The sequence below is a fragment of the Sinorhizobium mexicanum genome (assembly GCF_013488225.1).
Classification (GTDB): domain Bacteria; phylum Pseudomonadota; class Alphaproteobacteria; order Rhizobiales; family Rhizobiaceae; genus Sinorhizobium; species Sinorhizobium mexicanum.
Map to the genome: position 1 here is coordinate 2,636,688 of NZ_CP041238.1, position 54,737 is coordinate 2,691,424.

At 62.7% G+C, this 54,737-nt stretch carries 59 protein-coding genes and 1 pseudogene; 28 read left to right on the forward strand and 32 right to left on the reverse strand.

Annotated elements, in window-relative coordinates:
- Window positions 1-433 precede the first annotated feature (433 nt).
- Window positions 434-841, forward strand: coding sequence for a RidA family protein (locus FKV68_RS12485; protein WP_180938147.1), 408 nt, complete (start codon window positions 434-436; stop codon window positions 839-841).
- 272 nt (window positions 842-1,113) lie between these two features.
- Complete coding sequence (locus tag FKV68_RS12490; protein WP_180938148.1) at window positions 1,114-1,695, forward strand: dienelactone hydrolase family protein; 582 nt, start codon at window positions 1,114-1,116, stop codon at window positions 1,693-1,695.
- A 35-nt stretch (window positions 1,696-1,730) separates the two neighbouring features.
- Here FKV68_RS12490 and FKV68_RS12495 read toward each other — a convergent pair whose 3' ends face one another.
- Together FKV68_RS12495 and FKV68_RS12500 are read right to left on the reverse strand one after the other, a co-directional pair.
- Window positions 1,731-1,964 carry a hypothetical protein gene (locus tag FKV68_RS12495; protein WP_180938149.1) on the reverse strand — a complete coding sequence of 78 codons (234 nt, stop codon included), beginning with the start codon at window positions 1,962-1,964 and terminating at the stop codon, window positions 1,731-1,733.
- Between the two features lie 116 nt (window positions 1,965-2,080).
- On the reverse strand, window positions 2,081-3,514 hold the full coding sequence (locus FKV68_RS12500; RefSeq protein WP_180938150.1) for a mechanosensitive ion channel domain-containing protein: 1,434 nt from the start codon (window positions 3,512-3,514) through the stop codon (window positions 2,081-2,083).
- A gap of 178 nt (window positions 3,515-3,692) precedes the next feature.
- Here FKV68_RS12500 and FKV68_RS12505 point away from each other — a divergent pair, with 178 nt between their 5' ends.
- Window positions 3,693-4,574 carry a cycloisomerase gene (locus tag FKV68_RS12505; protein ID WP_180938151.1) on the forward strand — a complete coding sequence of 294 codons (882 nt, stop codon included), beginning with the start codon at window positions 3,693-3,695 and terminating at the stop codon, window positions 4,572-4,574.
- Here the strand turns inward: FKV68_RS12505 and FKV68_RS12510 are convergent.
- The 5 genes from FKV68_RS12510 to pdxR all read right to left on the reverse strand — a co-directional run bounded on the left by FKV68_RS12510 (window position 4,571) and on the right by pdxR (window position 9,092).
- Window positions 4,571-5,002, reverse strand: coding sequence for a low affinity iron permease family protein (locus FKV68_RS12510; RefSeq protein WP_246452496.1), 432 nt, complete (start codon window positions 5,000-5,002; stop codon window positions 4,571-4,573). The genes FKV68_RS12505 and FKV68_RS12510 overlap by 4 nt on opposite strands.
- A 47-nt stretch (window positions 5,003-5,049) precedes the next feature.
- Window positions 5,050-5,409: a hypothetical protein gene (locus FKV68_RS12515; protein WP_180938152.1), complete on the reverse strand. Its 360-nt coding sequence runs from the start codon at window positions 5,407-5,409 to the stop codon at window positions 5,050-5,052.
- Between the two features lie 157 nt (window positions 5,410-5,566).
- A complete protein-coding gene (locus tag FKV68_RS12520) occupies window positions 5,567-6,520 on the reverse strand; it encodes a DMT family transporter (protein ID WP_180938153.1) in 954 nt (317 codons plus the stop codon).
- A 301-nt stretch (window positions 6,521-6,821) separates the two neighbouring features.
- Complete coding sequence (locus tag FKV68_RS12525; RefSeq protein WP_180941483.1) at window positions 6,822-7,262, reverse strand: VOC family protein; 441 nt, start codon at window positions 7,260-7,262, stop codon at window positions 6,822-6,824.
- A 423-nt stretch (window positions 7,263-7,685) separates the two neighbouring features.
- Window positions 7,686-9,092, reverse strand: a complete 1,407-nt coding sequence (gene pdxR, locus FKV68_RS12530; RefSeq protein WP_180941484.1) for a MocR-like pyridoxine biosynthesis transcription factor PdxR — start codon at window positions 9,090-9,092, stop codon at window positions 7,686-7,688.
- Window positions 9,093-9,209: 117 nt separating this feature from the next.
- On the opposite strand from pdxR, the gene FKV68_RS12535 reads away from it, so the two are divergent.
- The 3 genes from FKV68_RS12535 to FKV68_RS12545 all read left to right on the forward strand — a co-directional run bounded on the left by FKV68_RS12535 (window position 9,210) and on the right by FKV68_RS12545 (window position 11,407).
- A complete protein-coding gene (locus FKV68_RS12535) occupies window positions 9,210-9,626 on the forward strand; it encodes a cupin domain-containing protein (RefSeq protein ID WP_180938154.1) in 417 nt (138 codons plus the stop codon).
- 41 nt (window positions 9,627-9,667) lie between these two features.
- Window positions 9,668-10,123, forward strand: coding sequence for a carboxymuconolactone decarboxylase family protein (locus FKV68_RS12540; RefSeq protein ID WP_180938155.1), 456 nt, complete (start codon window positions 9,668-9,670; stop codon window positions 10,121-10,123).
- A gap of 372 nt (window positions 10,124-10,495) precedes the next feature.
- Complete coding sequence (locus FKV68_RS12545; protein WP_180938156.1) at window positions 10,496-11,407, forward strand: NAD-dependent epimerase/dehydratase family protein; 912 nt, start codon at window positions 10,496-10,498, stop codon at window positions 11,405-11,407.
- A gap of 23 nt (window positions 11,408-11,430) precedes the next feature.
- On the opposite strand, the gene FKV68_RS12550 is transcribed toward FKV68_RS12545, so the two are convergent.
- The gene (locus tag FKV68_RS12550) at window positions 11,431-12,036 is read right to left on the reverse strand and encodes a TetR/AcrR family transcriptional regulator (RefSeq protein WP_180938157.1); all 606 of its coding nucleotides are present in this window, start codon (window positions 12,034-12,036) and stop codon (window positions 11,431-11,433) included.
- A gap of 489 nt (window positions 12,037-12,525) precedes the next feature.
- On the opposite strand from FKV68_RS12550, the gene FKV68_RS12555 reads away from it, so the two are divergent.
- The 7 genes from FKV68_RS12555 (at window position 12,526) to FKV68_RS12585 (ending at window position 18,994) form a co-directional block, all read left to right on the forward strand.
- Window positions 12,526-12,747 carry a DUF1127 domain-containing protein gene (locus tag FKV68_RS12555; RefSeq protein ID WP_180938158.1) on the forward strand — a complete coding sequence of 74 codons (222 nt, stop codon included), beginning with the start codon at window positions 12,526-12,528 and terminating at the stop codon, window positions 12,745-12,747.
- Window positions 12,744-13,742, forward strand: a complete 999-nt coding sequence (trxB, locus tag FKV68_RS12560; protein ID WP_180938159.1) for a thioredoxin-disulfide reductase — start codon at window positions 12,744-12,746, stop codon at window positions 13,740-13,742. The genes FKV68_RS12555 and trxB overlap by 4 nt, the downstream gene beginning before the upstream one ends.
- 189 nt (window positions 13,743-13,931) lie before the next feature.
- Window positions 13,932-14,810, forward strand: coding sequence for a LysR family transcriptional regulator (locus FKV68_RS12565; protein ID WP_180938160.1), 879 nt, complete (start codon window positions 13,932-13,934; stop codon window positions 14,808-14,810).
- Between the two features lie 112 nt (window positions 14,811-14,922).
- Window positions 14,923-15,366, forward strand: a complete 444-nt coding sequence (gene msrB / locus FKV68_RS12570; RefSeq protein WP_180938161.1) for a peptide-methionine (R)-S-oxide reductase MsrB — start codon at window positions 14,923-14,925, stop codon at window positions 15,364-15,366.
- A complete protein-coding gene (msrA, locus tag FKV68_RS12575) occupies window positions 15,367-15,873 on the forward strand; it encodes a peptide-methionine (S)-S-oxide reductase MsrA (RefSeq protein ID WP_180938162.1) in 507 nt (168 codons plus the stop codon).
- Between the two features lie 602 nt (window positions 15,874-16,475).
- Window positions 16,476-17,705 (forward strand): bifunctional alpha/beta hydrolase/OsmC family protein, encoded by a 1,230-nt coding sequence (locus FKV68_RS12580; protein ID WP_180938163.1) that lies wholly within the window; start codon window positions 16,476-16,478, stop codon window positions 17,703-17,705.
- Between the two features lie 479 nt (window positions 17,706-18,184).
- Window positions 18,185-18,994 (forward strand): DUF1194 domain-containing protein, encoded by an 810-nt coding sequence (locus FKV68_RS12585; RefSeq protein WP_180938164.1) that lies wholly within the window; start codon window positions 18,185-18,187, stop codon window positions 18,992-18,994.
- 46 nt (window positions 18,995-19,040) lie between these two features.
- Here the strand turns inward: FKV68_RS12585 and FKV68_RS12590 are convergent, their stop codons facing one another.
- The 4 genes and pseudogenes from FKV68_RS12590 to FKV68_RS12600 all read right to left on the reverse strand — a co-directional run bounded on the left by FKV68_RS12590 (window position 19,041) and on the right by FKV68_RS12600 (window position 23,573).
- On the reverse strand, window positions 19,041-19,421 hold the full coding sequence (locus FKV68_RS12590; protein WP_180938165.1) for a YkvA family protein: 381 nt from the start codon (window positions 19,419-19,421) through the stop codon (window positions 19,041-19,043).
- A 628-nt stretch (window positions 19,422-20,049) separates the two neighbouring features.
- The gene (locus FKV68_RS12595; RefSeq protein ID WP_246452498.1) at window positions 20,050-21,435 is read right to left on the reverse strand and encodes a calcium-binding protein; all 1,386 of its coding nucleotides are present in this window, start codon (window positions 21,433-21,435) and stop codon (window positions 20,050-20,052) included.
- A 60-nt stretch (window positions 21,436-21,495) separates the two neighbouring features.
- Window positions 21,496-21,570: pseudogene (locus FKV68_RS33745) on the reverse strand (hypothetical protein); the annotation flags it as partial.
- Window positions 21,571-21,974: 404 nt separating this feature from the next.
- A complete protein-coding gene (locus FKV68_RS12600) occupies window positions 21,975-23,573 on the reverse strand; it encodes a winged helix-turn-helix domain-containing tetratricopeptide repeat protein (protein ID WP_180938166.1) in 1,599 nt (532 codons plus the stop codon).
- 450 nt (window positions 23,574-24,023) lie between these two features.
- Here FKV68_RS12600 and FKV68_RS12605 point away from each other — a divergent pair, with 450 nt between their 5' ends.
- The 3 genes from FKV68_RS12605 to FKV68_RS12615 all read left to right on the forward strand — a co-directional run bounded on the left by FKV68_RS12605 (window position 24,024) and on the right by FKV68_RS12615 (window position 26,802).
- Entirely contained in the window at window positions 24,024-24,776 is a 753-nt protein-coding gene (locus FKV68_RS12605; protein WP_180938167.1) for an SDR family oxidoreductase, read from the forward strand.
- 512 nt (window positions 24,777-25,288) lie between these two features.
- Window positions 25,289-26,101: a class I SAM-dependent methyltransferase gene (locus FKV68_RS12610; protein ID WP_180938168.1), complete on the forward strand. Its 813-nt coding sequence runs from the start codon at window positions 25,289-25,291 to the stop codon at window positions 26,099-26,101.
- A 512-nt stretch (window positions 26,102-26,613) separates the two neighbouring features.
- Window positions 26,614-26,802: a hypothetical protein gene (locus FKV68_RS12615; protein ID WP_180938169.1), complete on the forward strand. Its 189-nt coding sequence runs from the start codon at window positions 26,614-26,616 to the stop codon at window positions 26,800-26,802.
- 121 nt (window positions 26,803-26,923) lie between these two features.
- On the opposite strand, the gene FKV68_RS33075 is transcribed toward FKV68_RS12615, so the two are convergent.
- Window positions 26,924-27,238: a glutathione S-transferase family protein gene (locus FKV68_RS33075; RefSeq protein WP_245181926.1), complete on the reverse strand. Its 315-nt coding sequence runs from the start codon at window positions 27,236-27,238 to the stop codon at window positions 26,924-26,926.
- Window positions 27,239-27,465: 227 nt separating this feature from the next.
- Between FKV68_RS33075 and FKV68_RS12625 the strand changes: the two genes are divergently transcribed.
- Window positions 27,466-27,687 (forward strand): hypothetical protein, encoded by a 222-nt coding sequence (locus FKV68_RS12625; RefSeq protein ID WP_180938170.1) that lies wholly within the window; start codon window positions 27,466-27,468, stop codon window positions 27,685-27,687.
- A 216-nt stretch (window positions 27,688-27,903) separates the two neighbouring features.
- The gene (locus FKV68_RS12630) at window positions 27,904-28,218 is read left to right on the forward strand and encodes a hypothetical protein (protein WP_180938171.1); all 315 of its coding nucleotides are present in this window, start codon (window positions 27,904-27,906) and stop codon (window positions 28,216-28,218) included.
- A gap of 129 nt (window positions 28,219-28,347) precedes the next feature.
- Here FKV68_RS12630 and FKV68_RS12635 read toward each other — a convergent pair whose 3' ends face one another.
- On the reverse strand, window positions 28,348-29,250 hold the full coding sequence (locus FKV68_RS12635; protein ID WP_180938172.1) for a LysR family transcriptional regulator: 903 nt from the start codon (window positions 29,248-29,250) through the stop codon (window positions 28,348-28,350).
- 131 nt (window positions 29,251-29,381) lie between these two features.
- Between FKV68_RS12635 and FKV68_RS12640 the strand changes: the two genes are divergently transcribed.
- Window positions 29,382-30,833, forward strand: coding sequence for an MFS transporter (locus tag FKV68_RS12640; protein WP_180938173.1), 1,452 nt, complete (start codon window positions 29,382-29,384; stop codon window positions 30,831-30,833).
- 243 nt (window positions 30,834-31,076) lie between these two features.
- On the opposite strand, the gene FKV68_RS12645 is transcribed toward FKV68_RS12640, so the two are convergent.
- Entirely contained in the window at window positions 31,077-31,556 is a 480-nt protein-coding gene (locus tag FKV68_RS12645; RefSeq protein ID WP_180938174.1) for a response regulator, read from the reverse strand.
- Between the two features lie 136 nt (window positions 31,557-31,692).
- Window positions 31,693-33,099, reverse strand: coding sequence for an aminotransferase-like domain-containing protein (locus FKV68_RS12650; protein ID WP_209647385.1), 1,407 nt, complete (start codon window positions 33,097-33,099; stop codon window positions 31,693-31,695).
- Window positions 33,100-33,202: 103 nt separating this feature from the next.
- On the opposite strand from FKV68_RS12650, the gene FKV68_RS12655 reads away from it, so the two are divergent.
- The 3 genes from FKV68_RS12655 (at window position 33,203) to FKV68_RS12665 (ending at window position 36,193) form a co-directional block, all read left to right on the forward strand.
- Window positions 33,203-34,066, forward strand: a complete 864-nt coding sequence (locus FKV68_RS12655; protein WP_209647388.1) for a DMT family transporter — start codon at window positions 33,203-33,205, stop codon at window positions 34,064-34,066.
- Between the two features lie 44 nt (window positions 34,067-34,110).
- Window positions 34,111-34,743, forward strand: coding sequence for an FMN-binding negative transcriptional regulator (locus FKV68_RS12660; RefSeq protein WP_180938176.1), 633 nt, complete (start codon window positions 34,111-34,113; stop codon window positions 34,741-34,743).
- A gap of 61 nt (window positions 34,744-34,804) precedes the next feature.
- Window positions 34,805-36,193 (forward strand): M20 family metallopeptidase, encoded by a 1,389-nt coding sequence (locus FKV68_RS12665; RefSeq protein WP_180938177.1) that lies wholly within the window; start codon window positions 34,805-34,807, stop codon window positions 36,191-36,193.
- Window positions 36,194-36,315: 122 nt separating this feature from the next.
- Here the strand turns inward: FKV68_RS12665 and FKV68_RS12670 are convergent, their stop codons facing one another.
- The gene (locus FKV68_RS12670) at window positions 36,316-36,462 is read right to left on the reverse strand and encodes a hypothetical protein (protein ID WP_180938178.1); all 147 of its coding nucleotides are present in this window, start codon (window positions 36,460-36,462) and stop codon (window positions 36,316-36,318) included.
- A 654-nt stretch (window positions 36,463-37,116) separates the two neighbouring features.
- Here FKV68_RS12670 and FKV68_RS12675 point away from each other — a divergent pair.
- The gene (locus tag FKV68_RS12675; protein ID WP_180938179.1) at window positions 37,117-37,317 is read left to right on the forward strand and encodes a hypothetical protein; all 201 of its coding nucleotides are present in this window, start codon (window positions 37,117-37,119) and stop codon (window positions 37,315-37,317) included.
- A gap of 69 nt (window positions 37,318-37,386) precedes the next feature.
- Here the strand turns inward: FKV68_RS12675 and FKV68_RS12680 are convergent, their stop codons facing one another.
- Together FKV68_RS12680 and FKV68_RS12685 are read right to left on the reverse strand one after the other, a co-directional pair.
- A complete protein-coding gene (locus FKV68_RS12680) occupies window positions 37,387-38,016 on the reverse strand; it encodes a TerC family protein (RefSeq protein ID WP_180938180.1) in 630 nt (209 codons plus the stop codon).
- Between the two features lie 260 nt (window positions 38,017-38,276).
- Complete coding sequence (locus tag FKV68_RS12685; protein ID WP_180938181.1) at window positions 38,277-39,134, reverse strand: glycosyltransferase family 2 protein; 858 nt, start codon at window positions 39,132-39,134, stop codon at window positions 38,277-38,279.
- A gap of 130 nt (window positions 39,135-39,264) precedes the next feature.
- Here FKV68_RS12685 and FKV68_RS12690 point away from each other — a divergent pair, with 130 nt between their 5' ends.
- Entirely contained in the window at window positions 39,265-40,002 is a 738-nt protein-coding gene (locus FKV68_RS12690; protein ID WP_245181927.1) for a glycosyltransferase family 2 protein, read from the forward strand.
- 142 nt (window positions 40,003-40,144) lie between these two features.
- Window positions 40,145-40,636, forward strand: a complete 492-nt coding sequence (locus FKV68_RS12695) for a hypothetical protein (protein WP_180938182.1) — start codon at window positions 40,145-40,147, stop codon at window positions 40,634-40,636.
- On the opposite strand, the gene FKV68_RS12700 is transcribed toward FKV68_RS12695, so the two are convergent.
- Complete coding sequence (locus FKV68_RS12700) at window positions 40,629-40,991, reverse strand: hypothetical protein (RefSeq protein WP_180938183.1); 363 nt, start codon at window positions 40,989-40,991, stop codon at window positions 40,629-40,631. The two genes, FKV68_RS12695 and FKV68_RS12700, sit on opposite strands and share 8 nt — an antisense overlap.
- A 40-nt stretch (window positions 40,992-41,031) precedes the next feature.
- Here FKV68_RS12700 and FKV68_RS12705 point away from each other — a divergent pair, with 40 nt between their 5' ends.
- Complete coding sequence (locus FKV68_RS12705) at window positions 41,032-41,265, forward strand: hypothetical protein (protein ID WP_180938184.1); 234 nt, start codon at window positions 41,032-41,034, stop codon at window positions 41,263-41,265.
- Between the two features lie 101 nt (window positions 41,266-41,366).
- On the opposite strand, the gene FKV68_RS12710 is transcribed toward FKV68_RS12705, so the two are convergent.
- From FKV68_RS12710 to FKV68_RS12725, 4 genes are all read right to left on the reverse strand, one after another.
- The gene (locus FKV68_RS12710; protein WP_180938185.1) at window positions 41,367-42,158 is read right to left on the reverse strand and encodes a DUF1194 domain-containing protein; all 792 of its coding nucleotides are present in this window, start codon (window positions 42,156-42,158) and stop codon (window positions 41,367-41,369) included.
- A gap of 455 nt (window positions 42,159-42,613) precedes the next feature.
- The gene (locus FKV68_RS12715) at window positions 42,614-43,399 is read right to left on the reverse strand and encodes a pentapeptide repeat-containing protein (protein WP_180938186.1); all 786 of its coding nucleotides are present in this window, start codon (window positions 43,397-43,399) and stop codon (window positions 42,614-42,616) included.
- A 285-nt stretch (window positions 43,400-43,684) separates the two neighbouring features.
- The gene (locus FKV68_RS12720) at window positions 43,685-44,719 is read right to left on the reverse strand and encodes a Tim44 domain-containing protein (RefSeq protein WP_180941487.1); all 1,035 of its coding nucleotides are present in this window, start codon (window positions 44,717-44,719) and stop codon (window positions 43,685-43,687) included.
- A gap of 127 nt (window positions 44,720-44,846) precedes the next feature.
- Window positions 44,847-45,506: a DUF2278 family protein gene (locus FKV68_RS12725; protein ID WP_180938187.1), complete on the reverse strand. Its 660-nt coding sequence runs from the start codon at window positions 45,504-45,506 to the stop codon at window positions 44,847-44,849.
- 242 nt (window positions 45,507-45,748) lie between these two features.
- Between FKV68_RS12725 and FKV68_RS12730 the strand changes: the two genes are divergently transcribed.
- Window positions 45,749-46,561, forward strand: a complete 813-nt coding sequence (locus FKV68_RS12730) for a polysaccharide pyruvyl transferase family protein (RefSeq protein ID WP_180938188.1) — start codon at window positions 45,749-45,751, stop codon at window positions 46,559-46,561.
- A gap of 264 nt (window positions 46,562-46,825) precedes the next feature.
- Here the strand turns inward: FKV68_RS12730 and FKV68_RS12735 are convergent, their stop codons facing one another.
- The 8 genes from FKV68_RS12735 to FKV68_RS12770 form a co-directional block, all read right to left on the reverse strand.
- The gene (locus FKV68_RS12735; RefSeq protein ID WP_180938189.1) at window positions 46,826-47,131 is read right to left on the reverse strand and encodes a hypothetical protein; all 306 of its coding nucleotides are present in this window, start codon (window positions 47,129-47,131) and stop codon (window positions 46,826-46,828) included.
- 815 nt (window positions 47,132-47,946) lie between these two features.
- On the reverse strand, window positions 47,947-48,924 hold the full coding sequence (locus tag FKV68_RS12740; RefSeq protein ID WP_180941488.1) for a glycosyltransferase family 2 protein: 978 nt from the start codon (window positions 48,922-48,924) through the stop codon (window positions 47,947-47,949).
- A gap of 173 nt (window positions 48,925-49,097) precedes the next feature.
- Window positions 49,098-49,868, reverse strand: a complete 771-nt coding sequence (locus tag FKV68_RS12745) for a Stf0 family sulfotransferase (RefSeq protein WP_180938190.1) — start codon at window positions 49,866-49,868, stop codon at window positions 49,098-49,100.
- A 10-nt stretch (window positions 49,869-49,878) separates the two neighbouring features.
- Window positions 49,879-50,469 (reverse strand): acyltransferase, encoded by a 591-nt coding sequence (locus FKV68_RS12750; protein WP_180938191.1) that lies wholly within the window; start codon window positions 50,467-50,469, stop codon window positions 49,879-49,881.
- Between the two features lie 122 nt (window positions 50,470-50,591).
- Entirely contained in the window at window positions 50,592-51,362 is a 771-nt protein-coding gene (locus tag FKV68_RS12755) for a Stf0 family sulfotransferase (protein WP_180938192.1), read from the reverse strand.
- Window positions 51,363-51,729: 367 nt separating this feature from the next.
- The gene (locus tag FKV68_RS12760; protein WP_180938193.1) at window positions 51,730-52,857 is read right to left on the reverse strand and encodes a GSCFA domain-containing protein; all 1,128 of its coding nucleotides are present in this window, start codon (window positions 52,855-52,857) and stop codon (window positions 51,730-51,732) included.
- Between the two features lie 153 nt (window positions 52,858-53,010).
- The gene (locus FKV68_RS12765; protein WP_245181929.1) at window positions 53,011-53,367 is read right to left on the reverse strand and encodes a hypothetical protein; all 357 of its coding nucleotides are present in this window, start codon (window positions 53,365-53,367) and stop codon (window positions 53,011-53,013) included.
- A 133-nt stretch (window positions 53,368-53,500) separates the two neighbouring features.
- The gene (locus FKV68_RS12770; RefSeq protein ID WP_246452500.1) at window positions 53,501-54,070 is read right to left on the reverse strand and encodes a hypothetical protein; all 570 of its coding nucleotides are present in this window, start codon (window positions 54,068-54,070) and stop codon (window positions 53,501-53,503) included.
- A 299-nt stretch (window positions 54,071-54,369) separates the two neighbouring features.
- Here FKV68_RS12770 and FKV68_RS12775 point away from each other — a divergent pair, with 299 nt between their 5' ends.
- On the forward strand, window positions 54,370-54,711 hold the full coding sequence (locus FKV68_RS12775) for a hypothetical protein (RefSeq protein ID WP_245181931.1): 342 nt from the start codon (window positions 54,370-54,372) through the stop codon (window positions 54,709-54,711).
- The last annotated feature ends 26 nt before the right edge of the window (window positions 54,712-54,737 follow it).

Below are 54,737 nucleotides of genomic sequence, written 5' to 3' on the forward strand. Positions count from 1 at the left end.
AGCGAGCCGCGTTCAAACGGCCTCCACAGTACACGACAGTACGTAGTCGGGTTTGATGGATGCTTTTTTCGCCGTCATCCCTGTGCTCGTCACAGGGATGAGGATCTGAGGAGAGCCGTGCCGTACCACAACCGACAAGGCGCAGCACCCTGCTGTCGTTGTCCCAAAACCCCTGCACACTTTTGAGCGACATGCATTAGTACGACTGAGCGACATGCATTAGTACGACCTGTGGATGCAAGCGATTCAAGCGTGATGTCGCCGGGCGGGCTTGGCGTCGCGCGTGTCGCTTCTGTGTGGACGTCCATTCGTCAATCAACCGGCTATAAGGACCGACGCCTCGTCGAGGGCTGCGGACCCGCCTGCCAACTGGTTGCTGGCCTTCGAGCACGTCGCCGCCGAGGCAAGTCATTACCATAGGAAGGAAGCCGAAATGGCACAGTCACTGACCCGTTTGAATCCGCCTGCCCTGCCCGATGCTGCCGCGCTCGGCTACTCGCAGATCACAACCGTGGAGCCGGGCCGGCTCGCCTTCGTTTCCGGGCAGGTCGCCTGGCGCCCAGACGGCAAGCCGGCGCCGGATGGCCTCGCGGAACAGGCGGAACTCGTCGTCGCCAACGCGAAGGCAGCTCTCGACGCCATAGGCGCCTCGCCGGAAGACCTCGTCATGGTGCGCGTCTACATGGTCGATTTGACGCCCGGGCGCATCGAGGAGCTGATGCCATATCTGAGTGCGTTGTTCGACGGCGCGCAGCCGAGCCTCACGGGCGTCGGTGTCGCCGCTCTGGCCGCGCCCGACTTGCAGCTGGAAATGGAAATGATCGTTCGACTGCCGTCCTGAGCGTCCGCCTCGCATTGGGGCAAGTTTGATCGCACCACGCCGCGCTGTCATTAGAGCAATTCGAGGAAAAGTGTGTAACGGTTTTCCGTCCGGAATTGCGTAGTTTCAAAGAGTTAGAAACAATGAAATGCTCTAGGCCAAGGCCTTGAGTGCCCGGGTCTGCCTATGGTAGCCCTTGGGGAACGAGAGAGTGTCCCCGATGGCGCACTCTTCGCGGTCAAGCGGTTGACACGCTGCTGCCTGTTTCCGTCGATTCCGCCCGGAGGCATCTCATGGCTGAAGTCCTGCTGTTTCATCATGCACAGGGGCTGACCCGCGGCGTCCACGCCTTCGCCGAGGAGTTGCGGCAAGCGGGGCACACCGTCCACACGCCGGACCTGTTCGACGGGCGCACGTTCCCAAGCATCCCCGAGGGTCTCGCCTATATCGAAGGGATCGGCTTCGACGAGATGCGCGAGCGCGGCGTCCGCATCGCCGACGACCTGCCTTTCGATCTCGTCTATGCCGGGTTCTCCTTCGGCGTGCTGCCGACGCAGAAGCTCGCACAAACCCGGCCCGGAGCCCGCGGGGCGCTGCTCTTTCACTCCTGCCTGCCGATCAGCGGCACCTGGGCCTTCGGGCCATGGCCGGACGGCGTCCCGGTTGAGATCCACGGCATGGACAACGACCCGATCTTCGTCGGCGAAGGCGACATCGACGCTGCCCGCGAGATCGTCGAGAAGGCTAAGGACGCCGCACTTTTCCTCTACCCGGGCGACCAGCACTACTTCGCCGACAGTTCCCTCCCCTCATACGACGCCGGTGCCGCCGCGCTGCTCACACGGCGTGTGCTTGAGTTCCTCAACCGCGTCTAGAGCGGGATGTCTAACCATTCTTGAAGACGGATCGATCAGGTCTTCCCGACAATCAGCGTTTTCTCCTGAACCAACCGATCACGTTCCGCTTTGTGCGCCGTATACGATTGCAGGAATGTCTCAAGGACGTTGTGTGCCAGGGAAGCATCGTGACCGTCCCGCTCAAGTTCGGCGACGATTCTGCGCTGCTTCTCAACGTGGCGCGAAGCCTCGGCAAAATGCCGCTCTGCCTCCGCGAGATGGCGTTCGATGATGGTCAGTTCGTCCATGCTGCATTAACGCACAATCCAGGAAAAGGCTTCATCGGACAGTCGCCTGAGCGCGAACATTGACGAAACGGTCGCCAAATGCACCGCCCGGGAGTGAACGCGCCATCCCTGCCAACCTACCGCCCCAGGAAGCCGTGAACCTTGCGCAGGAAGGCATGCTTTCCTTCAACAGGCCCATCGCCGACCCGCGCATCCCCCGCGATGCCGGCAAGCTGGCGAAAAAGGTCCCTCTGGAGGGTCGGACAGTCGCGCAACAGCGACTTCATGACCAGGCCGTCGATCTCATAGGCCTCGACCTCGGTCAGCGCTTCGAATCTGATCGGTTCGCCGTCGGTCGCGTCGGTCTGCCCGAATATTGCGCCGGATGCCAGCCGCGTAACCTCCGCGCCACGGCGAAAGGCGGCAACGACTCCCGTGCGAACAATCATCAGGCTTGGGCTATTCTCCGCAGGACCGGGCACGAGGTCTCCGCACCGGTATCGGCGGGTCCGCGCCTCAAGTTTCTCCAGCTCTTCCGGTTTCAGGTCGGCGAAGATCGGGCTGGTCTGGAGCAGGTCCTTCACCGTCTCCGCGGATGCCGGCTTGGCAACGGCGCTCTCCGTGAGAACCGTGGCCGTTGTTGGCAGGGCGAGCGCCAGGCCCATCGCCGTGCACTGCCGATAGATGAGGTCGATGAGTTCGTTCTGGGCGGGAGTCCGGTCGGCGGGATGCCTGACCCGATAGTGCAGCTCGACGTCGATCGCCATGGCGTCGACACCCTTGAGAGCGACGCCGGGGGCAGGTTCGTGAAGAATGTGGTTTGCCCCGATCATTGCCCGCCGCATGACCTCGGCGACAAAGGACGGCGGATGTGTGGGCCGCACGCGAAGCGTCAGGAGCTGCAGGTGCGTCTCGTCAGGGCGGGTGATGTTCGTCAGCCCGACCTTCGCCAGCACGCTGTTCGGCAAGACGACGATGTTGTTGGCCGGCGTCAGGACATGGGTCGAACGCCAGGTGTTCTCGACCACCCGCCCTTCGACGCCGTCGGCAAGGATGATCCAGTCACCGATGCCGTAAGGGCGTCCCAACGTGAGAGCCACGCCGGAGAAAACGTCGTTCAGTGTGCTCTGCAAGGCAAGCCCGAGTATGATCGCGATGACGCCCGAGGTCGCGACCAAAGTTCCGATCGCAATGCCGAACACGAAGGAGAGGATGGAGAGCGTCACCCCGAGATAGACGACCGCGACGAACAGGTCCTGAAGCAGCCGCGCTTCGAGCGGCCTGCCATCCAGCACGATGTAGATGCGGATAAAGCCGATGGTGGACCAGGCCAGATGGACCCACCACAAAACCTTGGCGGCGATGAGGGTACCGCCGACTTCCTGAATTGGCTGGGATTTGAACGGAGAAATGCCCGTTCCGACCATTATCGCCGTCATGCTCAGGAAGAATGCGATCTGAACCACAAGCCGCCCGTTCGGACGGCCGCGCCCCTGCAGATGCCAGATAACAATGCTTGTGACACCCAGCGCGATAACCTGGACGAGAGGCGAGACAAACAGATCGAACATTCGCGGAAATGCCTTCTCAAAGCCGGGTGGGCGGCTCGGCGCTTATGCATGTTGACGGCGAAGGCCGCAACCTATCCTTTTGCAGAGCCGGTTGTCGTTCGGGCCTGCATATTGCGGGCAAGAATTCCTGGCAGGATCACGCGAACAACATGGTTGACGCGAGCAGATGGAGGCGCGCTTGCGGGCGGGTATCATTCTACTCTCGGCTGGCCTCACCCTTGCTGCCGGCATGGTGATCGCACACGTCGCGGCACCCGGGCGACCGATCGCGGCGGAATTGGTGCGGGAGTTCGCGGTTCCAGAGGCCAACCAGGGGATCGGCGTGGATGCCGATCACTTCTACGCCGTCGACAACCGCATGATCGCCAAATACGACAAGGCGAGCGGTGAGCGGGTCGCTGTTTTCGAGGGGCAAAAGGATGGACCGATCAGGCACCTCAACAGCGCCGTCGTGGTTGCCGGAGAAGTGTATGCGGCGCACTCGAACTTTCCCGATTGGCCGGCGGCCAACTCGGTCGAGGTGTTTGACGCAGAAACCATGCAGCACCTCGACACCTATGCCCTCGGCATCGATCGCGGCTTTCTTACCTGGCTCGATTACCACGACGGTTCATGGTGGGGAGCATTCGCCAACTACAAGCGGATATCCGGCCGCCGTCCGTTCGACGAAGGAAACAAGGACAATACGCAGGTCGTCCGCTTTGGCCGTGACTGGCGGATTGCCGAGGCCTGGCTTCTGCCGGATGAAGTGCTTGAGAAATTCGGAGACATGAGCAATTCAGGCGGTTCCTGGGGACCCGATCACCGGCTCTATCTGACCGGCCACGATGCCGCCGAGGCGTACGTGATGGAGCGTCCGGAGACGGGATCTGTGCTGAAATGGGTCGCGACGGTGCCGCTGAAGAACACCGGTCAAGGCATCGCCTGGGACCGCTCGACGCCGGATGTGCTTTACGGCATCAGCCGCGCAGATCACCGCGTGACGGCCAACCGCATGGCGATCGGGCGGAACCGGATCTCAATAGCCATTGGACGGGATTCGGAAGAAGCGGCGTACTAGCTGTTCCTCTGTCGCGCGTCTTCGATGTCTTCGGGTTCCGCGTCGTCGATCTCCGCAAGCCTGTTCGGGGCCCGGTCGTCAGAATGAAGCAGTCCGTCCAGTTTTGCATGGATCGCCTGGGTGTCGCCGTGCTCGGCGCGCTGGATGATCAGCGTCATGACCCACACGATGAGCGTGGCCAGGCTATGCATGTCGAAGGTCTGGGGTTCAAGCACCAGCCATAGCGCGCCGTAGGCTATGACAACCAGAAACGCCGCGGGCCGAGCGGTCGCAGCCGCCAGTACGCTGAGTGAACGTCGTATCGGATCCCGTATCATGGAGAATGCAACGGCCAAGGCCGGGATCGGGTTCCGAAAGATCGTTTCCGCGTGCGAGGTGGACAGCGCCGCCGGTGGCGCTCCCTGCACGCTCCCGACCTCATTCGGCACCGCAGCTCCGACCTGGCCGCCTCACGGCGCAGCGACGCTCATCCGTCCTAGCCTTGTTTGATCAGCTCCACGCTGACCTCGCCGTCCGCCGTCACCGTGCAGGCGATGGTGGCGGAGCGCGGCTCGATGCCGCCCTGGCGCAGGTAGTCGATCTTGACCGCCAGCGTAGCGGTCCGCGCGCCGCCCTCGCCTGCGCTTACCGGCTCGGTCAGGCTGGTTTCGATGGAAACTGGATTGTATTGCGAGGCCCATTGGGCGATCGCCTCGTTGCAGCGGGTGACGGTCGGCTGGTCAGCCGCCGAAATGCCGTGACTGACCGGCGTCACCGGTTCCGGCAGCAAGTCGGCCGCGAAGGCTGGACCGGTGAGAAAAAGCACGCCAGCGCTGAGCATTCTGATCGTGTGCATGGCCTCCCCCTTTTTTCGAGAGCGTGACCGTTCGCGCCCGCGGCGCCCCTCGCCCGGCGGCTCCGATGCTCTCCTCGGCACGATAAACCCTGACCGCGCCAATGGGAACGGCATCCGACAATTGGGCAGTCCCCGCGTATCGAAACGTCCGCGAATGTTAAGCCACTGCCGATTGTCTGCCCCCTCCATGGAAGGCCCGGACTGCGGTCAGGACACCGACCGTCAGAATGGCTATTCCGGCAATCTCCAGCGCCGTTGGCGAACGGCCATGCACGGCAAGGCCGAACAGCGTGCCGAAGACTGTTTCCGACACGATCAACTGGGCGGACAGCGCGACAGGCAGCCGCTGCGAGGCAATCGTCCACGCCCATGCAGCGCCGACCGAGGCGAGAAGCGCGAGGCCCGTTCCCCAGAGGTAGAGAGGAACTGCAACGTCCCAGCCGAGGCCAAGCCGCGGTATCTCGAATACGCCCAGGGCAAGACCAATTGGCATGAAGGCCAGCATCTCGATCCCGCCACCGGTCATGATAAGCGCGGTCCAGATCCCGGCATCCATGCCCGGACGTTTCGCAAGGGCACTCTCATTGGCAATGCCGAACCACGTCCACAGCAATACGGCGGCAATCGCCAGCGGAATGCCGATCGGGAGTGATCGTGTCGTCGCCATGCTGGCAGCATCGAACACACTGGCGTTGACGAAGGACAGGCCGGCGACAGCCAGTGTGAGCGGCAGGATCAGCGAGCTCCATGCCACGCTTCTCCGGCGCAAGTTGCCGACGATCGCCAGCACGACGGGCACGAATGCCAGAAATGCCGGCGCGATCACGGGACCCGCAAATATGGCCGCGCCCGCGACGGTGAGGAAGTAGCCGAGATACCCGATGAAACCAAGCCAGGCTGTCGTCAGCAGGTCGCGAAAGCTTAGCCCGCGCAGGGCCTTTCTGGTGAATGCCAGAAACCCCAGGCCCAGAACGCCGGAGATCACGAACCGGAACAGTGCGAAGTCGAAAACCGAATAGTCGCCTATGACGAAGGGGACGACAAAGTTCAGCGACCACGCAAAGGCGGCAAAGAGCGCGGCGGCGACGCCGATCATCATGGAGCTTGTCATTGAAGCACCTGGGTTCAAGGATTGTTGCGGGTTCGCCGAAAGGTGATTGCTCGATCTATCGATCGAGCAATTTCTTACAGCGCCGCGCGTCCTTCAGGACGGCACAGCACACGACAGGAACGTAGCGGTTGTCGCTTCTTGCCCTCATCCCTGTGCTTGTTACAGGGATCCAGCAGCGCAGCGTCTGCGGCGCGGAAGAGTCCCTTCAGCCCAATGACTTGGGCTGACTGGTTTCCTGTGACAAGCACAGGAATGAGGGAGAGGCCTTGCTGGCCCGCGACCGACAAAGCGGGCTGATGCGCTAGCCTTGGGCCTCATCCGCACCGGCGCGGAAGACGAGCAGCTTGTTGCCGTCGAGATCGCGGAAATACGCGCAGTACGGACCATCCTCGTTCGGGCCACGCGGCCCCGGCTTGCCCTCATCGGCCCCGCCAAGCTTCAGGGCAAGCGCATGTACCTCATCAACGTGGGCACGGGAGCGCGCGCTGAACGCAACCATGTTGCCGTTGCCGATCGTGGCACCTTCGCCATTGAAGGGATTGATCACGCCGAACTCGAGGCCGGTCGTTCCGAAGTAGACGGCCCTGCCGGGCTGTTCCAGGATGCGCCCTACGCCGAACAGGGCGAACAGTTTGTCATAGAAGTTTGCGGCAGTGGCCAGATCGTTGGTTCCTACGACGGCGTGTCCCAACAACTGATGTGCGGCTTTGGCGGCCATGGTTTCTTCCTTTGTGCGGTTCATCTTCGCCGGGGCTTCCTGCCCTTTCGGCGGATGAGGCACAAAAACGCGCTGTTCGTGTCTGGGATGTTTCGCCACCACCGCAGTAATGTAGGAGAACGTCAAAACCGACGTATCGCGATACACTCTGATACGAATAGTCGGCACGCCAGTCAGGCGCTCAGTAGGGCTTCAGCAACCTGCTGCATGTTTCCCGCGCCGGCTTAGGGACCAAAACAGGCAGCAATTCAAAGTGCTGCAGCGTCTTTTGCGCGTCCGATCACAGTAGACGACGGTAGCGTAATGGGTTTGGCGGATGCTCTATTCGTCCTCATCCCTGTGCCGGGCACAGGGATGAGGTGGGTGCTGGTGGCCGCGCGCCACTGCCCAACTGACTTGGTGAGGATCGGAGGAGGTGCCTTGTCGCTCCCGAATACGCCCTCGCCGTCACGCAAAGCGTCCGATGATCCCCTGCAGGCGCTCCCAGGATCTTGCGAGCTGCCGTTGCGGCGCTGTCGCGAGGCCCAGCAGCAAACCGGGTTTTGCAGAATCCGGTGATGCATACCAGGCCGAGAGCGGTGCCGGCGCCATGCCGAATGCGAGCGTTTCCCGCGCAATCGCAAGGTCCGGTGTGCCGTCCGGCAAGCGCAACAGCACCGCCAGCCCGGCAACAGTCGCCTCCCCGGGGCCGGACGTGAGACATTTCAGCAATGCGTCGCGCTGGGCGGCATAGACGCGCTTCGTGCGCCTCAGATGCCGCATGTAATGGCCTTCGCGCATGAACTCGGCGGTTGCGAGCTGCACCGCCGGGCCGGGAGGCGGCGCGAGACACGCCGCGACCTCCGCGAACCGAGGTGCCAGCGCCGGCGGCGCGACGAGGAAACCGAGTCTCAGCGCAGGGCTGATGGTCTTGCTGAACGAGCCGATGTGAATGACGCGCCCGGCGCGATCGAGCGAGGCGAGCGCCGGCGCAGCGCGGCCATCGAGCTGCAATTCGCTCAAATAGTCGTCCTCGATCACCCAGGCTTCGCTCCGGGCCGCCCAGTCGAGGAGGCGGAGGCGCCTTGCGAGCGAAAGTGCTGGCCCGAGCGGCGCCTGCTGCCCCGGCGTGACGACAACCAGCGCCGCATCCGGGGCATGGCGGATGCCATGGTCGACATCGATGCCCTCCTCATCGACAGGGACCGGCGCGAGGGACAATCGCGCGAGTTCCAGCCCACGCCGGCTGAACGGGAAACCCGGATCCTCTACCCAGGCCTTGCGCCCCTCGAGGCCAAGCACACGCAGCGCCAGTCCGAGGCCGTTGGCATAGCCGCCGGTAATGATGACCTCGGAGGGCGAGCACTCGATGCGGCGCGCGACGGCGACATAGGCGGCGATTTCCCGCCGCAGTTCCAGTTCGCCGCGCGGGTCCGGATAGATCGCGGGCGCGCTCGATTCCGCGCGGACGGCCTGCGAGCGGATCCTGGCAAAGAGCGTCGCGGGAAAAGTTTCCTGCGCGGGCACGCCCATCTGGAAGATCGCGGGGCCCGCCGTCATCTCCAGGTACTGCTCCATGAACGAGCCGGGATCGGGCGGCTGCTCGACCCGGGCGATGGCGGCTGGCTGATCCGCGACGCGGGTTCCTGCCGCGCGCGAGGCGACGATGAGCTGGGCAGCGGTCAGCTTCTCATACGCCGTTCGCACCGTGCCGCGGGCGACGCCAAGCTGGGCTGCAAGGTCCAGCCAGGACGGCAGGCGCGCGCCCGGCGCCAGCACCCCGCTTTCGATCGCGGTGCTGATGCCTTTTCGTATCTGCTCGGCCAGTGGCGTCTTCGCAGACCGGTCGAGCTCCAGTTTCAGCGGCTGGTCCATGTTCTCTTGGTACACGATTTTTGCCGGTTCTTGGTGCTTTTTTTAGAACCAGAAGACCGTCATTTCTAGGCGGCAACGAAGAAACGTCATCATGACCATGAGCAAAGGAGAACCGTCATGACGATACGATCCGCAATTGGCGCTGCCGGCGCCGCCATCGCAATCGCCATCGCAATGCCTGCCGCAGCGCATGACCTCGGCGAAACCGTTACGCCCCACTTCGAAAAGGCGATACCCAACATTCCGGGCAAGACGCTGAGCGCACTGATTGTCGACTATGAGCCGGGCGGGACCTCGCTTCCGCACGACCACGCAAAATCAGCCTTCATCTTCGCCTACGTCATCTCCGGAGAAATCGAGTCGAAGGTAAACGACGGCCCGACCGAGACCTTCCGCGCCGGCGAGAGCTGGTACGAACCGCCGGGGTCCGCCCATCTCGTCAGCCGCAATGCGAGCAAGACCAAGCCCGCAAAGCTGCTGGCGGTCATCGTCCACGACAGCGGTGAAAAGAACATCACCACCCCCCGCGACTGAACCGGCGTTCGAGAAACCGAATATCTTCAAGGACAAAATACGTGAGCAAGCGTCTCGACTACAACCAGATCGCACCAGCCGGCGTCAAAGCCCTTGGCGGAGTCTATGGCTATATCATGCAGAGCAGCCTCCCTCCGGTGCTGGTCGATCTGGTCTATCTTCGTATCTCCCAGATCAACAACTGCGCCTACTGCCTCGACATGCACACGCGTGACCTCATCAAGAAAGGCCAGACAATCGAGAAGATAGCACTGGTGCAGGCATGGGCGGAAGCCGGCAATCTCTTCGACGAGCGTGAGCGGGCCGCCCTTGCCTGGGCCGAAACGGTGACACGCGTTGCCGAGACTAACGTGCCGAACGAAGCCTACGAAGCCGTGCGTGCGGTGTTCGACGAGCACGAACTCGTCGATCTCACGATCGCGATCGGCCTGATGAACACCTACAACCGGCTGGCGATCAGTTTCCGCAACACGCCACAGGCTGCACTGGAAAAGTAACCGGGCGCCTCCATCGAGGCGCTCCAGATCATCCCACGACAAAGTGTCTAACGACTTTCCGTCAGGAACTGCGTTATTTCGATGGGTTAGATGCATTTCGCGGCCTCACCGCACAGCACGCGACCGTCGCGTGACGGGTTTGGCGCATACCTTTCCGCCCTCATCCCTGTACTTGTCACAGGGATCCAGCAGCGCCGCGTCTGCGGCGCGGAAAGTCTCATCAGCCCAAGGACTTGGGCTGGCTGGGTTCCTGTGACAAGCACAGGAATGAGGGCGGAGAAGAAGCGGCAACCGACGAAACAGCAGTAGGCTGCCGCCGTGTACTGCGGTCTCACCGATACCGCGAAATGCTGTCAAATCAGGGAGTTGACAATGAAAATATTCATCGCAGGTGCCACGGGCGCCGTCGGCTTGCCGCTGGTGCGGGCGCTCTTGCCCCTCGGCCATCAGGTGACCGGCATGACGCGGCCCGGCCGCGGGGCGGATCGGCTACGCGAGCTCGGGGCCGCAGTGTCTTTCGCCGACGCGTTTGACCCGAAGGCGGTCCACCGCGCGATCGAAGCGGCAGCGCCGGACGTGGTGATCGATCAACTCACCTGGCTTCCGGCCGACCCCGCCGAGATCATCAAGGCGATGCCCAACGATACCCGCCTTCACCGCGAGGGCGGCGCCAATCTCATCGCCGCGGCGGAGGAACTGGGTGTCCGCCGCTTCATCATGCAGTCTCGCGGCTTCTATCTGGAGGCTCCGGCAGGAGCGCTCGCCGACGAGACCGCCAAACTGAGGTACGACGCGCCCGGCGAGATCGGCGAGAGCACGCGCACCATCGGCGCCTATGAGGACCGGGTGCTCGCCTCGCCGTCGCTCGACGGCGTCGTGCTCCGCTACGGCTTCTTCTACGGCCCCGGCACCTGGTACCGGCCGGACGGGGCCATCGCGGAGCAGGCGCGCAACGGCGAGTCGGCGATCATCGGCGCAGGAAACGGCGTCTGGTCGTTCGTGCACATCGACGACGCGATTGCCGCGACGGTCGCATCGCTTGACGCCGAGCCGGGTATCTACAATGTCGTCGACGACGATCCCCTGCCCGTCTCCGAATGGCTGCCCGCATTCGCCCGCTGGGTCGATGCGCCGGAGCCCCGGCGGGTCAGCGTGGAGGACGCGCTGAAATCGGCAGGCGAGGAAGCAGTCTACTACCACACCCGCCTGACCGGGGCCTCCAACGGCCGGGCGAAGGCAAATCTCGGCCTCGCGCCACGGCCGCTTCTGTGGAGGGACGCTTGAGGCTTGGGCAACAGGCGGAATATTCAGGAAGCCTGCGGCCGCCTTTCTGCGTCTTTCCTTGCTGACGGCCCGTCCGCCGCGAGCAGTTGCTGCGCCATGCGCTTGGCCTGCCGGACAGGCTCGGCGGTCCGGGTTATTTGCGCGACCGCAACCGCCCCCTCGTGCAAAAGATTGATCTCGGCCGCGATCCGCTTCGGCTCGGCACAGCGCGCCGCGTGGGCGAGTTCCTCGAAATAGGCGAGCGACAGGCGCTTGTGCATCAAGGCTGCGCGGAACACGGGATCGACAGCGTCCTTGTGCTCCCCCGCCGCGCTCAGGAAAATGCAGCCGCGGAACTGCTTGTCGCGGACCGTGGTTTCGAGGAAATCGAATGTCGCCAGAAGACGTTCGGCGGGATCGCTCGCCAGCTGCTCGACAAAGCTGCGCATGGCGTTGCGGTCCTCCTCGTCGCGCCGTTCGAGCGCCGCCAGGATCAGGTCTTCCTTGGTTTCGAAGTGCCGGTACAGCGTCGTCTTGGCCACCCCCGCCTCTGCGATGATCAGGTCGATACCCGCCGCGTGATAGCCATGGTCGTTGAACAGCCGGAGTGCGGTGTCGAGCAGGTGACCCCGGATCTCTGAACGGCGCATCTCATCCTCACAATAGGTAACAGATCTGTATCGTTTTCTAGCGGCAGTGCAGGGCCAATGCAAGGGCTTTCCGAGACATCTCTGCAACATTGCGTGAGGCTCAGAAATCCTTGTTCTCTCACGCTGGCGCTTGATCCCGACACGATCCGCTTCGGCTTTGTAAAGTTCCTGCGTCCCTGCCACACAGCTCTATACTCACGTGTAGCTGCATTCCCACCGTTCCAGCCGCCAATATCGGCCTAGTTCCCCAGGGAACTCACCTCCTTTGGGGTCTCAGAATTCGCCTTGTCAAACGATACAGATCGGTATATTTTTTCCTCATACGATACAGATCAGTATCGTTTATTCACAACACCGGGCGATCGTCCTCCGCGGACAACTAAGGAGCGAGGGCGGAGTCCTGGCTCCGCTCGCATGCCGATTTTGCGTTCACAGAAATCACCATTCTCAATCCGGTCGCGCCGGTTGGTTCAATGAAAGGAACGTCCCATGTTTATCGCATCTATCCTGTTGAAGTTCCGCGCCCACCAGCGCTATCGCCAGACCCTCCGAACGTTCAGGCAATTGAACGATCACTTGCTCGAGGATGTCGGCATTTCCCGCAACGATATCGATGTCATTGCGCGCCGGCAGTACCACGAAGAAGATCGAAGCGGCATCACGGCTGACACCGGACGCGCACCGCTGACGCGGCAGGAGATCGCTTCATGAACACGCACCACGCCAGGGTTCTGATCATCGGGGCCGGACCGGCTGGCTATACAGCCGCCATCTACGCCGCCCGTGCCAACCTGAAGCCGCTCCTCGTGACCGGCCTGCAGGCCGGCGGCCAGCTCACCATCACGACGGATGTCGAGAACTACCCCGGATTTGCCGAGCCCGTTCAGGGACCCTGGCTGATGGAGCAGATGCGGCTGCAGGCGGAGAACGTCGGCACCAACGTGGTGTATGACATCATCACCTCTGTCGATCTCTCCAGGCGCCCCTTCTATCTTAAGGGTGACTCCGGCGACACCTACATCGCCGACGCACTCATCATTGCGACAGGGGCCCAGGCCCGATGGCTTGGCCTTCCCTCGGAGAAGCTGTTCAATGGATTTGGCGTCTCCGCCTGCGCGACCTGCGATGGATTTTTCTATCGAAACAAGGAAGTGGTCGTTGTCGGCGGCGGTAACACAGCCGTACAGGAAGCGCTTTACTTGTCGAATCTCGCCTCCAAGGTCACGATCGTCCATCGCCGCAATCGGTTCCGCGCGGAGCCGATCCTGCAGGACCGTCTCCTGGCGAAACCGAATGTCGAGGTCGTCTGGAACCACGTCGTCGACGAGGTCATTGGCGAACGCGAGCCGAGGAAGTCGGTGACGGGCGTTCGCATCCGCGACGTGAACACGGGTGACGTGAAGGAACTGCCCGCACACGGCCTCTTCGTCGCCATCGGCCATGACCCGGCAACAGCGTTGTTCCGAGGCCAGCTCAACATGGATGAGGCCGGCTACGTCAAGGTTGGATCCTGGTCGACGAAAACAGCCGTCCCCGGAGTTCTGGCCGCCGGCGATGTCATCGATCCGGTATTCCGTCAGGCGATCAGCGCCGCCGGAATGGGGTGCATGGCGGCCCTGGAAGCCGAGAAATTCCTGGCCGAGCATTCACCGGAGCCGGTCACCCTGGCGGCCGAAACCCGTGAAACGGAGATGGTTGAAGCATAGCGGCCGACGCGCCACGCCCGGCCCCTGAGAAAGCGCGGACCTCGACCCGTAGTCCCTTTTGCCGAAGGTCCGCGCTTTCGGGAGGCCCTTCTGGATGCCCTTGCATTCGAACAGCGCCAGAGTAACAACCAGTGTCTCTCTTTGCCGAAATCGACGGCCGTTCAATCAAAGCCACGCGAGATGCGATCCATGGACATCCATCAGGTCAGGTACTTCCTCAATCTGGCTGAAACGTTGAACTTCACGGAAGCCGCGCGCCGAAGCGGTGTCTCGCAGCCGAGTCTGACGCGCGCGATCCAGCGTCTGGAGGAAGAACTGGGCAGCCCGCTGATCTATCGCGATGGCAAGGACAGCCGCCTGACGGCGCTCGGCCGCGACATCCAGGCCGAGTTCATGCGGATCGAACTCGCGCTCAGGAACGTGCGCGAACATTCCGAGAGCACGGTGCTCGGCCGGCGCCGCATCCTCGACATCGCCGTTGCACCGACCATCGGTCCCGCCCCATTTGCCGCATTCTTCGACGACGCGCTTCGCGAGCTTCCTTCCGTGAAGATCAACATCCACCAGCTATTGGCCGGCGAAGGTGCGAACGAGGTGCTTTCGGGCAAATACCACGCCTGCATCCTGCCGCGGGCGCCGCGCCCCAACCCGAAGCTCAACGTCGTGCCGCTCTTTCGCGAGCGATTCCTCCTCGCCTGCGCGGAGAACCATCCGCTGGCGGCCGAAAATGTCGTCAGCACCGGGGAGCTCGCCGCCTATCCCTTTGTCGACCGGCTGGCCTGCGAGTTCCACACCGAGATCACCGAGCACCTGATGGACCATGATGCCGTCATGCAGCCGCGCTTCAGTGCCGAGCGCGAGGACTGGGTGCAGCAGATGGTCGCCGACGGCCGCGCGATCTGCATCATGCCCGAGCGGTCCGTCGTCGTGCGGGGCATAGTGACCCGCGCAGTCGAAGGAATATCCCTGGAGCGCGAACTCGTGTTCGTAACGGTTTCCGGCTCCGGCACGCCGCGCGAGATCCGCAAGATCGCTGAGTTGGCGGCTCGGCGCGACTGGGCGACGTGAGCGGGAGAACCGGCTTTTTCGCGCGGCTATGGAATCTATGCACGTCCGATATTGGGAATTCTCGTGATCCCTCGCCATATTCAGGCAGCAAATACAGCAACGGAGACAGGCAATGACCTATAAAAAGACCGACGAAGCGGTCAGCAAGCTGACGCCCGAGCAGTATCGGGTGACCCAGCAGAATGGTACGGAACGCCCCTTCACGGGCGAGTATAATGACAACAAGCGGTCGGGAATCTATGTCGACATCGTTTCCGGCGAGCCGCTGTTCGCCTCGGCCGACAAGTTCGATTCCGGCTGCGGCTGGCCGAGCTTTACCAAGCCGATCGTGTCGGCAAACGTCAAGGAACTGCGGGACCACTCCCATGGTATGATCCGCACCGAGGTGCGCTCGATGCATGGCGACAGTCACCTCGGCCATGTGTTTCCCGATGGCCCCCGAGACCGGGGCGGCTTGCGTTACTGCATCAATTCCGCCTCATTGCGCTTCGTTCCGCGTGAGGACATGGAGGCCGAGGGCTACGGCGCATATATCAACCAGGTAGAGGATATCTGAATGACCGAGAGAGCTGTTTTGGCCGGTGGCTGCTTCTGGGGGATGCAGGACTTGATCCGCAAGCTCCCCGGCGTCATCGAAACCCGCGTTGGTTACACCGGCGGCGACGTGCCGAATGCAACCTACCGCAATCACGGCACCCACGCCGAGGGCATCGAGATCATTTTCGATCCCGAGAAGACCAGCTACAGGCGGATCCTGGAGTTCTTCTTCCAGATCCACGATCCCACCACGAAAAACCGGCAGGGCAACGATATCGGCCTCTCCTATCGCTCGGCGATCTACTACGCCGACGATGAGCAGAAGCGGGTTGCCGAGGACACGATCGCAGACGTGGATGCCTCGGGCCTTTGGCCGGGCAAGGTGGTGACCGAAGTCGAGCCGGTGGGAGATTTCTGGGAGGCCGAGCCGGAGCACCAGGATTACCTGGAGCGCCTCCCCAACGGCTACACCTGCCACTTCGCGCGCCCCAACTGGGTGCTGCCCCGGCGGTCGGCGGCCGAATAACCCGGCCGCCTGTCTCCGGCAAGGAGACCATCCGTCAACTTCGAGGGGGCCCGCCGGATAACGCCGAGCCCTTCAGACCGAGCAAACGATGCCTTCTTCGCCCTCATCCCTGTGCTTGTCGCAGGGATGAGGGCTGCGCCGCGTCTGCGGGGCGGGAGAGTCTTTTCAGCCCAAGGACTTGGGCTGGCTGGTTTCCTGTGACGAGCACGGGAATGAGGAGCTTGGGGTAACGGCTGAGCAAATAACGAGGGATGGTCGGGTATCGATGCGTCAGTCACGCAACCACCGGCGCTCCGTCATCGGGACCGCTACGTGGGGTGCACTGCGCACCAACGCCCTCCCTCATCCCTGTGCTTGTCACAGGGATCCAGCCACGGCCGCGCCGTGAGTGACTCCGTCTGACCTCAACACCGATGATGCGGGAGCGGCACCCCCATTCCGGTGCGCGCTGGATTCCCGTGATGCCGAACCGCAACCGGCGAGCCAGCAGCAGGCTGCTGTCGTGTACTGTAAACGCCTGAAAAGACGCGCAAAGGTGTAGGTACCCGGTTGCCCCGTTGCAGATGTAGAATAGGCGTTTCCTTATAGCAAAGGAGGCGACCATGGCTTTCAACACGCAACGGCTCCAATTTCCCGGCCATTCCGGCGCAACGCTCGCCGCCCGCCTCGATTTGCCCAACGGGCCATTGCGCGCCTACGCGCTTTTTGCCCATTGCTTCACCTGCTCCAAGGATTTCGTGGCGGCGCGCCGCGTTGCGGCCGAGCTTGCGCGCGAAGGCGTCGCGGTCCTGCGCTTCGATTTTACGGGTCTCGGGTCGAGCGGAGGCGAATTCGCCTCGACGAACTTCTCCTCCAACGTCGCCGACCTTCTTTCGGCCGCCGACTATCTCCGTCAACACTATGAGGCGCCGTCATTGCTGATCGGTCACTCGCTCGGCGGCGCAGCGGTGCTGGCCGTCGCCGGCAGCATTCCCGAAGTGCGCGCAGTGGCCACCATCGGCGCGCCGGCCGATGTCGGCCACGTGCTGAAAAACTTCGGAGCGAGCCTCGAGGAAATCGAGACAAGCGGCGCGGCGGAAGTCGATCTTGCCGGGCGCAAGTTCGTTATTCGAAAGCAATTTGTCGAGGACGCCCGTGCGCACCGCATCAAGGACGCCGTTGCGGCATTGAAAAAGCCCCTCCTCATCCTTCACGCGCCGCTGGACCAGACGGTCGGAATCGAGAACGCGACCGAAATCTTCCTCGCGGCCAAACATCCGAAAAGCTTCGTTTCGCTGGACAAGGCCGACCACCTGCTCACCGACCCTGAAGACGCAGCCTTCGCGGGGCGAATGATTTCGGGATGGCTGACGCGCTATCTCGCCGCCGACACGCCGCAGGGCACGGGCCTGGTCGAACATGTCCGCGTGACGGAGACGGGCGAAGGCAAGTTTCAGAACGCGGTTCAGGCCGGCGGCCATCGGCTTTTTGCCGACGAACCGGAAAATGCGGGCGGGCTCGATTCCGGTCCCTCGCCCTATGATTTCCTGTCGATCGCACTCGGCGCCTGCACCTCGATGACGCTGCGCCTCTATGCCGGTCACAAGGGGCTTACGCTCGGCCGCATCGGCGTCGACGTCTCGCATGCCAAGGTCCACGCCAGGGACTGCGAGGAATGCACCGAAGCGGAACGGGCCGGCGGCGCCAGGATCGACCATTTCGAGCGCGTCATCTCCATCGATGGAGAAGTCTCGGAGGAGCTTCGCGACAAGATCGTCGAAATTGCCGGCAAGTGCCCGGTCCACCGCACGCTCGAAGCCGTGGCGAAGATAAAGACCGTCGTGAAGTCATAAGCCCCCGCACGTTCAAAAGCGCCACGACGTCCTGCCTCGTCGGTTGCGGTGTGGCAAGGCTTTCCTCGGATCTCTCATTCCTGTGCTTGTCACGGGAATCCAGACAGCCCCTACAGCGCGGCGCGTCTGATCAGACGCGCAAAGGACGCTGTAGCACTTTGAATTGCTGCATGTTTTTATCCTTAAATCGGCTACGATTTAAGGATACATGCAGTCCTTGGGCTGAAAGGCTCTTCCGCGCCGCGGACGCGGCGCTGCTGGACCCCAAGCACAGGGATGAGGGCGAGAAGAGCATCCCAGTTGCGTTACTGCCGTGCACCGTGGCGTCTGAAAGACACCACAGAGCTGTAGGGAGTGCACGATAGCTTCAGCCGTCCTCCCCGAACGGCGCCGCATGTGGTTCCGTCCATGCGGCGGCTAACGCGACCCTGCAATCCTGTGGTACTCTCCCGGGAGGACATGATGAGGGGCCTGATGCGATGTTGCGCGTGTTGGCGTTGATCCTGTTTCTCACCGGAATTCCGATGCAGGCCGCCGCCGCGCCTCCGGATGCGGCGCCTTCGGATGTCGATCTGGAACTCGTGCTGGCGGTCGACATGTCGGGCTCGATGGACATGGAGGAGGCGCGCGTGCAGCGCCTCGGCTACCTTGAGGCACTGAGGCACCCGGACTTCCTCAACGCCATCAAGGGCGGTTACCTCGGACGTATCGCCATCAGCTATTTTGAATGGGCGGGGCTGGTGAACGAAGACTCGGTGCTGGACTGGCAGGTGATCGCGGACGCCGGGGACGTCCAAGCCTTCACCGCCCGGCTCGAAAGCCGCCCGGTCGGAACGCGGCGCGGCACTTCCATCTCCAACGCGATCCTGTTCGGAACAAACCTGATCGAGTCAAACGCCTATTCCGGAGCGCGCCGTGTCCTGGACCTTTCCGGCGACGGGCAAAACAACACCGGACCGCTGGTCGCGCCGGCCCGTGCAGCCGCGCTAGCGCGCGGGATCGTCATCAACGGATTGGCGATCCTCATCCGGCCCCCCAATCTCGGCGTTCCGCTCGATCAGTATTATTCGGAATGCGTCATCGGAGGCCCCGGCTCCTTCATGATCCCGGTGCACGAGCCGGAAGACTTTGCCGTTGCCGTCCGCCAGAAACTGCTCCTCGAGGTCAGCGCCCGCACGCTTCGCCTGGCTCCGCGGCCGGTCGCCGCGACACCTGCAGTCGATTGCCTGATCGGCGAGAGGCTCAATCCGAATTTTATCGAGCGGGTATTTCCGGAATTGAACCGATAGATCGTCTCAGCGGACTTTCTGAACCACGAAGCCCAGACGGAAAACGTCAGATATCGCCGATTACCATCCAGACGATGAGAGCCGCGAGGAAAACCCACATCGCGACGATTGCGACCAGCCCGCCTCGACTGGTGGGCCGCTCGGTGCGCTTCGTTGCCTCGGTGCGCAATTGCGCCAGAACGTCGTCCGGGATCAGCCTGATGACGGCGATGATGCCGAGCGGGACGATGACGAGGTCGTCGAGATATCCGAGGACCGGGATGAAGTCGGGGATCAGGTCGATCGGCGACAGGGCATAGGCCGCGACCGCCCCGGCTGCGAGCTTCGCATACCAGGGAACGCGCCGGTCACGCGCCGCCAGCCACAGGACGATCACGTCCCGCTTGATGCCTCTTGCCCATTTCTTTGCCCGGTCCAGCCACTGCATGTTCCCTACTGCAGGTTTCCTTAAATCGTACTCGATTTAAGACTAAAAACATGCAGCACGTCAAAGTGCTACAGCGTCCTTTGCGCGTCTGATAAGACGCGCGGCGCTGTAGATACAAGATTCTCGCCGGCGCCGCACTTGCGTCTTCGGCACGGGTCAACAGCAGGACCATCGGCTTTAGAGTGATACCCGATCCGATTGGATCGTTTTGGAAACCGGTGGGGTTCGCAGGTCGCAGCCTCTCGGAGCCGCCCAGTGGCTACACCCCCCTCTGCCCTGCCGGGCATCTCCCCCACAAGGGGGGAGATTGGCCGCAAGCAAGGCCCTGCCAGACGGCAAACTCGCAGATGGCCGAAGTCATCCAGTTATCGCCCTGCGCACAGGGTCATTAGAGCAATTCCAGGAAAAGTGTGTACCGGTTTTCCGTCCGGAATTGCGTAGTTTCAACGAGCTAGATCCTTTCAGTGTTTCCATGAAACAATGAAATGATCTAGACGCCGCGCGTAGAGGGTCAGTAGTTGAGCGCACATTGCCGCTTGCAATCTCCCCCCTTGTGGGGGAGATGCCCGGCAGGGCAGAGGGGGGTCTTGGGGCGTCCTGATTTTCGCGATTGCCACCTAATCGTGCTCTAAACGACGCCGAATATCACGTCGCCGGCGGTGAGAGCCTGAAGGGAAACGCCTTCGATCAGCAGCCCGTACGTATCGGAGCCATTGAAGGCGACGTAGACACCGGAGGCGGTGTCGGTGGAGGCCGCGAGAAAATCGGCGTAATTGCGGATGCCGGTATTTTGCTCTGCGATATCAGAAAACGCGATCACGTCGCCGCCCCCGGTTTCGAAGTCGCGGATGCGGTCGATGCCCTGTTGATCCGGGCTTTCAGTGGACCAGAGAAAGGTGTCCGCGCCGCCACCGCCGACCAATATGTCGGCGCCGTTTCCGCCGCTCAACAGATCATCCTGGGTGCCGCCATCGAGAAAATCCTTGCCGTCGCCGCCGAAGGCAACGTCGTCGCCGACGCCGGTCGATAGGGTGTCGTTTCCTTCCCCGCCGTCGATATGGTCGTTGCCGCCTTCGCCATTGAGCCGGTCGCCACCGGTGCTGCCTTCGACGCGATCGTCGCCGGCGCCGGCATCGACGATCACATAGTCGAGATTTCCGCCGATCACCGTGTCATTGCCGCTGCCGAGCCCGACGCTGGCACTCTCGATGCCGCGGAAGATCGTGCCCGTGGATGCCCGGCCAATGCTGAAATCGATGGTGGCGTCGCTCAACCGCACCCTTTCCTCGATCCGGACCCAGTCCTCGCCAAGCCCACCATCGACCTCGGCGGAATAGAGCGTCGTCGTGATGCCGTCGTTGCCGGCACCGCCGAAAAGGCGGTTTGCGCCGCGCCCGTCGACGATCATGTCGTCCCCCGCCCCCGCATCGACGAAGTCGTTTCCGGCTTGCGTCTGGATGACGTCTCTGAGGACGGTCCCCTGGATGCGATCGTTTCCGCTTCCCGTCGTCAGTACGATCTCTTCGACATCGTAATGCCGGACGAAAAGATGCCGCTCGTCGATCGTCCGGTATCCGAGAATGCCGTGACCGTTCTCGCCGTTGAACACGACCTGGTCCGAAACCGCGGAGAGATCGATCGTCAGTCTATCGTCGCCGCTTCCGCCGAAGACGGTGCTGCCCGTTTCGACGAGGATGAAACGGTCGTTTCCCTCGCCGCCGTCGAGGCGGTCATGGCCGCCCGTATTGGTGATGGTATCTTGCCCGGTTCCCCCTTCGACGACATCGTCGCCGGCTCCGGTCGAGATGGTGTCGCTGCCCGCCGTTCCCTTGATGCGGTCGTTGCCGCTTCCCGCCGTGAGCCTCAGCCACTCGGTATCGTGGAAGAAAATGTGCCGTTCGTTGGCGCTGCGGTACCCGATGATGCCGTGACCGCTCTGCCCGTTGAACTCCAGGCGGTCGGAAGTCGTGGAGAGATCGATGATCAATCCGTCAAAGCCGACGCCTCCGGTCACGGCGCCACCCGTGCCGACGAGGACGATCTGGTCGTCACCCGTGCCGCCGTCGAGACGGTCGTAGCCGCTCGAGCTCGTCAGGATATCCCATCCGTCACCGCCGTCGACAAAGTCGTCGCCGCTCCCGGCATCGATCTTGTCCCAGCCGGGAAGATCCCAATGTAGTCGGTGTCGTCCGAACCTTGCAACACGTCACCGGAATGCGAGCCTTCGATCTTGGCCATGCCGTCCTCCGAACTCTGCCCGCGCTGCAAATATAATTCGCGCGCAAATATAAACTGACATCAATTGAAATGTACACGCATGGTCACGGCCTAGCAACTTTAAGTTATTTCGCGACTTCAGGTAATTTATTTCAAAAATTATATTAAGACTCGCTCGATGCAGGTGAATTTCACAGGATAGCAGGTGAACTATATTAGAGAATTGACTTTTAATTGATCGGCAACCGCATCCAACACCAGCTTTGGACGCCCGCGATGTTCTCGAGGCGAACGATGGAACGCGTCGGAGGATTCGAGCTCACGCGCTGTGCCGCGTCACTCCGGCAGCCCGGCCATCCGCAGCCCGTCGGCGAGCCGCGCCAGATCCTCCTGGCGATGGATCGGCATCCAGTCCCGGATGCTGGAGACGCTGAGGGACGGGTCGAGCGCGCGCAGCCGCTGCATGGCCTGCCGCGCCTCCTCCGGACGTCCGGACAGCGCATGGCTTGCGGCCACCACGACGGCAGCGGGGAGCAAGCTCGGCAAGTTCCCCCGCGCCTTCTCCGCCCAGGCCGAGGCAATGTCGAAGCGCCCCGCAAAAAAATGCGCCAGCGCCATCCCAACCTGCATCCGGAACATTTCCGGATCCAGTGGACTGAGCCGGACGGCATGCGCCAGATGCTCGATTGCGGCGTCGGTTTCGCCGCGCAGAGCGCGCAACGTACCGCCGAGGAACCAGGCCGGGGCGAGATTCGGATTGAGGAATCTTGCCCTGTCGAGGAGCGCAATGCCGCCGTCGAGGTCACCGGTGAGATGGGCGAGCGCATGGCCGCCTCTCGTCAGCGCCACCGCATCGTCGCGGCCGAGCTCCATCGCGAGCCGCGCCAGCCGCGCACCCTCGGCGATCTCACCTGGAGGATCGGTCATCCATCCATTGACCTTGCGCCAGAAATGGCACCAGGCCGCCATGCCGTAGGCGGACGCAAATTCCGGATCGAGCTCGGTGGCCCTATAGAACAAGGGCAACGCCGCCTCGATCGCCTCGCGGGTGCCGCTGTGCGTCTTCGCCATGCCCCGCAGGTAATAGTCGTAGGCGTCGAGGCTCTCCGTCGGCTTGCGCTTGGCGCGCTCGATCTCCGCCCGCTCGAGTTGCGGCGCGATCGCGCCGACGACGCTTTCGGCGATCTGGTCCTGCAGCTCGAAAATGTCGTCGAGCATGCCTTCGAAGCGTTCCGCCCAGAGGTTCGTGCCGGTCGTGGCGTCGATGAGCTGGCCGGTGATGCGCACCTTGTTGCCGGATTTGCGCACGCTCCCCTCCAGCACGTAGCGCACGCCAAGCTCGCGGCCGACTTCCTTCACGTCCACCGCCCGGCCCTTGTAGGTAAAGCTCGAATTGCGCGCGATGACGAACAGCCAGCGCATCCGCGACAGGGCCGCAATGATGTCCTCCACCACGCCATCGGCAAAATATTCCTGCTCGGGATCGCCGCTGAGGTTGAGGAACGGCAGGACGGTGATGGAAGGCTTGTCCGGAAGGACGAGTGCGGGCGGTGGCGGCTCCCTCTGCTCGCCGGAGCCGTCTTCGACGGCGCCTCGCCCGTCGGGCTGGCGCAGTTCCCCGGTCTCGTCAACGCTGATCGCGCCGACGAAGCGGAAGCCCTTGCGGGCGACGGTACGGACCAGGCGCTGCTCCTCGCCGCTGTCGCCGATGGCCTTGCGAACCGCGTTGATGTGGCTGGTGATGGTCGATTCCGAGACGATCCGACCGCCCCACACCGCGGCGAGCAGGTCGTCCTTGCTGACGACGCGGTCGCGGTTTCTGACGAGATGCAGCAACAGGTCGAAGACCTGCGGCCCGACGGCGACCACGTCCGCACGCAGCGTAAGCTCCCGGCGCTCCGGATCGAGCGCGTAGTCTCCAAACACGAACGGCACGTCGGTATCCCTCGGCGAATGCTTCCGTCCCTTGATAGCACGGCAGCGCGTGCTTAGGGCGATTCCAGGAGAAGTGTGTAGCGGTTTTCCGTCCGCAGCTTCGAAGATCAGAGCATCCGGCGCCCATCGGGCGACAGCACGTAATTGGGTTTCGCGGATGCTTTTTCGCCCTCATCAAGTCAGTTGAGTCGTGACGCACGGCCGTCCCCCACCCTCCCTCATTCCTGTGCTCGTCACAGGAATGAGGGACGGAGGAGAACCTTGCCGTAGCCCGACCGACGAGGCGCGGTACGCTACTATCGTGCCCTTCCGGCAAAGCCGTCTTGGACGAATAACCAAGCTTCCTTCAAGCTCAATTCAAGCCCCCCGCAAGGACTTCCCTTAAGCGCTGGGGCACTCTCCACCCAGATCGACGGCAATGGTTGCAGTCGGAAGAAATGGAGAGAAGCCATGAAGATCGTCGTCATCGGGGGCACCGGCCTCATCGGATCGAAGCTTGTGAAGATCCTCAAGGACCGTGGCCACGAGGCGCTCCCAGCCTCCCCCAACACGGGCGTCAACACCATCACCCGCGAGGGGCTGGCGGAAGCGCTCGACGGCGCCGAAATCGTCGTCGATGTGGCCAACGCGCCGGTATGGGAAGACAAGGCCGTGCTCGAGTTCTTCGAAACGTCGGGCCGTAACCTGCTGGCCGCGGAAGCTGCCGCCGGCGTCCGCCACCATGTTGCCCTGTCTATTGTCGGTAGCGAGCGGCTTCCGGAGAACGGTTACTTCCGGGCGAAGGTCGCGCAGGAAAACCTTATCAAGGCATCCGGCGTTCCCTACACCATCCTGCGCGCCACGCAGTTCTTCGAGTTCGTCGGCGGCATCGCCCAGTCGGCCACCGTCGGCGAGGAGATCCGCGTGTCGCCGGCGCTGTTCCAGCCGATCGCGTCCGACGACGTGGTGGCGGCCCTCGCCGAAGTCACGCTCGCAGCCCCGGTGAACGGCACCGTGGAAGTCGCCGGCCCCGACGCGATCCCGCTCGACGAAGTGGTCAGGCGCTTCCTCAGGGCCACGCAGGACACGCGCAAGGTCGTGCCGGACGTCCGCGCCCGTTACTTCGGCGCCGTCCTCGACGATCAGTCCTTGACGCCCGGCAAGAACCCCCGCCTCGGATCGATCCGCTTCGAGGATTGGCTCGCCCAGCCAAAGGCCCAGTAAGCGGTCATTCGTGCATGTTCCCAAAAGCGCGAGGCCCTTTTGGGAAAGACAGGAACTGACCACGCCCACCACGGAGTGACCAGGTCCCTCAACGCAGCAGCTCTGGCGGAAGGCTCCATCACCAGGGCTGCTTCGATGCTGGCGGCAGGATTTCCGCTCTGTGCTCGCCCCAAGAGCGGGCCTCCGCGAGGCGGCGGCAACCACGCCGGCATTCTCGCTCGACCGTCAGCGCGCCTAAACCGCCGAAAGGCGTCGTTCACGACGCCTCCGCAGTTCTCCGCCATTCCCGTATCCCTGTCATCCTCGGGCTTGACCCTTTGTCATCCTCGGGTCAAGCCCGAAGATGACAGGCAAGACGAACGGCGGGCATCTCTCTTGCTCCTACGGCGAGCACAGACACGAGGATCGGGCGGACCCTACCGCATCGATAACAGGAGCGTGGCGGAGACGATCGCAACTCGTCCCCACGCAACCAAAGCGTGGTATAGTCATCCCTTGCGGGGGACCGATCCATGTTCACGCAGATGACCTTCAAGGCGCTCGAACATCGCGGCTGGAGCGAGCGCGCCCGGATCTATGATCACTATTCGGGCCGGTTCTGTCGCTTCGGCATAGCGGCGCTGATCGATGCGGCCCGCATCAGCCGCGGCCAGTCGACGCTCGATGTCTGTTGCGGCACCGGGGAGGCAAGCCTGGCGGCCGCCGCGCGTGGCGCGATCGTCACCGGCATCGACTTTTCCGAGGAAATGATCGCCGAGGCGAAAGCCAAGGGCGGCAACGTCGATTTCCAGGTCGGCGATGCCGAGGCGCTCATCTTTGACGACGCTGCCTTCCATCGCGTCATCAACAATTTCGGAACCCTGGATCTCGCCGACCCGGACAAGGCGATCGCCGAGGCCGCGCGGGTGCTGAAGCCCGGCGGCCGCTACGCCTACACCGTCTGGCGCGGCCCGGACGTCTCGCCGCTGTTCCGCATCCTTCCGGAGGTCGTCAGTGCCCACGGCACGCTCGATGTCGACCTGCCGCCCGCGCCGCCCTTGTTCCGTTTCGCCGACCGGGAGGAAGCGATGGGGGCGCTCTCGGCGGCGGGCTTCACAGACATCACCTTCGCCGGAATACCCGCCACCCTCGACTTCCCGCTCGCCGAGCTTTCCGACTTCTTCCACCACGCCTTCGTCCGCTCGACGATGGTGCTGGAAAGGCAGGAGCCGGCCGCACGGGCCCGGATAGAAGAGGCGCTCGGAGAAAGCTTCCAGCCCTTCACCGAGAACGGCATCGTCCACCTGCCGCTCCCCGCCCTCGTCGTCAGCGCCACGCGCGCCTGAACGAGCCGCCGGGTTGGCGAGAGGAGCGTCTGGCTGTTTCGAGGAACCCGGGAGATGACACGGCCGACATTCTCGATCCGATTGATCTCCGCGTGTGAAGTGGAACAAGCAGGCCCATGCGTTCACGCACAGGCATGAATCTACAAACCACGCTCAAGAAAATGAATAGGTCATTGTAGATGGTATCAAGGATATCTTAGGGGAGCCGACCTCCCCGATCCATGGACCTTAGTCTGACGCCGGAGCGGTAAACGTCTTAATCCAATTGCCCGCAGCCCCGCCCGACATATGTTGTTCTGAGCACCAGCCCGCGACATTGGTGCCGCTCTGGACGCCGAAGGTCCCGGGGCCGACGCGATTGCCTCTCAAACCGCTCAGGCACCTTCGCACCCTACAGCGCCGCGCGTCTTTTCAGACGCGCAAAGGACGCTGTAGCACTTTGAATTGCTGCATGTCTTTGTCCTTTAATCGGCTACGATTAAAGGCGACATGCAGTAGGGAGGAGGTGCGCCATGCCATCCCACATTCCCCTTCAAGATGCCGACATGCTCAGCGCAATCTTCGAGGACTTGCTGCAGGATCATGAAATATCGCGCTATAGCGCAGTGGCAGACGGTATCATGACACGCTTGATCTTCACCTATGACCTCGGTATTCGCGATCCCAAGCTGCTGAAAAGGCTTACCGTGCCCTTTCTATAGCAGCGCTGATCCCTGATCGGCCCACGGACTATGCACCCCCCAGTCCCTCCGCACTCATTGCAGTCCGGCCCTTGGCCAAAGCGCCGCGCGTTTGAACTGCATCGTCGCCGTCGAACCCCGATCATGGCTGCGAGGCCGTACCTTGAAGGGCGACCGGAACCCGCGCGGCACCGTTATGTTTTCGCGCATGACGGAGTCGCGGCGTGCCTTTGGCCAGTTTGTCCTCGATCCCGCCCGCGGCCTCCTGCTGCGGCATGCCCTCGGGCGTAACCAGCACCGGCACCAGGCCGGCCGGGTTCATGGCGAGGAATTCCGCCGAGCGGTGCTCGCCGTTCAGAATATCTATCCTTCTGAATTCGTACGCTATTTTTCCTTCCTCGAGCACCCATTGGACCAGCGGTGCACGGGTGAAGTCACCCCCATGGAGAATGTACATCGGGCTCTCCCTGCTGCGCCCAAGCGTCTCCATAAACTTCGATTCCGGCTGTCAAGGTAGCTACACGATCAGGTTGAAGGCTCGCTTTCGCCAGCATTACATCCGGTCGTCACGCCTCCCGAGTAACCTGTGCCGGGAGGGCGTGAGCGGCTCTATCGTTTTGCCGCACACCTGATGCCATTTGCGATCTCCCAAGGCGCGTGGCACAGGTCAACCGAGGATAAGAAATGAGCAAATTCGCCAACCTGGCTCTCGCAGCTTTCTTGACTGCAGCAATCGCCGCCGGCAGCGCCTCCCCTGCATTTGCAACCGGCAGCTACTACAAGGGCATATCAACAACGCCCGTCAACGAAGGACACCAGAACGGGAAATACAACCCGGAAGCAAAAAGCGTGAACAAGCCGCCGCCGAGAAACGGCGCATACTACAAGGGCGTATTCCGCAAGTAGGCCTCCATGAGGAACAATGAAAATGCACCCTCTGGAACTCGCTTTATGGTACCGTAGAGCGATCGAACTCCACATCAGAGTGTGCAATGAACGGGTCGCCGCCGAGAGCATGGTGCTAGTGGGCGCAATCGTTCTCGGCGGTCATCTGGTGGGGATATTTTCGCACAGAACGACAGCCGTCGGGTCGCCAGTGCAAAAGACTCGGAGCTTATCGCCATGGAACACGATCCCATGCCCACCGGGATTCTCGCCGGCCCAAGCTACATCGAGAAGATGTCAGACGACGAGTTCTATAAAATGTGCGAGGTTGTGCTGATCAACGCCATGAAGGATGCGCCAGACGCCTCCAAGCTGGGCCCGGTGACGCATGAGACAGCCGAAAAGGTGCGTCGCATTGTCAAGGCCAGCGGCTTCCACTTCTCGCAAACGGCCCATCACGTCAGTACCGCAGCGAGTATCGCCGCGACGTCGTTCGTGATGCTGGGAGAAAAGCCTACGCCCGAGTACGTAAGGTCGGTCATATATCCTTGAACGCAAGGCCCCACCTGGATCGGCCGTAGCTAGGAATTCCCTCCTCGTCACAGGTGCCACCGCGCCCAAGTCCTTGGGCGCAAAAGATTCCTGCCCACTTGACCGGGCCACACACCCACCGCACGCCGATCAACCCGCCCGCTGCCTGCCGCAAACCTCGCGCACGCATCCGCGCAGCCAGCGGTGGGCCGGATCGGCGTCCAGCCGCGGGTGCCAGAGCATCGAAACCGTGATTTCCCGTGTGAAGACCGGCAGCGGAAAGCTGTGCATCCCGGCCCTGAGCGCCCCCGTGTGCCGCTCGGGAACGCTGGCAATCAGGTCGGAGGCGCGGGCGAGCGCCAGCGCCGCGGCAAAGCCGCCGACGATCGTGACGATCTCGCGTTGGAACCCAAGCGCCTCCAGCGCCTCGTCGAGCGGCCCCTTGTCGAGCCCGCGCCGCGAAACGAGCACATGCCGGCCGGCCGCGTAACGGGCGGGCGTCACCTCGCCCTCGCAAAGCGGGTGTCCCATGCGCACGACGCCGACGAACCTGTCCCGGAAGAGCGCCTGTGTGCGCACCTCCGGACTGGTCGCCTCCCCGACGACGCCGGTTTCGAGATCGACGGTCGCCTCGCGCAGCGGCCCGCTGCCCCGGTCCGGCTTCGGCACGAAGCAAAGCCGCACGCCGGGCGCCTCCCCGCCGACGCGGGAAATGAGATCCGGCCCGAAATTCTCCACGAAGCCATCGCTGGTCCGCAGCACGAAGGTCCGGCTCAGCCGTTTGAGATCGAGCTTCTCCTGCGGCCGCAGCACCGCTTCCGCCTCCTCGACCAGTCGCCCGACGCGCTCGCTGAGCTCGAGCGCGCGCGGTGTCGGCACCAGGCCGCGCCCGGCCCGGACGAGCAGCGGATCGCCCGTCGCCTCGCGCAGCCGCGCGAGCGCCCGGCTCATCGCCGACGGGCTCAGCCGCAGCCGCTTGGCCGCGCGGGCAACGCTGCCTTCCGAAAGCAGCACGTCGAGAGTGGAAAGGAGGTTGAGGTCGGGCTTCTGCATGCGCCGACTATAGCGGACGGTGACATGGCGTCAAACGCACGAATGAAGTGCAAACGATGCGCATTCCGCCATGTCTCGCGAAAAGCTACCTTCCGGCCAGCCGTTCTAAAGCCGGAAAAGGAGTTCATGCGATGACAATCACGACGCGACCAATCGAGGCGATCGCCGAAGGGGGCGAACGGGCGCCCTCCTTTCGCTGGGCGCTCGCCGCCCTTTCCCTCTCCATGCTCTTGTCTTCACTCGGCACCAGCATCGCCAATGTCGGCCTGCCGGCCTTGGCCGATGCGTTCGGCGCCTCCTTCCAGGCGGTGCAATGGGTGGTGCTCGCCTATCTTCTCGCCATCACCACCCTCATCGTCAGTGTCGGGCGGCTTGGCGACATGGTCGGCCGCCGCCGTCTGCTCATCGCCGGCATCGCCCTCTTCACCGGTGCCTCCGTGCTTTGCGGCGTCGCGCCCACGCTCTCAATGCTGATCGCGGCGCGGGCTGCGCAGGGCCTCGGCGCCGCGGTCATGATGGCGCTTGCGATGGCGCTCGTCGGCGAGACGGTGCCGAAGGAGCGAACCGGCAGCGCCATGGGGCTCCTCGGAACGACATCGGCGGTCGGCACCGCCCTCGGTCCCTCGCTCGGCGGCCTCCTGATCGCCGGCCTCGGCTGGCGGGCGATCTTCCTCGCCGGCGTGCCGCTCGGCTTCGTGGCATTCTTCCTCGCCTTCCGCAGCTTGCCCGCGGACCGCGCGGGCCCCAAGGATCGCACGGGCTTCGACACCACCGGCACCGTGCTGCTGGCGCTGACGCTCGCCGCCTACGCGCTCGCCATGACGATCGGCCGCGGCAGTTTCGGTCCGCTCAGCATCGGCCTGCTGTTGGCGGCGATCGTCGCCGGTGCCCTCTTCCTGTTTGCCGAGGCGAGAACCGCTTTCCCCCTGCTCCGCCTCGCAATGTTCCGCGATCCGGTGCTTTCCGCCGGCCTCGCCATGAGCGCGCTCGTCTCGACGGTAATGATGGCGACGCTGGTGGTCGGACCGTTCTATCTTTCCCGCGGGCTCGGGCTCGATGCCGCGCTCGTCGGCCTCGTCATGTCCGCCGGCCCAGTCGTTGCGGCACTGGCGGGCGTTCCCTCCGGCCGCCTTGTCGACCGGCTCGGCACGCAGCCGACCACCGTCGCGGGGCTCGCCGCGATCGCCGCCGGCGCGTTCCTCCTCTCGCTGCTCCCGGCAGGTTTCGCCATCGCCGGCTATGTCGCGCCGATCGTGACCGTTACCGCCGGCTATGCCCTGTTCCAGGCGGCCAACAACACCGGCGTCATGAAGGATGTCGGGCCTGGCGAGCGGGGCACCGTTTCCGGCATGCTCAACCTTTCGCGTAATCTCGGCCTCGTCACCGGCGCCTCCTTCATGGGCGCAGTGTTCGCGCTTGCCTCCGGCACGAGCGAGATCACCGCGGCAGCCCCCGACGCCGTCGCCGCCGGCATGCGCGTCACCTTCGCCGTCGCCGCGGTCCTGATCGTCGGCGCACTGGTCGTCGCGGTCATCAGCCGCGCTTTCGTAAGCCGCGCTTCGGTCGCCGGCGACGCAGCGTGAGGTCGCTCGGATGGAGGCTCTTCGGCTACCACGCCAGAAATCACCTAAATTTCGCTGTTTGACCCCTAATTTTCAGTATTTCAACGGCGCCGTCTCAGTGGCAATATATTAGCGTCGGGAAATATTCTGCCCGCATTCACCCGCGCCGCGTCCGGCCCCTCCCCGAAACGGACGGCCTGCAGGACGGACTTAGAGAAGCCCCAGCTTCCCCTAATGGCTGGGGCTTTTTCCTATCCTTGAAACTCAGGAACGGGCCCGAACCGGCGCCAACCTCGGAGCGCCGGGATAAGCGCAAGGTAAGCCGCGAAGTCCCTTCGGGTCACTGGCGGGGGGGGGGGGGAGCGTTTCTGATGAACGCTCATCGAGCAATTGAGAGATGGCCGTTACCAACTGTGCCATGTCGAAGGGCTTTTCAAGCATGACGCTTTTCGGCACACCTCTTGACGGGAAATCGACAGCGCCGTGCCCGCTGACATAGACCACCGGCATCCCGGGATCGATCTCCCGCGCGACACGTGCGACCTCCCAGCCGTCCGGGGATTCGCCGAACCGTATATCGGTAACGATGCCTTGGATGGATGAGTCGGCGGCAGTCAAATGTTCTATAGCCTTGCTGCCGCTCGTTACAGCGACGACGCCAAACCCTGCTTCGGTGAGCGCGCACTCGAAATCAAGCAGCAACAGTGCTTCGTCGTCGGCTATCAGTATGGCAACCGTCTCCACTCTGTATTGCCTCCGGCAGGATCGTTCCGAACGCGCAGCAAGGCAAACGGTTCCCCTTTTTGGTGAATTACTGACACATAGCGCCTCGCAGTCGCATTTTCTCTACCCGGCGGTGGGTGGGCTGGCGCCAGGCCACTCACCTGATGAGGTCGAGCGCTCGCCCGAGCGTCTGAAACACCCGATCGCCGAGGCACTGCGAAACGTTGAACCGCATGAACGCCCCGGCGGACTGGGAAAGGCTGAAGGCATTGCCGGGCGCCAGCACCACGTTTTCGGCCAGCGCCTCCCGGGCAATGCCGGCGGCGTCGAGCCCGGCGGGCAGCCGGCACCAGAGAAACATGCCCGACTGCGGCTCCAGCCAGGGCTCGATGCCGAGCTTTCTCAGCCGGGAGCCGGTCTCGGCCATGGCGCGCGAGAGCCGCGCGCGGAGCGCCTCCATGTGCTTGCGATAGCCGCCATCCCTCAGCACGTTGTAGGTGAGCTCGGCCGAAAGGCGTCCGCCGCCGAATGCGGTCGCGATCTTCAGGTCCACCAGTCCCTCGATCCATTCCGGGCGCGCCGCGATGAAGCCGCAGCGCGCCGACGCCGACAGCGTCTTCGAAAAGCTGCCGATGTGGACGACGCGACTGAGGCCATCGAAGGCCGCCAGTCTTGGCGCGGGCGTCAGCTCGAAATCGGCAAAGATGTCGTCCTCGACGATGGTGAGGTCGAACTGGTCCGCGACCTTCAGCACCCGGTGGGCAACGACGGGAGAGAGGACCGCACCGGTCGGATTGTGGATCGCCGAATTGGTGATGTAGAGGCGCGGCCGGTGCTCCGCGACCACCTTGGCGAAGGCTTCGATGTCCGGCCCTGTCGGCGTATAGGGCACGCTGACGATCTTCGCGCGGTGGGCGCGCAGCAGCGCATGGAAATTGAAGTAGCACGGGTCATCGACGAGCACCGTATCGCCGGTTTCGAGAAAGAAGCGGCACAGGAGATCGATCGCCTGGGTGCCCGACTCCGCGAGCATGATGCAATCGGGCGAGGCTTCGATGCCGCGCTCCATCATGCGCCGCGCGAGCAACTGCCTGAGCGGCGGAAATCCAAGCGGCGTTCCGTAATCGGTGAGTGCCGCGTCCTCCGCCCGCGACAGGCCGCGCAGACCTTTTCGCAAAGCCGCCTCGGGCATCCAGGATGGCGGCAGCCAGCCGCAGCCGGGCTTGAGCGTCGCATCGCTGCTTTCGAGCGACTGACGGGAAACCCATAGCGGGTCGACGGCGCGGTCGAGCCGCGGTCCGATCTCGGCCAAGGCCAGCGGCACCACCTGTCCCGAAACGTAGAAGCCGGATCCCGGTCTCGACGCAATCACCCCTTCGGCGACCAGGCGCTCGTAGGCGTCCACCACGGTCGAGGTCGAGACCTGCATGGTCGTGGCGAAAGCGCGGACCGACGGCAGCTTGCTCCCCGGCGTCAGGCTGCGGTTGGCGATGCGCTGCCGGATCGCGCTCATCACCGCTCCAACACGTGTGCCACCACCCTCGGCTGTCGCTGCAACGTCCATCTGTACTGCTCCATGATGCATAACAGTTTTGTCTAACTGTATTGGATTGTCTCTGGCGACGCCAGCGACTTCGGCCGATACCGACATGAAAAAGGAGAAGGCCATGGAAAAGACGACGAGCGGATGGATCAACGGCTTTCTCGGCGTGCTGATCTTCAGCGGCTCGCTGCCCGCGACGCGTGCCGCCGTGCTCGATTTCGACCCGGTGTTCCTGACCGTTGCGCGGGCCGGCATCGCGGGCCTGCTTGCCCTGTGCCTTCTTCTTGCCTTTCGGGAGAAGCGGCCCACAACCGACCAACTCCTCTCCCTGGCGATCGTCTCCCTGGGTGTCGTGGTCGGGTTCCCTCTGCTGACCGCCTTCGCGCTTCAACACGTGACATCGGCGCATTCGATCGTCTTCGTCGGAATGCTGCCGCTCGCGACCGCGGCTTTCGGCGTGCTTCGCGGCGGCGAGCGCCCTCGCCCCGCCTTCTGGATGTTTTCCGTCGCGGGAAGCCTGCTGGTTGTCGGCTTCGCGCTTGCGCAGGGCCTGTCGGCCTCGCCCGTCGGCGACGCCCTCATGCTTGCGGCAATCGTCGCTTGCGGGCTCGGCTATGCCGAAGGCGCGAAACTGTCGCGCACCCTTGGCGGCTGGCAGGTGATCTCCTGGGCGCTCGTCCTGTCGCTCCCCGTCATGCTCTCGATCGCGCTTGCCCTGATGCCGTCGTCATTCGCTGAGGTGGGCATGCCCGGCTGGGTCGGCCTCGGCTATGTCTCCCTGTTCAGCATGCTGATCGGCTTCATCTTCTGGTACCGCGGACTGGCGCAGGGCGGCATCGCGGCGGTCGGGCAACTGCAATTGCTGCAGCCGTTTTTCGGACTGGCGCTGGCCGCGACCTTGCTCCATGAAGAGGTGAGCCTCACGATGCTCGCGGTGACGGTCGCCGTCATCCTCTGCGTCGCCGGCGCACGCAAGTTCGCGAAATGAGCGATCCTGTGCTTGAATGTCGCCAGCAATAGGAACGAGACTCGATGTACACACCGCCGGCCTTCAGAGAGGATGATCGCGCCACACTCCATAGGATGATGCGCGAGGCGCGGCTTTGCCACTTCGTGACGGCCACCGCAGATGGCCTGATCGCGACGCCGCTGCCGTTGTTTCTCGATCCCGACGAAGGCGAGCATGGGACGCTGTACGGCCATCTCGCGAGGGCCAATCCGCAATGGAAGACCCCGCCGATCGGCGACGGCATGGCAATTTTCATGGGGCCGGATGCCTATATCACCCCCTCCTGGTACGCATCGAAACGCGAGCACGGCAAGGTCGTCCCGACCTGGAACTATGCGGCGGTGCATGCCTATGGACCGGTGGAATTTTATGACGATACCGAGCGCTTGCTCAACGTCGTCACGCGGCTGACCGATCTTCACGAAGGGCCGCGCCCGGAGCGGTGGGCCGTGACCGATGCGCCCGAAGCATTCGTTCAGGCACAGCTCAAGGGCATCGTCGGGCTCAAAATGCCGATCACGCGGATCGAGGGCAAAAGCAAGATGAGCCAGAACCGCCCGGCGGCGGACAGGGCGGGCGTTGCCGAGGGTCTGGCACGCAGCGAACGAATTTCGGACCGGATCGTGGCGCGGTTGATTCCAGGCGGCGGCGAATAAAGGGCAAACCTTCGCTCGCAACACGCATTCCGCCGCGGCTCGTCCGGTGTTATGGTGTGGAATGACCCGCGATGCAGCCATAGCGAGAGCGGAGGCTTACTTCGATTCCGGTGCTTTCCGGGATGATCTGGCGCGTCGCGTCGCTATGCCGACCGAGAGCCAGAACCCGGAGCGGGCGCCGGTGCTGGCCGAATACATCGAAACCGAAATGAAGCCCGCTTTCGAAGCACTCGGGTTCACCTGCCAGACATTGTCCGAGGGCAACTGGCCCTTTCTCCTTGCCGAGCGCATCGAGGACCCGGCGAGGCCGACCGTGCTCGGCTACGGCCACGGCGACGTCGTTCGCGGGCTTGACGAGGACTGGAACGAAGGTCTCTCTCCCTGGCGAATGACGGAGCGCGACGGCCGGTGGTACGGACGCGGTGTCGCTGATAACAAGGGGCAGCATTCGATCAACATCGGCGCGATCAAGGCCGTGCTGGAGACGCGCGGCGGACTTGGCTTCAATGCCAAATACCTGATCGAAATGGGAGAAGAGCGGATCTCTCCGGGCCTACGCGAACTGGCCGTCACCCACAAGGACTTGTTTCGAGCCGACGTCCTGATCGCGTCGGATGGACCACGCCTCTCGGCCGCGCGGCCAACGGTTTTCCTGGGTTCACGCGGGGCGGTCAGCTTCGATGTCTGGGTGGAGGCGCGCGAGGGCGGCCACCATTCCGGCAACTGGGGCGGTCTTCTTTCCGACCCGGCGATTGAGCTTGCCCATGCTCTTGCAAGCATCACCAGCCCGACGGGCGAGATCCGGATTGCGGAATGGCGCCCGCAGGATATTCCGGACGACGTTCGGCGCGTTCTCGCCGACTGCGACATCGAAACCGGCGCCGGCGATCCCGAAATTGATCCCGACTGGGGCGAACCCGGTCTGACGCCGGCGGAAAAGCTGTTCGCGTGGTGCTCGTTCGCGATCCTCGCCTTCGAGGCGGGAAACCCGAAGACGCCTGTCGGCGCCATTCCGCCGCGGGCCTGGGCGCGCTGCCAGTTGCGGTTCGTCGTCGGCATCGACGCAGAGGATATCCTCCCTGCGCTTAGACGGCATTTCGACCGCCGCGGCTTTTCGCATGTGCGGATCGCTCAGACCAGCGACGCGGTCTTTCACGCCACACGGCTGGATCCCGCGCATCCATGGGTCAACTGGACGGTGGACTCGATTGTGCGCACCACCGGCAAGAGACCGGCCATCCTGCCAAACCTCGGCGCATCGCTGCCGAACGACATTTTCTCCGATGTCCTGGCCCTTCCGACCGTCTGGGTCCCGCATTCCTATCCCGGGTGCTCCCAGCACGCGCCGAACGAGCATCTTCCGCTCGTGATCGCCCGCGAGGGTCTGGCGCTTATGGCCGGGATCTATTGGGATCTCGGCGAAGCGGGCGTGCCGGGACAACATCAGTAGCGGTTGCCGGGTGATGCCGGCGAGTGTCGTGACCCGGGCGCGGGTCATTGTACGCCGTCCGTTGCGACGCCGGCTTCCTCATGCTGTCGCCCGAGGCCGACCCTTGCGACCTGATGGCGACATCAAGGCACGCGCACCTGCAGATTGGTTGATGCTGTGGTCTCGTTTGATACGCCCGCCGTCGGCTCCAGCCAGTCGACTGCAGCTATGGCGAGGGCGAGAGCAATGGCCGGCGCTGCGAGCGCTGCCAGGAACGCGAATCTCTTCATTGCCGGCATCCCGGAAAGGCTTGGCACAAACAAGATAGGCCGTGGTTGGGGGCGGAAATCCTCGCTCAGTTGCAGAAAGCTTAGGGCACTCATCCACCGAAAGTATCAGACCTAAGTCCGATGCGGCGTGCCAAAGGTCTGATACCCGTTGCCGAGCGTTTCTCCGGGTGCATAGTGCAGCGCATAAACGCCTGCGGAATCAACGGCTAGCCCCCGCCGCCGTAGGCGTGAGAGGTCCCAGAGCGATGCTCCCCGCCCCCTTTTGCATCACTCTGGGACCTTCCATTTCTTGCCTGCAGTACTGCGCGTCGGTGAGACGCGCGAAAACGGCGTAGCATCTCGAATTGCATGCTTCGTCGGTAAATCGGGTAGCGGCGCGGCAGCTGCTTCTTCGCATGGATCGGCCCGGCCCCGCCGGCTTGAAAGGCCCTACAGCGCCGTGCGTCCATCAGGACGCACAAAGGACGCTGTAAGTCTTTGAATCTACGCATCGTGCTTTCCGAAAATCGATTCCGATTTTCGGGCCGATGCGCTAGACGAATATCCTGGCGCATGCCGCATTTCGGGTGCATGCTATGAACATCGGTGGCAAATGACACGGGCGCCCACTGGCTGAGAGATGCGCGCGCTTTCGCCCCAACAGGAGCCGCGGCCATGTCTCCCTCTCGCGACTTTCAAACCGGTCTCATCTTACCGGCCGACATCGACTTTCTTCAGGGCGTTTTCAATTCGACACTGGAGGCGAAAAAACTCCCGTGCACCAGTCCTGAAGCAGAAGCGCTCGCCAAGAGGCTCTTTAGCCTCTACCAGGCGGGCGTGAGGAGCCCTGCCGAATTGAGCGCGTTGGTGGCGTAGCCGGGAAGCTCCCTGCCGGACGGATAAGACGCGCGGAGCCGGGAGCCGGCCCCGCATGGGTAACGAAGATCAGCCCGCGATCGCCGCGACGACCGGGACGACGTGCGGCCAGACCTCGAGCGATCCACGATAGATCATGTCGAGCGCGACATAGAGGATGATCGCCAGACCGATATAGGCGATCCAGTGGTAGCGGTTGAGCAGCTTGGCAATAAGGCCCGCGGCAACGCCCATCATCGCGATCGACAGCATGAGACCGATCACCAGCACCGTCGGATGCTCGCGGGCGGCACCTGCAACCGCAAGCACGTTGTCGAGCGACATGGAGACGTCGGCAACGACGATCTGGATTGCCGCCTGCATGAAGGTCTTCTTGTGCGGCTCGCCATTCCCCTCTTCCGCGCCGTCCCCCTGGGCGGCACGCAGCTCGCGCCACATCTTCCAGCAGACCCAGAGCAGCAGGATGCCGCCGGCGAGCAGCAGGCCGATGATGTCGAGAAGCTGGACGGTCACGCTGGCAAGCGCGATGCGAAGAACGGTCGCGGCGAGAATGCCGACCAGGATCGCCTTCTTGCGCTGCTCGGCCGGAAGCCCGGCGGCGGCAAGGCCGATGACGACGGCGTTATCCCCGGCAAGCACCAGGTCGATGACAATAACCTGCAGAAGCGCCAGCAAGCCGGCAGACGTAAAAATTTCCATGATGTGTTGATCCCCACTGAGCAAAGCGGCTCGGCATCGCTACGGATAAATCATCGATCGATCAAGTGGCGATACCGGTCTCAACCAAAAAAACTGGAGTGCGCCGTCACGGACGGATTAAGCGGCTGGCGCGATGCCATTGCTCTGGTATGCGCCGAGCCCCTCTATTCGTGCTCGTCACACGGACGCGGCCACAGCGCGTCGGCGAACAACTCGTCCTTGCCCGGTGCGATCCGACTGTGCATTCGCACGCGACACCATCACGCCGGACTGAAGATTGCCCTGATCCGCTGCCGGAGCGCCCGCTTGTACATCCGGAACCACGGCGCCACGCGCTTGTTCGCGTGCTGCTCGAGCGCCTTTCTCAGCACGATCTTTTCCTTCGCCGTATAGTCGGTCTCGGCGATGATGCGGCGTGCGATCTCGACATATTTCCGCCGCGCCGCCAGCCGTTCGGCCGGTTCCAGGTGGTAGCTTCCCTCGCGCATGATCCTCTGCGTGAAAGTCGCCTCGGGCGCGAATGCCACCTGGCCGTTGACCATGGCTCGCATCGTCGTGAGGTGGTCCGCCGCCCAGGCATAGGGATAGTCCCTGAGCACCTCCATGTCCTCGGCGACGGCCTGGCGCCGCCAAAGGCCGTAGAACCAGCTCGGATGGCAGCCGAGCAGGGTCGCCTTCGCCCTCGACAAGCGATCGGGGCCCTCGCTCACCGGCAGCGGATAATCGGCCTCGCGCCCCGTCGACGTGTTGATCCGGTGGACAGGAGTGACGGCCAGGCGGGCTTCACCCTCCCGGTCGAGCGCGTTTACCGTCACCTCGAGATGGTTCTCGTCCGTCAGGTCGTCATCGGCCCGCCACATGAAGTAATCGGCCCCGCAGAGATTGAGCGCGTTTCTGAAATTCTCCATTACTGGCACGTTGATGTTGCTGCGAATATGGCGGAAGCGTTTGTCCTTTCGCGCAAATTCGGCGCAGATTTCGCTGGTGCCGTCCGTCGAGGCGTTGTCACAGATGACAACTTCGAAGTCCTCGAAGCTCTGGCCGCGTATGCAATTCAAGCTTTCGAAAATCGTCCCGGCGCCGTTGTAGGTGGGAACTGCGATACTTACGCGAGCCATGTTTTCCCCGTTGCACGCCCTTGTTGACCTGCTTATATATGCGGCGCTTGATCAGCCCCCTGCTCAAACACACGCCGCCGGCGTTGACAAGCGTGTACGCCACCGCCCGCCTCAACGCAAGGCTGCATTCATGCCGAAAATTGACGTTTGCATCGTTGCCGCCCGGCGTCCCGACCTGCTCGCCGCGACGCTCGAAAGCCTGTCGAAGCGGATGCTCGATCACTTCGAGATCGAGAACGTCTACATGAACCTCGATCCGATCTTCGGGGACGAGGACGCCCACGCCGCCTGCCTCGAACTGGTCCGCGGCCGGTTTCCGGGGGTGGTCGTCTTCGAACCGGAAACGCCGAGCTTCGTCGGCGCCGTCCGGCGGCTTTGGTCGGCCACCAGGGCAGATTTCGTCCTGCACCTCGAGGACGATTGGGTCGCCCTGACCGACATCGGTCCGGCGGTCTTCACCGCCTTCCAGGATCCCGCGATCGCGCAAGTGTCGTTCCACACCGCCGAGCAGAAATGGGACATCGCCAAGCGGGGCCATTTTCACAAGCGCAATGAATACTTGCGGCTGTTTGGCATCAAGATCCCGAAGTTCACCGCCTTCCCGATCTTCACCACCTCGCCGTCGCTTCTCCGAGGTCAGTTCGTGCGGGACTGCGCGCGCCTCATGGACCCGGCGAGAGATCCTGAGAAACAATTCTATTACGGCGTGAACCCGGCGCTGGAACAATACGTCCGCAGCAGGAAGAGCTATATTTTCTCGCCCCAGAAGCGCCCGGTGATCAAGGACATCGGCCGCGACTGGCAGAAGGAAAAGAAGATCAAGAAGGTCATCCGCGACGCCAATTCGGTCTGGGAAGCGGTTGGATAGTCTTCCTCTCGCGGGCTGAGCCCGTACCCCCGTATGCTCTGCCGTCTAAGTGTATTGTTATCCGGCAAGGCAACCGCATTCCCTTTGCGGGACAGGCACCGGAGCAACATGCGATTCTTCCGAGACGACGCGAGGGCTCACGGTGGAGGACGTCAGCGAAAGATCGTATGAACGGCTAACGTCGGCAGACCTGGAAAGGATTGCCGCCGCCGCGCTTCGTGCGCTCGCCGCCATCTTCGATCGTGCTCCGGTCGCCGGTCTTTACCGCGATCGCCTGCTCCTTCTCGCGCTCGCCCAAGGCAGTGCGCTGCACTATCTGAACGGCACGAACGGGCTGAAGGACATCGACGTCTGGGCCTTCTTCGCGGCCGGTCCCAGCAAGCCGTTTCCGCACCGGAAGCGCTGGTGCGTGGATTTCGGCCCCTCCCGCTTCGGCCGGCACCCGGCCGATCTCGGCTATTCCGGCCGCCGCCTCGACCTCATGGGCCGGTCGATCGCCGCTGCCGCCGGCGAACCGCCGCAGCAGGCCGTGCGGCGATGGCTCGGACAGAAAAACCGGTCCGCGATCGAACTCAGCAAGAAGCCGATGTTCTCCCTGTTTCCACAAGCGTTCTTCGGCGAGCGGCTCAACTAAGCAATTCCAGGAAAAGTGTGTAGCGGTTTTCCGCCGGGAATTGCGTTGGAACCACGCAATTCCAGGAAAAGTGTGTAGCGGTTTTCCGTCCGGAATTGCGTTGGAACCACGCAATTCCAGGAAAAGTGCGTAGCGGTTTTCCGTCCGGAATTGCGTTGGAACCAAGCAATTCCAGGAAAAGTGCGTAGCGGTTTTCCGCCGGGAATTGCGTTGGAACCACGCAATTCCAGGAAAAGTGTGTAGCGGTTTTCCGCCGGGAATTGCGCGGGTGCACCGCAAACGCGATTGACTCCCGCCCAAAAGAGAACATAATAAGAACACCTATCGGCGATGCAGCCGCCAATCCGAAATTCATCGTAGCAAGAACTCCGTCCATCCACGGAGAGGGAGAAGCCATGTCCGCCGCGGAGCGTTCCGACATCGAGGAATTTGACGAGTGGCTGGACGAGGTCGCAGCCGCGCTCGCCTGGCATGGCGGTGACGCCGAGGCGACGATCCGCACCCTGCTCGCAGACTGCAAGCACCTGCGCGAGCAGCTGGCGCTCGCCCAGATCGCCATGGGCATGGGTTTTACGCGCGGCTGGTCGCCCTCTGCGGAACGTCGGGACGAACTGGCAAGCCGGGGATAGGGCGACCATGGCAATTCCCGCAAAGTCCGCCGCGATCTTCCGGCAGGATTGCAATGTTTCAAATGGTTGGCGCCATTCCTTTAGAGAAACGTTGAAGCGATCTACCGGCCGATCGCGCGCTCCTGCAGTTCCTCGCCGATGAAGCAATTATAGGGTTGCCCATACTGGACGGGACTCAGCCTCGGCTCCTCCAGCCGGCTCACCTTCAGTCCGGAAATCTCGATGACCAGCTTGGCGAGAATCGCTGCCGCAAACTCGTCGATGTGCTTCACCTTCAGGAGAAAGGATCCCGGGCCGCCAATGACGCACTCGCGGTAATAGGCGTCGAGATCCGGGATCGACGTTGAGTCCGGCTCGCTCCGCAGCATGATCGGAAGGCCGTCGATCGTGATCCCCTGGGCAATGGTGTTGTTGCGCGCGAGAGGCGCTGGCGCGCCGGCATTGTTGGGTCCGTCGCCCGATACGTCGATGACGCGGCGGCTCGCCCGAAAGGGACTCGTCTGGAAAAGCGTGCGGCCCACCGCCAGCGTGTTGGAAATCGACGTGAAGCCGATGCGTTGCATCGGTTGGCGCTCCAGGGTCTCGGCGAATTCGTGCGCGGTCCGGGCGTCGTAAAGCAGCGTCCACGGCATCACCTGAACCGCCTTGCCGCCCCATTCGACATAGGTGACGGCAATCTTTCCAAGCGGCCCGCCGCGCAATGCCGTGATGACCTCCGGACTGCGGAAGGCCTCCACATAGCCGGCTCGCTGGATGCTCAACTCCTCCGGCTCCATCGAATAGGAAACGTCGACCGCAATGACGAGTTCGAGGTCGACGGCAACAGGTTCGGCGAGCCCGGGTCCGCTGAGGAGGCAGAGAGCAGCAACAAGCGACCATCGGCGTTTCGTCATGGCGGTTACCTACTGTTTGCTTCCTGGATCGTAGCCGATCTACGGATAGAAACATGCAGGAATTCAAAGTGCTACAGCGTCCTTGCGCGCCTGACGGGACGCGCGGCGCTGTGGGCGCGATGGGATCCGTTTGGATTACAGCACGAGCTTCAAATTTCAGGAAGCACGCAGTTATCTCAACAGGCCGGCTACGATCCGCCCGGGAAGGCGGTTTCCGGCGTCTCTGCGTCGTCCTCCTACTCCGCGGTCGTCCTCAGGCTTGAAACGCAGCTCAGAGGAAAGCGCCTCGCGCACCGGGATGGCAGCTCGATCCTGGATCCTAGGTGAAGCCCGAGGAAGACGGAACAAGAGGAAAGTCCGGCATCAAACAGCGGGCCGGACGACCGCCCAGGCCCTTACGCGCGCTCTTCGCCGGCGGAGCGTTCCCGCGGGCCCAACGCAGGCGAAAACGTCCATCAGTCGTCGTCGGCCGGGCACGGCCATTTGGTGGGGACAGACAGGCCGGCCGGCAGCTTCGTTGCCGTGTCGCCGCAGGCAAGGTCAACCTGCTCCTGCTTGAGCCCGGTCGCGGCCGAGAGGTCGAGGCCTTCTATCCTCGTCAGGAACAGGAAGGCACGGTCGAAATCGATCGGCCCCTCGAGGACCGCACCGCTGAGATTGGCGCGCGAGAGATTGGCCATCGAGAAGCGGGTGCCCGTCAGCACGGCCTCATGGAAGTTGGCGCGTCCGAGCTCGGCCTTCTCGAAATCGGCGCCCGTCAGGCGTGCGCGGCTGAAGTCGGTGCGCTGCAATTCGGAGCTTACGAAGGAGGCACCCTCGGCGGAAATGTCGGAAAAATTACCGCGATAGGCCTCGACCCGGGTGAAATTCGCCTTGTCCGCGACGGCGCCGGCGAGCGAAGCGCGCATCAGCGTCGCCTTTTCGAGATTGGCTGCGCGAAGCGTGGCGCCTCTGAGGTCAGTCAGCGTGAAATCGGTATTGGCCAGATTGCCGCCTTCCAGGTTGCTGCCGCCGAGCATGAGCAGCCGCTTGTTGCAGTCCTGCCAGTCCGTTTCCGGTCCGGCCGAACTCTTGCAGTCCGCCGCCCCGGCGAAGGTCGAGGCCGTCACCGCGAGAAAGAAAGCCGCCGCAGCAAAGACAAGTCGCGATGCGCGCCCCGCGGCCGCCGGACGGTCCCGTCCTCCTCCCGTCGGCGAAATCAAACCGGCCGAACTTTCCAGGGTCTTACCAGCGATGTACATCCCGTTGCTCCAGCGCCCGCAGCGAAAAGAATTTTATAGCAATTCAAGGCGTTACGCCGATCATTGCCCAACAGAAAAGACACGCAATGATCGTCTTCGTCAAGACCGCGCATGCGCCCGGACGCATACCCGGGCGGCGGCGGCAGGTCGAGTGCCGGCGCGATTTTACGCTCAAGCCGGGCCGGGCTTAAGCGAATAAGCGATCACGGATTCACGAAGTCGGGAATGCCCGCCCCGCCACGGCGCCATGACGGCGCTGTGCGGTCGGAACGGCGAAGCCAGCCGTCAGGCCTGGACGCCCTGGATGGCGGAGACCTGCCATTCCGCGCCGGGTTTGCGCAGGAAGGTCCAGAGCTCGACCGCCTCGGTGAGCTTGTCGGCGTCGCCGCTGACGACGCGGCCGGTCGATCGGTCGCGCATCACGTCGATGCTCTCGTAGCGCATCGCGACGGTTGCGTAGTCCATGCCGTTTTCGCGCCAGGCCTCGGCGACATCGCCCTGGACGAGATGGACGTCGCGCACCTCGTTCCTGACCCCGCTCGTCGCGTTCTCGCTGAGTTCCTCGGCAAGATAGGACATGGCTTCCGGCGTGGTCAGTCGACGCAGCGCCGCATAGTCCTCGGCACCGTAGGCCGCCTGCACCTCTTTCAGCATCGCCTCGAAGCGGTCGAGGTCGCGCTGGGTGACGCCGATTTCGTCCGTTTCACCGGAGGCGGCGGCGGACGATTGCGCGGAGGCGGAAGCCGCGGTCGCAGTCTGCCCGTTCGAGTTCGCGCCCCTGCCCGCTCCCTCGCCTATGGTCGGAATGCGGAAGGACGGCGGCCCCGAAGAGGCAGCGGCCGACGAGCGGGCCGAAGCGCCTGCGCCCGAATAGGCCGGGCGCTGGCTGCCGCGGAAGAACCGCATCGCCAGCGAAACGAGAACGAAGATCAGGCCCATCTGCAGGAGAAGGCCGAGGAAGCCGACGCCGCCGCCAAGGCCGTGGCCAAGCAGCATGCCGATCAGGCCGCCCATCATCAGGCCGCCGAGCATCGAGCCGCCGAAGCTGTTGAAAAAGCCCGGCCTCCGGTTCGTCATCGGGTTCTGCGCTGCGGGATTGGTCGTGGAGTTGGGGGCGGCATTCTGCCGCGGCGTCATCGTCCGATCGATCGGCGCGGCAGTGCTCGGCGCCGTGCGCGTGACCGGCGCGGTGGAAAAGGTGCGGCTGCCGCGCGAGCCGAAGCCGTTGCCGGCCCGCCGTGCCTCGGCCACGTCGACCACCGTCATCATGACCGTGAGACCAACCGCGACCATTGCCAGAACTCGTCCAAAACGCTGCATGCCATCCATTCCCGTTGTTTCCTCCCCGCTGTCTCTTTGGCCGTTGTACCGGTCACGAAAGGCCATATAACGATTGCCGGGGCCAAATTTAAGGGCTGCGGGCGGATTTCCGAGCAGCGATCGCCTCTTAAGCCGGCCGGCCAAGCGCATCGGTGCGGTAGGACTGCGTCTTGAACTTGTTGAGGAAGGCCGTGAACGTTCCCGACGTGCTCTCGATGATCGTCGCCCCGTCCTGCCAGATGCCGTTTTCGACGGCGAACGGTGATGTTACCGGGTCGCCCTGGTTCTGGTGGACGTTGTGAACGCCGAGGCCGACATTGAAGGGCTCGCCGAAGACGTAGCAGCGCGCGGCATTGGTCAGCACGCCTTCGAGCTCGGTCAACGCATCGATCCCGAGCCCCTGGTTCCACGGCGGGTTCCAGCGGATGAAATCGAGAAAGCGGGAAAGACAACTGTTGTAACGGACGAAGCGGATGCCGAGCGGCGGGTGCAGCACGGGCGAGCGGATGTAGTCGAGCGCCCCGGAGCTATCATTCGAGACGAGCGGATGCCACCCGTTTGAAAGCTGGCTGAACTGGCTCATCGAACCGGCGGCAAGCGCAACCACGCGCCACTCGATACCATTCGGCATGTTCTTCGGATCGACGTCGATCGCGCAGTGGTAAGGCCCCTGCGGCGTGCCGACAATCAGGTTGCCGTGGTAGTAACGCCCGAAATCGTCCGGGTCGTCGCGAAAATAATCGAGCTTCGTCCCGATCACGAGCCCATAGCCATCCTGCAACGGCATGTCGCGCCCTCCCCCGGTCGGAAGCGGCATCCTCCCGCATCCCGCGATGCTGAAGCGAAGCGCCAGATCGCGCTAAATTACCATAGGTTGTGAGCTTCCGGTAGCATGGTGCAGGCCGATGCAACTCTACGGCCTCAGCCTTCCTCTGCGGTCAAGTTTCCGGTATTCACCACTTGATTAGCAATCCTGAAATGGAGGTTTGCGCCTTGCCGCGCTTTATCTGACCTCATGGGAGTTCGTGCGTGCGCAAAGTGAAAGTCTTCTCCGCCACCGTCGGCGAGAGCTTCGGCAAGACCATCGAGAACTTCGGCGACAACCTGATGGCCGATATTCTCCAGGATCTGTTTTCCGTCGAGCCGGTCTATGTCGAACCCGCACGGGCAGAACTTATCGGTGTCGGCAGCATCATCGACGCCTACTATCGGTACAGCCGCAAGAAATACGTATTCTGGCGCAAGCGCCCCTGGCGAACGCTGCATGTCTGGGGTTCCGGTTTCATGGACACCGGAACGCCGGCCCTATGGCCACAACGCCTCGTCTTTGACGCGGTTCGCGGCGAATTGTCGAAGGCAAGAGTTGCACCCGAACGCGACATTGCGCTCGGCGATCCGGCGATCCTGCTGCCGCTGATCTGGCCCAAGAAGGCTGCGACGACGTCGGAAGTCGTGGTCATCCCCCACTTCGTCACCTACCAGACCTTTCTGGAACGCTACGGAGCGTCCCTGCCCAGGCACTGGAGGGTCCTCAACCTTCTCGGTGACCCGCAGAAGATTTGCGAGGCGATCTCCGCCAGCGACCTGGTGATATCGAGCAGTCTCCACGGCCTCATCGTCGCCGATGCCTATGGGGTGCCCTCGATCTGGATGGAGCCCCACGGCAAGATAAAGGGCGACGGCTTCAAGTTTGCGGATTACTTCAGCTTCCGCGGCTCGGCCCTGCCCGGCCCCGTCGATTTCGATAGCCTGCTAACGGCTGGCGCCGTTGCTGGCCATGCGCCCGCGGTCCCATCCGCCGAGACGATTGATCGCCTGTTGCGGTCCTTTCCGTTTCGTTGAGATCATGCGGTTCAGTCAGAGCGGCGAAGGATGATCCCAGCGCTTGCGGTTGCTGCTGCCGCACAGCGGATCGACATGGCAAGCCGCATCCTCCTCGCGATTGGGGATACCGCGTCAAGTCATTCACGGCGCGCCGTGGCTGGATCCCTGTGACGGGCGCAGGGATGGCGGAGCGTATTGTCATAGCGGAGCCAAGAAATGGCCGGGGTGTTCACGGTCGCGGTTCGTCAGCCTCATAAGCTGGAGGTTACAGGTTCGAAAATGTTACTTGGTCGGTTTCACAAGCGAGACGACCCGTGGCTTAGACGGCGCGTCGAGCCATTCGATCCACTTATCCCTTTCTTCGATCGTGTCGAAGAACCGCCAGAGCTTGTACTCCTCCTCAGTCGTTTCCAGCATCTCGCCGACGGTGACGAGCTCCATGGGTAAGGTCACCTCGTTGCCGTCGAACCGGACGAAATAGACGCCCTCGGCAGCAAGGCGAATTACCTGGCCTGTCCCATAGCTTCCATCGGGAGCGTCGAGGGTGAAGTACATGCCGGTCAAATTGTCTAAAACTGTTTTGCTCATAGGTCTCGAATGCCAGTCCTGAATAATGCCCGAGATGGGAAGTTCGCCCAGCCTCCGGGCAAAGGCAAGGTGCGTTAAAAGTTACCAGATCATATCAGAGACGATCTCCATTGGAGATGGCAAGCCGCCTGGCTCATAACCACGAAAGACCGGGGTCGATTTCCGGGCCTGCAACCAATTCCCAGAGGGGGCCGTAGGACACACGCCGCATGGAGCCCTGCCGCTGTCGTGGTGACGGCGAAATAGGTCTAGCCCCCGCCCATCGAGAGCCGCTCGCCGATGAAGCCACGACGCCGGAAGGAAGGCGAGATCGCCAAAGCGCAGATCGCACATGCGTGCGGCACCCGCCGACTTAGGGCGGCCTAGTCCCGATCATTCACCATCGCGAACGCGCTGCCGGTAACGCTCTCTATCCTCTTCGTTTGCTCCCGTCGAGAGGTCTTGCCCCGTCTCAATCCGATGGGCGATAGGCTGCCACGGCCGCCCTGGGTTCTCTAGCTCCCAGAGCTTCTTTGCACGGCGCTCTATTTCACGGTCGTCCACTTGTGCCTCCATCATCGTTGCACGCGACCGCAAAGAGCATACCTTGATGGAGCCTTTATAGAGAGATGGCCAATCCGAAATATTCAGATGAGGTCAACCAAACGGGCAGGTTCCGGGCCACCGGCGCTGACATATGCGCACCTCATTCCTGTGCCTGTCACGGGAATCCGGCCTCGCCGCGTCTGCGGCGCGAGAAGGCTCAAACTTTATCGTCGGCGCGGATGGAGATGCCCCCGGTCCGGCTGCTCTTCGCGCAGCGTTGCACAGCTGTTTTAGTCCGACGTGAACGCGACAGGCGCGATGAAGCCCAGTTCGCGCAATTGCTTCGAGCCGGAAAACCGCACCGAATCCGGACTCTGGAAGTCGAATTCGCCGGACTTCTGCAGATCGTCCAGCATCCTGCGATAGGCGGCGGCACCGTCGAAATACTGTCCGTCCGTCACCGCATGCGCGATCTTCTCCTTGTAGTCGGAGAAGAACTTGAAGTGCAGCAACACGCCGGAGATCGCCGGAAAATTCCGCTCGCAGGGAAGCGGCTGGTGAATGCTGACCCCCAAGTTGCATTCCTTGTCCCAGAAGATCAGCGGATATTTCATCAGTTCCAGCACATGCGCGAACTTCCGCTTGCGCGGCCCGCCAGTGATGCTGATCGCCCGCTTGGTATAGGTGATTTCGTATCCGGCGCCGTCGAAGTGATCGGCGATCTCCCAAGGCATCCGTGCGTCCATGCCGTCGAGCGTCGCCGAACCGAGCGGGCCGACCGGGTACATGTCGAGCATGGGCGCCGCGAGGCGCTTGTCGCCGCGCGCTTCGAGCGCCCGGATGAGATTGCGGAGCGGCTGGCGCTCGCACTCGTCGTAGATCAGGAATTCGTCCGAATCGACGTTGAGATACCACCGGTCCTTGCCATAGCGCTCGAACAGCGTCTGGCGCCATTCGCGCCCGCGCCGGGCATCGCGGTAGCGCAACGGCGAACTCCAGACATCCACGTCCGGCTGCGAGCGTAAATATTCGCGCGTGCCGTCGGACGACACATCGTCGATGCAGATGAAGCGCGAAACGCCGAGCCTTCTGTAGTGAGCGAGAAAGGACGGCATCAGTTTCACGTCGTTGTGCGTGTTGAAGACGACAGGAATGTCGTCTCGACCGAGCGGGCGGGCACCGCCCGCGTTCAGGCACGACATTTCGATGTCCCGCTTCCGCTTGCGTTCGCGCGCGGCCAACTTGAAGGTTTCGTACCGGGTGACGATCCGGTCGAGAAGGCTTCGCTGGCCCGGCCCGCTCTCATGCTCGAAAAGACGAAAGGGGTAGTGAAGGTCCTTCAAAATCCGCTCCAGGTGCCGCTGCGATAGCTGCGTTTATCGGGATCATCAGCGGAATTCAACTCGGCAGGCCGTGGCGGCGGAGTCCACGCTGCGCAGCTCTAAAACGCGAACGGATAGCGCGGCCTGAGTTTCCCGCTCGCCAGTTTCGCGAAATTGCGCATCTTGCCCGGAATATGCTCGCGGCGATCGTAGGCCTCGAGCAGATCTCGCGAGCGGCAATCCTCGTTGAAGCGCTCGATCCATTCCTCGGTAAGCTCGTCGCGCTGGACGGTCATCGTCGTCTCGGTCCTGGCCGGCGGGGAAACGCCCAACTGTCCGGCGATATGCGCGATGAAGGCACTCGGATCGTTCGCGAGATCTTCATAGGTGAATTCGGTGAAGGGTACGCCGAGGAGATCCAGGTAGCCCTCCCAGAATCCGTAGCTTTCGCGGATGTAGAAGAAGCACCGGGCGATCTGCTCGAAGTCGTAGCGCGGCTCGGCCTTTGCCCCGTGGTGGGCGGCGAAGGCGCGTGTCTGCCTCGCCCGCGCAAAGGAGATCGCCTGCCTCAGTGTATCCCTGCGCCGAAGGAAGATGAGTGCTGTCTCATGTTCGGCAAGGCAGTGGCGGATGAAATCCCGGCCGTAGCGCTCACGCGTCACGAAAAGCTGGTTCGGAAAGATCTTCATGCCGAACACGCCGTTCGGGGTCGAGCACTTGCGGATGACTTCCGCGAAGAAGGCGTCCCAGGAGAGCGCGCCCATATCGAGACCATGGAACTTGGGCGACAGCCACTCGGTGGATTTGCCCATCTCCTGCGAATGATTGATGAGCGACCCGAGCCAGTTCGATCCGCTTCGTGCCTCGGTCAGAAGGAGATAACCACGCATGAATCCTCGTCTAGTCCTTGTTGCGCGATAGCAGCAGCGCCGGATCCGCAGTCGTTCCGCCCGGGCCGGCAGGGCGTTTTTTCTCTCCGCGCACACCCACTTTTCGCGCGGGAGCGCCGACATAAATGCCGAGCGGATCCGTTCGGCCCCTGACGACGCTGCCCGCGCCGATCACGCATCCCCGGGAAATGTGCGCGCCATCGAGCACCACCGCTCCGGCGCCGATCCAGACGTCGTCCTCGATGACGATTCCCAGTCGTGTCTCCGGCTGCTTCTTTATCGGGGTATCGGGATCGCTGAAGCCGTGATTGGCCGGGATCACGACCACATGGGCAGCGATCCGCACCCAGTTGCCGATCGTCAGGCCGCCGGAGCCGTAAAGTATCGAATAGGGGTTGAGGCTGAAATGATCGCCGATCGTGACGAAGCCGTCATTGGCATCAATGATCGCGCCGCGCTTGATTTCCGCCTTGCGGCCGATGCGGATCTTGCCCCTGTTCGGATTTATTATGCCTCCGTCGATGCGGAACTTGGAGCCGATCTTGAGGCGCCCCCAATAGCGGAGCTGAAGCAGCAATGCCCGAATTTCGCCAAGCGTCATACCCGCTCTCCGGCTGCAAATCGGCCAAGTGTTGCAGAGACGCACGCCGCCCGCAACATCCGCGCACCGTGCTGGAAGCGACTGCAAGTCGATCGCGGGCGGACGCGCCGCTGCAATCGCCGCTAAAACGCGAACGGATATCGCGGTTCGAGCTTCCCCGACGCCAGTTTCGCGAAGTTGCGCATCTTGCCGGCAATGTGCTCTCGACGGTCGTAGGCCCTCAGCATATTTCCCGACCGGCAATCCTCGTTGAAGCGCGCGATCCATTCCTCCGTCAGGCCGTCGCGCTGAACGGCCATCGTCGTTTCGGCCCTGGCCGGAGCGCAAACGCCAAGGTGTTCCGCGACATGCGCGATGAAAGGATGCGCGTCGCCGGCAAGATCCTCGTAGGCAAATTCGGTGAACGGCACGCCGAGCAGCTCCAGATAGCTCTGCCAGAAATTGTAGCTTTCCCGGATATAGAAGAAGCAGCGGGCGATCTGTTCGAAGTCGTAGCGCGGCTCCGCCTTTGCTCCGTGATGGGCGGCAAAGGCCCGCGTCTGCCGCGCCCGCGCGAAGGATATCGCCTGCCTCAACGTATCTCGGCGCCGAAGGAAGACGAGTGCCGTCTCATGCTCGGAGAGGCAGTGGCGGATGAAGTCCCGGCCGCAGCGCTCCTGGGTCACGAAAAGCTGGTTCGGAAAGATCTTCATGCCGAACGCCCCGTTCGCGGTCGAGCATTTCCTGATGATTTCCCCGAAGAACGCGTCGAAAGACAGGGCGTTGACATCGAGACGATGTGCCTTCGGTGCCAGCCACTCGGCCGGCAATCCCATTTCGCCGGAATGACCGAGGAGAGTACTCAGCCAGCTGGAGCCGCTTCTTGCTTCGGAGAGGATCAAATATCCGTGCATCAGGTCCCCTATGTCATATTTTCACTAACCTGAAATGCGCGGCTAGTCGCCAATCTGGGCAATTTTCTGCCGTCCCGGTCCGATTCTCAAGAGAAAACGGGTGCGGAGTCGTTGATCGACGCAAATATGCAACAGCGCGCGGGAGCGAACTTCACGGCCGCCGACAGAACGCATCCGCAACGTCGCGCATGGGCTCAGACGGCCGATCGCGCGTTGTTCCCCTCTCGATTCGGTGCTATATTTTTGGGGTTCGATCGTGGGTGCCGGCACCCCCCTAAATAGATCGTTCGCCTGGAGCGCGCTTGGCCCAAACAAGCGCGCTTTTGCTTTTGTGACGTCCGGAATTGCGTCTATGGCGCCGCGCGTTTTAGCGAGACTTCGCGTTCGACGCCGCTCTCTTGCGACCGGTAAGACGCCGGACCACCGCGCTGAACCTCGAGGCAAATCTTGCCCGCGAGAAAAGGGCATGGCCGTCCAGGGTATTGGCCGACTGCAGTCGCGCCGCCTTCAGCATCGTCTCGGCCTGCTCGACCGTCAGGTCGGTGTTGCAATAGGTCGCCTGGAACAAATTCATGACCGCCGGTACGATCATGTTCTGCAGGTGCCTGCCGTCTTCGACGAACCGGTTCGGAAACGCCTCGTTCACGATCTCGTAGGCCGGGAAATAATAGAGGCGGCCCGCCCATTCATCGCCGCGCTCGCGGATTGTCTCGTCGACGGCGGCCCGGATGATCGCCTTGGATGCCGAGTTGGCCGTCAGGCAGGCGACCGGCCGGAATGTGGCGACCAGCGGAATCGGCGAGACGGTGACGACGATCTTCGCCTGGGGCACGTGTTTGCCGATCAGGTCGATGATCTCCTGAATGCAGGCCTTCGTCTCGCCGAAGGTGCAAACGCGGAACTTGTGCCGGCTCGGATCGTAATGCTTCATCGGAACGGCGCGCCAGAAAACGCCGCCGGTCACCTCGTCGTACCAGATTTCCGACAGGCCGAACGTCAGAATGAAGACGTCCGTCTTCAGGAATACGTCCCGGGTGCGCTCCCGGATCTCTTCCGTCAGGTCGAATTCCTCGGCCTTGTAACCATGCCAGAGGTTCGTCGGCGGCGCTATGCCTTCGAGCGCCCAGCGGAACTGCTGGACGATCGAGTGGACATTGACCAGGCCCTCGCCCATCGACGAGATGTAGATGTCGCGATCTCGGTTCTTGGAGACGTCGAACCCCAGCTTCGCAAGATGCTTGCTGATGTTCTCGGCAAAGCACGACCCGAAGGCGGTAACGTTCGTCGTGGGAGAGATGAACGGCTTATCCGGGGTCCAGCCCTTCAACAGGAATCGGGACGCAAAGTCGTCCTTCACGTGATCGGAGCCGTATGGATTGAAGTTGCTCGCGCTGCCCCGGAAAAAGGATGACCCCATCTTCTTCGGAGCCTCACCCGCCGGGACGACGGAGACCGTCTCCTGAAAACCGGAATGGTCTATCGCCTTGATCGACATGATTGCTCCCTTGCCACGTGGCCGCGCGTGGAACTTATTAAAGTGGCCTTTGTGAGGCAACAGCCGTCGCGCAAGAACGGCAATGATCCGTATTGCATCTCGCCCGATAGAATAAAATGGAAAATGGTGGGTCCAGGTGGCATCGGTTTTACCCTAGCCACGGATAACCCAGGCCCCCAGCACAAGCAGGATAAGCGGCGGACCCAGCAGCATCCCGCCGAAAAGCAAAGCCGCATTCTCTACCCGCCTGCCGGTTCGAAGTCGGCTGTTGATCTCGTCTGGCACGGCGACGCTGGCGGTTCCGGATGCGGCGGCCTTTTCCCTTATGGCCGTTGCCTCCTTCTCGGCCTTCCAGCCGTCCGTGACCACTACCCAGGCCCTGACGAAGATGGAGCCTCCATCCGTCACGTCCCGCCGCCGTCCTTCAACTTCCACGTAGACGACCAGTGTCAGCACCCAAAGCGCGGAGACGATCAACCACAGTCGAAAGAGGCCACGTAGGATAGTCATGTTGCACCCTACCAATGAGCCCAAGAATACCAACAGTAGCGACGGATGGCGACTACTCGCATTCGGGGGTGAAGGCGCAAGCGCACATATTCCGGCTCGTCACTGAAAACATGTCGGAGCGGGACAGGAACGATCAGGCCGACAGAACATTCACCTCCGCTGCCGCGAGGCGACGATAAAGCCGGCGACGGCGCACGATCGGCCACCAGTCATAGAGAAAGATTTCGAGAGCCCGCCAATTGGCCACCCAACCGAAAATGACCAGGCTTTCGCTGAACACGCGTGAAAAAGTGGCGGCCTCCGAGGCGTTGTCGACCAGTTTGCTCGCGATGAGACTGAAGGCCAGGATCGGGATGCCGATGAACAAGGATCGCCGACCCTCTCCGAGAAGGTCGCGCAACTCCCGGCGCGCCTGGTTGGCGCGGCTGTTGAAATTGTATCGAACTGCTTGCTGCACGGCATGCGTATGGTCCGGGTTCACGTCCCCGGGCGGCAACTGGACGACGATCTCGATGGGCAGGTTTCCCGGCGCTTCCCGAGCCCATTCGACGATGAACCGCTCGGCATCGTCGTCCAGATCGCGTTCCCGAAATGGAGTTGGGTCGAGCGAATTGAAAAGGCGTGCCACCTGGTCGACACGGATCAGGATCGCGTAGCGGTCATCGGGCGTCGGCATGATGCTTTTGTATGCTCCTCCGCTCACCCAGAGCGTTATCCTCCTGCGGGTGTAATGGCAGCGATGATAGCCGATAGCGCTGCCGCGTGGCAGACGCCCAAGATGCTTGCCTGATCCGGCCAACGCGGGAAAGGCAAGAGCGGAACTACACAAAGATTCGTGTGCTGCACGCTTGAGCTGACGCTCGACGGGGGCGGCATCCTACTTCTCGTCAGTTGTTTTGGGTGTCGTCGTTCACGTGTTGCTTGCCTTTGGCGCGTGCCTGCGAGAACATCCCATGCCGGGCGTTTTTCGGAACTGGCGTGAGTTAACCTTGGGAGATGATAATGAATCTCATCAAGATGATGCTTAGGTCTTCACTCGTCTCGTTTGTGCTTGTTCTGGCGCTGGTGGCATCACCGATGGCGGTTCCACCCGATGCAAGCGCTCAAACCAACATCAACATCAACATCGGGGTCGGCAGCAGCCTCGATAGAGGTCGAGGCATAACCTGTCGTCAGGGGGAACGGCTGCTGCGCAATCGCGGCTTCCGCGATGTTCGCCGCGTCGACTGCCGTGGCAGGTTCTTCATCTATCGCGCTTGGCGCGGCAATACGCGCTTCGAGATCGCAGTTCGTCAACGCGACGGCCGCATCGTCGACATGGAGCGCATCGGACGCCGGAGATAGAAAGGATTGGTTTCTTTGAGTTTCTG

Coding starts and splice junctions, on each gene's coding strand:
- FKV68_RS12750 (WP_180938191.1), bottom strand. CDS start 50,469: ATGACGCTTGGCGAAATTCGGGCATTGCTGCTTCAGCTCCGCTATTGG.
- FKV68_RS12605 (WP_180938167.1), top strand. CDS start 24,024: ATGAAGATCGTCGTCATCGGGGGCACCGGCCTCATCGGATCGAAGCTT.
- FKV68_RS12625 (WP_180938170.1), top strand. CDS start 27,466: ATGAGCAAATTCGCCAACCTGGCTCTCGCAGCTTTCTTGACTGCAGCA.
- FKV68_RS12535 (WP_180938154.1), top strand. CDS start 9,210: ATGACGATACGATCCGCAATTGGCGCTGCCGGCGCCGCCATCGCAATC.
- FKV68_RS12725 (WP_180938187.1), bottom strand. CDS start 45,506: ATGCCGTTGCAGGATGGCTATGGGCTCGTGATCGGGACGAAGCTCGAT.
- FKV68_RS12585 (WP_180938164.1), top strand. CDS start 18,185: ATGTTGCGCGTGTTGGCGTTGATCCTGTTTCTCACCGGAATTCCGATG.
- FKV68_RS12755 (WP_180938192.1), bottom strand. CDS start 51,362: ATGCACGGATATTTGATCCTCTCCGAAGCAAGAAGCGGCTCCAGCTGG.
- FKV68_RS12700 (WP_180938183.1), bottom strand. CDS start 40,991: ATGAATTTCGGATTGGCGGCTGCATCGCCGATAGGTGTTCTTATTATG.
- FKV68_RS12555 (WP_180938158.1), top strand. CDS start 12,526: ATGTTTATCGCATCTATCCTGTTGAAGTTCCGCGCCCACCAGCGCTAT.
- FKV68_RS12685 (WP_180938181.1), bottom strand. CDS start 39,134: ATGGCTCGCGTAAGTATCGCAGTTCCCACCTACAACGGCGCCGGGACG.
- FKV68_RS12525 (WP_180941483.1), bottom strand. CDS start 7,262: ATGAACCGCACAAAGGAAGAAACCATGGCCGCCAAAGCCGCACATCAG.
- FKV68_RS12580 (WP_180938163.1), top strand. CDS start 16,476: ATGGCTTTCAACACGCAACGGCTCCAATTTCCCGGCCATTCCGGCGCA.
- FKV68_RS33075 (WP_245181926.1), bottom strand. CDS start 27,238: ATGTACATTCTCCATGGGGGTGACTTCACCCGTGCACCGCTGGTCCAA.
- FKV68_RS12615 (WP_180938169.1), top strand. CDS start 26,614: ATGCCATCCCACATTCCCCTTCAAGATGCCGACATGCTCAGCGCAATC.
- FKV68_RS12765 (WP_245181929.1), bottom strand. CDS start 53,367: ATGACTATCCTACGTGGCCTCTTTCGACTGTGGTTGATCGTCTCCGCG.
- FKV68_RS12655 (WP_209647388.1), top strand. CDS start 33,203: ATGGAAAAGACGACGAGCGGATGGATCAACGGCTTTCTCGGCGTGCTG.
- FKV68_RS12735 (WP_180938189.1), bottom strand. CDS start 47,131: ATGAGCAAAACAGTTTTAGACAATTTGACCGGCATGTACTTCACCCTC.
- FKV68_RS12650 (WP_209647385.1), bottom strand. CDS start 33,099: ATGGACGTTGCAGCGACAGCCGAGGGTGGTGGCACACGTGTTGGAGCG.
- FKV68_RS12675 (WP_180938179.1), top strand. CDS start 37,117: ATGTCTCCCTCTCGCGACTTTCAAACCGGTCTCATCTTACCGGCCGAC.
- FKV68_RS12775 (WP_245181931.1), top strand. CDS start 54,370: ATGAATCTCATCAAGATGATGCTTAGGTCTTCACTCGTCTCGTTTGTG.
- FKV68_RS12520 (WP_180938153.1), bottom strand. CDS start 6,520: ATGACAAGCTCCATGATGATCGGCGTCGCCGCCGCGCTCTTTGCCGCC.
- FKV68_RS12495 (WP_180938149.1), bottom strand. CDS start 1,964: ATGGACGAACTGACCATCATCGAACGCCATCTCGCGGAGGCAGAGCGG.
- FKV68_RS12485 (WP_180938147.1), top strand. CDS start 434: ATGGCACAGTCACTGACCCGTTTGAATCCGCCTGCCCTGCCCGATGCT.
- FKV68_RS12545 (WP_180938156.1), top strand. CDS start 10,496: ATGAAAATATTCATCGCAGGTGCCACGGGCGCCGTCGGCTTGCCGCTG.
- msrB (WP_180938161.1), top strand. CDS start 14,923: ATGACCTATAAAAAGACCGACGAAGCGGTCAGCAAGCTGACGCCCGAG.
- FKV68_RS12660 (WP_180938176.1), top strand. CDS start 34,111: ATGTACACACCGCCGGCCTTCAGAGAGGATGATCGCGCCACACTCCAT.
- FKV68_RS12710 (WP_180938185.1), bottom strand. CDS start 42,158: ATGACGAAACGCCGATGGTCGCTTGTTGCTGCTCTCTGCCTCCTCAGC.
- FKV68_RS12500 (WP_180938150.1), bottom strand. CDS start 3,514: ATGTTCGATCTGTTTGTCTCGCCTCTCGTCCAGGTTATCGCGCTGGGT.
- pdxR (WP_180941484.1), bottom strand. CDS start 9,092: ATGGACCAGCCGCTGAAACTGGAGCTCGACCGGTCTGCGAAGACGCCA.
- FKV68_RS12705 (WP_180938184.1), top strand. CDS start 41,032: ATGTCCGCCGCGGAGCGTTCCGACATCGAGGAATTTGACGAGTGGCTG.
- FKV68_RS12590 (WP_180938165.1), bottom strand. CDS start 19,421: ATGCAGTGGCTGGACCGGGCAAAGAAATGGGCAAGAGGCATCAAGCGG.
- trxB (WP_180938159.1), top strand. CDS start 12,744: ATGAACACGCACCACGCCAGGGTTCTGATCATCGGGGCCGGACCGGCT.
- FKV68_RS12515 (WP_180938152.1), bottom strand. CDS start 5,409: ATGCACACGATCAGAATGCTCAGCGCTGGCGTGCTTTTTCTCACCGGT.
- FKV68_RS12630 (WP_180938171.1), top strand. CDS start 27,904: ATGGAACACGATCCCATGCCCACCGGGATTCTCGCCGGCCCAAGCTAC.
- FKV68_RS12680 (WP_180938180.1), bottom strand. CDS start 38,016: ATGGAAATTTTTACGTCTGCCGGCTTGCTGGCGCTTCTGCAGGTTATT.
- FKV68_RS12715 (WP_180938186.1), bottom strand. CDS start 43,399: ATGTACATCGCTGGTAAGACCCTGGAAAGTTCGGCCGGTTTGATTTCG.
- FKV68_RS12690 (WP_245181927.1), top strand. CDS start 39,265: ATGCCGAAAATTGACGTTTGCATCGTTGCCGCCCGGCGTCCCGACCTG.
- FKV68_RS12760 (WP_180938193.1), bottom strand. CDS start 52,857: ATGTCGATCAAGGCGATAGACCATTCCGGTTTTCAGGAGACGGTCTCC.
- msrA (WP_180938162.1), top strand. CDS start 15,367: ATGACCGAGAGAGCTGTTTTGGCCGGTGGCTGCTTCTGGGGGATGCAG.
- FKV68_RS12610 (WP_180938168.1), top strand. CDS start 25,289: ATGTTCACGCAGATGACCTTCAAGGCGCTCGAACATCGCGGCTGGAGC.
- FKV68_RS12635 (WP_180938172.1), bottom strand. CDS start 29,250: ATGCAGAAGCCCGACCTCAACCTCCTTTCCACTCTCGACGTGCTGCTT.
- FKV68_RS12640 (WP_180938173.1), top strand. CDS start 29,382: ATGACAATCACGACGCGACCAATCGAGGCGATCGCCGAAGGGGGCGAA.
- FKV68_RS12490 (WP_180938148.1), top strand. CDS start 1,114: ATGGCTGAAGTCCTGCTGTTTCATCATGCACAGGGGCTGACCCGCGGC.
- FKV68_RS12720 (WP_180941487.1), bottom strand. CDS start 44,719: ATGCAGCGTTTTGGACGAGTTCTGGCAATGGTCGCGGTTGGTCTCACG.
- FKV68_RS12670 (WP_180938178.1), bottom strand. CDS start 36,462: ATGAAGAGATTCGCGTTCCTGGCAGCGCTCGCAGCGCCGGCCATTGCT.
- FKV68_RS12745 (WP_180938190.1), bottom strand. CDS start 49,868: ATGCGTGGTTATCTCCTTCTGACCGAGGCACGAAGCGGATCGAACTGG.
- FKV68_RS12565 (WP_180938160.1), top strand. CDS start 13,932: ATGGACATCCATCAGGTCAGGTACTTCCTCAATCTGGCTGAAACGTTG.
- FKV68_RS12665 (WP_180938177.1), top strand. CDS start 34,805: ATGACCCGCGATGCAGCCATAGCGAGAGCGGAGGCTTACTTCGATTCC.
- FKV68_RS12550 (WP_180938157.1), bottom strand. CDS start 12,036: ATGCGCCGTTCAGAGATCCGGGGTCACCTGCTCGACACCGCACTCCGG.